The 55,490-nt window shown below is 67.1% G+C and carries 51 protein-coding genes, 2 tRNA genes and 2 rRNA genes (1 of these 55 running past the window's edge); 30 read left to right on the forward strand and 25 right to left on the reverse strand.

The genetic code is table 11. The annotated features are described in order from the left end of the window. From ABVN73_RS05575 to ABVN73_RS05585, 3 genes are all read left to right on the forward strand, one after another. Positions 1–2,015 (forward strand): 23S ribosomal RNA (locus ABVN73_RS05575); it begins 732 nt to the left of the window's first position. Between the two features lie 133 nt (positions 2,016–2,148). Continuing rightward, positions 2,149–2,264: ribosomal RNA gene (gene rrf / locus ABVN73_RS05580) — 5S ribosomal RNA — on the forward strand. A 169-nt stretch (positions 2,265–2,433) separates the two neighbouring features. Next, positions 2,434–2,739, forward strand: coding sequence for a YkgJ family cysteine cluster protein (locus ABVN73_RS05585; protein WP_353859281.1), 306 nt, complete (start codon positions 2,434–2,436; stop codon positions 2,737–2,739). Here the strand turns inward: ABVN73_RS05585 and ABVN73_RS05590 are convergent. Continuing rightward, the gene (locus ABVN73_RS05590) at positions 2,696–3,511 is read right to left on the reverse strand and encodes a hypothetical protein (RefSeq protein ID WP_353859282.1); all 816 of its coding nucleotides are present in this window, start codon (positions 3,509–3,511) and stop codon (positions 2,696–2,698) included. The two genes, ABVN73_RS05585 and ABVN73_RS05590, sit on opposite strands and share 44 nt — an antisense overlap. A 93-nt stretch (positions 3,512–3,604) precedes the next feature. Between ABVN73_RS05590 and ABVN73_RS05595 the strand changes: the two genes are divergently transcribed. The 9 genes from ABVN73_RS05595 (at position 3,605) to ABVN73_RS05635 (ending at position 11,604) form a co-directional block, all read left to right on the forward strand. Then, positions 3,605–4,375 (forward strand): SDR family oxidoreductase, encoded by a 771-nt coding sequence (locus tag ABVN73_RS05595; protein ID WP_353859283.1) that lies wholly within the window; start codon positions 3,605–3,607, stop codon positions 4,373–4,375. 400 nt (positions 4,376–4,775) lie between these two features. Next, positions 4,776–6,752, forward strand: coding sequence for an excinuclease ABC subunit UvrC (gene uvrC, locus ABVN73_RS05600; protein ID WP_353859284.1), 1,977 nt, complete (start codon positions 4,776–4,778; stop codon positions 6,750–6,752). Between the two features lie 48 nt (positions 6,753–6,800). After that, entirely contained in the window at positions 6,801–7,412 is a 612-nt protein-coding gene (pgsA, locus tag ABVN73_RS05605) for a CDP-diacylglycerol--glycerol-3-phosphate 3-phosphatidyltransferase (protein WP_114860597.1), read from the forward strand. A 165-nt stretch (positions 7,413–7,577) separates the two neighbouring features. Next, on the forward strand, positions 7,578–8,105 hold the full coding sequence (gene mobB, locus ABVN73_RS05610) for a molybdopterin-guanine dinucleotide biosynthesis protein B (RefSeq protein WP_353859285.1): 528 nt from the start codon (positions 7,578–7,580) through the stop codon (positions 8,103–8,105). A 59-nt stretch (positions 8,106–8,164) separates the two neighbouring features. After that, positions 8,165–9,430: a gephyrin-like molybdotransferase Glp gene (gene glp, locus ABVN73_RS05615; RefSeq protein WP_353859286.1), complete on the forward strand. Its 1,266-nt coding sequence runs from the start codon at positions 8,165–8,167 to the stop codon at positions 9,428–9,430. After that, entirely contained in the window at positions 9,430–9,681 is a 252-nt protein-coding gene (moaD, locus tag ABVN73_RS05620; RefSeq protein ID WP_353859287.1) for a molybdopterin converting factor subunit 1, read from the forward strand. The genes glp and moaD overlap by 1 nt, the downstream gene beginning before the upstream one ends. Before the next feature lie 16 nt (positions 9,682–9,697). After that, a complete protein-coding gene (moaE, locus tag ABVN73_RS05625) occupies positions 9,698–10,156 on the forward strand; it encodes a molybdopterin synthase catalytic subunit MoaE (RefSeq protein ID WP_353859288.1) in 459 nt (152 codons plus the stop codon). Positions 10,157–10,245: 89 nt separating this feature from the next. Further along, positions 10,246–10,893: a hypothetical protein gene (locus tag ABVN73_RS05630; RefSeq protein ID WP_353859289.1), complete on the forward strand. Its 648-nt coding sequence runs from the start codon at positions 10,246–10,248 to the stop codon at positions 10,891–10,893. Positions 10,894–10,968: 75 nt separating this feature from the next. Next, positions 10,969–11,604: a LysE family transporter gene (locus ABVN73_RS05635; protein WP_353859290.1), complete on the forward strand. Its 636-nt coding sequence runs from the start codon at positions 10,969–10,971 to the stop codon at positions 11,602–11,604. Positions 11,605–11,608: 4 nt separating this feature from the next. On the opposite strand, the gene ABVN73_RS05640 is transcribed toward ABVN73_RS05635, so the two are convergent. Beyond that, positions 11,609–12,763 (reverse strand): alpha/beta hydrolase, encoded by a 1,155-nt coding sequence (locus ABVN73_RS05640; protein ID WP_353859291.1) that lies wholly within the window; start codon positions 12,761–12,763, stop codon positions 11,609–11,611. A gap of 222 nt (positions 12,764–12,985) precedes the next feature. Here ABVN73_RS05640 and ABVN73_RS05645 point away from each other — a divergent pair, with 222 nt between their 5' ends. Then, on the forward strand, positions 12,986–13,456 hold the full coding sequence (locus tag ABVN73_RS05645; protein ID WP_353859292.1) for a hypothetical protein: 471 nt from the start codon (positions 12,986–12,988) through the stop codon (positions 13,454–13,456). Here ABVN73_RS05645 and ABVN73_RS05650 read toward each other — a convergent pair. After that, complete coding sequence (locus ABVN73_RS05650; protein WP_353859293.1) at positions 13,434–14,009, reverse strand: GNAT family N-acetyltransferase; 576 nt, start codon at positions 14,007–14,009, stop codon at positions 13,434–13,436. The genes ABVN73_RS05645 and ABVN73_RS05650 overlap by 23 nt on opposite strands. Positions 14,010–14,326: 317 nt before the next feature. Here ABVN73_RS05650 and ABVN73_RS05655 point away from each other — a divergent pair, with 317 nt between their 5' ends. Then, complete coding sequence (locus ABVN73_RS05655) at positions 14,327–14,497, forward strand: hypothetical protein (RefSeq protein WP_353859294.1); 171 nt, start codon at positions 14,327–14,329, stop codon at positions 14,495–14,497. 124 nt (positions 14,498–14,621) lie between these two features. On the opposite strand, the gene ABVN73_RS05660 is transcribed toward ABVN73_RS05655, so the two are convergent. Both ABVN73_RS05660 and rpoH read right to left on the reverse strand, forming a co-directional pair. Next, the gene (locus tag ABVN73_RS05660) at positions 14,622–15,968 is read right to left on the reverse strand and encodes a globin-coupled sensor protein (protein WP_353859295.1); all 1,347 of its coding nucleotides are present in this window, start codon (positions 15,966–15,968) and stop codon (positions 14,622–14,624) included. A 231-nt stretch (positions 15,969–16,199) separates the two neighbouring features. Beyond that, positions 16,200–17,090, reverse strand: a complete 891-nt coding sequence (rpoH, locus tag ABVN73_RS05665) for an RNA polymerase sigma factor RpoH (RefSeq protein ID WP_137138487.1) — start codon at positions 17,088–17,090, stop codon at positions 16,200–16,202. A 467-nt stretch (positions 17,091–17,557) separates the two neighbouring features. Between rpoH and ABVN73_RS05670 the strand changes: the two genes are divergently transcribed. Then, the gene (locus ABVN73_RS05670) at positions 17,558–18,127 is read left to right on the forward strand and encodes an N-acetyltransferase family protein (protein WP_353859296.1); all 570 of its coding nucleotides are present in this window, start codon (positions 17,558–17,560) and stop codon (positions 18,125–18,127) included. A 96-nt stretch (positions 18,128–18,223) separates the two neighbouring features. On the opposite strand, the gene ABVN73_RS05675 is transcribed toward ABVN73_RS05670, so the two are convergent. Further along, positions 18,224–18,634 carry a MucR family transcriptional regulator gene (locus ABVN73_RS05675; RefSeq protein ID WP_353859297.1) on the reverse strand — a complete coding sequence of 137 codons (411 nt, stop codon included), beginning with the start codon at positions 18,632–18,634 and terminating at the stop codon, positions 18,224–18,226. A gap of 68 nt (positions 18,635–18,702) precedes the next feature. Next, entirely contained in the window at positions 18,703–19,029 is a 327-nt protein-coding gene (locus ABVN73_RS05680; protein WP_353859465.1) for an HU family DNA-binding protein, read from the reverse strand. A 321-nt stretch (positions 19,030–19,350) separates the two neighbouring features. On the opposite strand from ABVN73_RS05680, the gene ABVN73_RS05685 reads away from it, so the two are divergent. Further along, positions 19,351–20,340 (forward strand): TerC family protein, encoded by a 990-nt coding sequence (locus ABVN73_RS05685; RefSeq protein ID WP_353859298.1) that lies wholly within the window; start codon positions 19,351–19,353, stop codon positions 20,338–20,340. 6 nt (positions 20,341–20,346) lie between these two features. Here the strand turns inward: ABVN73_RS05685 and ABVN73_RS05690 are convergent, their stop codons facing one another. After that, positions 20,347–20,814, reverse strand: a complete 468-nt coding sequence (locus tag ABVN73_RS05690) for a hypothetical protein (RefSeq protein WP_353859299.1) — start codon at positions 20,812–20,814, stop codon at positions 20,347–20,349. A gap of 145 nt (positions 20,815–20,959) precedes the next feature. Here ABVN73_RS05690 and ABVN73_RS05695 point away from each other — a divergent pair, with 145 nt between their 5' ends. Both ABVN73_RS05695 and ABVN73_RS05700 read left to right on the forward strand, forming a co-directional pair. Beyond that, positions 20,960–22,090, forward strand: coding sequence for a polysaccharide pyruvyl transferase family protein (locus tag ABVN73_RS05695; RefSeq protein WP_353859300.1), 1,131 nt, complete (start codon positions 20,960–20,962; stop codon positions 22,088–22,090). A 30-nt stretch (positions 22,091–22,120) separates the two neighbouring features. After that, positions 22,121–23,545 (forward strand): FAD-dependent oxidoreductase, encoded by a 1,425-nt coding sequence (locus ABVN73_RS05700; protein ID WP_353859301.1) that lies wholly within the window; start codon positions 22,121–22,123, stop codon positions 23,543–23,545. Between the two features lie 15 nt (positions 23,546–23,560). Here the strand turns inward: ABVN73_RS05700 and ABVN73_RS05705 are convergent, their stop codons facing one another. The 3 genes from ABVN73_RS05705 to ABVN73_RS05715 form a co-directional block, all read right to left on the reverse strand. After that, positions 23,561–24,901, reverse strand: coding sequence for a ferric reductase-like transmembrane domain-containing protein (locus ABVN73_RS05705; RefSeq protein ID WP_353859302.1), 1,341 nt, complete (start codon positions 24,899–24,901; stop codon positions 23,561–23,563). A 144-nt stretch (positions 24,902–25,045) separates the two neighbouring features. After that, positions 25,046–26,086: a hypothetical protein gene (locus tag ABVN73_RS05710; RefSeq protein WP_353859303.1), complete on the reverse strand. Its 1,041-nt coding sequence runs from the start codon at positions 26,084–26,086 to the stop codon at positions 25,046–25,048. A gap of 36 nt (positions 26,087–26,122) precedes the next feature. Further along, positions 26,123–27,403 carry an FAD-binding oxidoreductase gene (locus ABVN73_RS05715; RefSeq protein ID WP_353859304.1) on the reverse strand — a complete coding sequence of 427 codons (1,281 nt, stop codon included), beginning with the start codon at positions 27,401–27,403 and terminating at the stop codon, positions 26,123–26,125. 165 nt (positions 27,404–27,568) lie between these two features. On the opposite strand from ABVN73_RS05715, the gene ABVN73_RS05720 reads away from it, so the two are divergent. From ABVN73_RS05720 to ABVN73_RS05755, 8 genes are all read left to right on the forward strand, one after another. Then, positions 27,569–28,912 (forward strand): glutamine synthetase family protein, encoded by a 1,344-nt coding sequence (locus ABVN73_RS05720; RefSeq protein WP_353859305.1) that lies wholly within the window; start codon positions 27,569–27,571, stop codon positions 28,910–28,912. Between the two features lie 221 nt (positions 28,913–29,133). Beyond that, the gene (locus ABVN73_RS05725) at positions 29,134–30,234 is read left to right on the forward strand and encodes an extracellular solute-binding protein (RefSeq protein WP_353859306.1); all 1,101 of its coding nucleotides are present in this window, start codon (positions 29,134–29,136) and stop codon (positions 30,232–30,234) included. Positions 30,235–30,366: 132 nt separating this feature from the next. Further along, positions 30,367–31,530 carry a polyamine ABC transporter ATP-binding protein gene (gene potA, locus ABVN73_RS05730; protein WP_353859307.1) on the forward strand — a complete coding sequence of 388 codons (1,164 nt, stop codon included), beginning with the start codon at positions 30,367–30,369 and terminating at the stop codon, positions 31,528–31,530. After that, positions 31,527–32,450: an ABC transporter permease subunit gene (locus ABVN73_RS05735; protein WP_035673867.1), complete on the forward strand. Its 924-nt coding sequence runs from the start codon at positions 31,527–31,529 to the stop codon at positions 32,448–32,450. The genes potA and ABVN73_RS05735 overlap by 4 nt, the downstream gene beginning before the upstream one ends. Then, on the forward strand, positions 32,447–33,280 hold the full coding sequence (locus ABVN73_RS05740) for an ABC transporter permease subunit (RefSeq protein WP_353859308.1): 834 nt from the start codon (positions 32,447–32,449) through the stop codon (positions 33,278–33,280). The genes ABVN73_RS05735 and ABVN73_RS05740 overlap by 4 nt, the downstream gene beginning before the upstream one ends. A 400-nt stretch (positions 33,281–33,680) precedes the next feature. Further along, complete coding sequence (locus ABVN73_RS05745) at positions 33,681–34,697, forward strand: agmatine deiminase family protein (RefSeq protein WP_353859309.1); 1,017 nt, start codon at positions 33,681–33,683, stop codon at positions 34,695–34,697. A 147-nt stretch (positions 34,698–34,844) separates the two neighbouring features. After that, complete coding sequence (locus ABVN73_RS05750) at positions 34,845–35,114, forward strand: hypothetical protein (protein ID WP_353859310.1); 270 nt, start codon at positions 34,845–34,847, stop codon at positions 35,112–35,114. 143 nt (positions 35,115–35,257) lie between these two features. Beyond that, entirely contained in the window at positions 35,258–36,079 is an 822-nt protein-coding gene (locus tag ABVN73_RS05755; protein ID WP_353859466.1) for a protein phosphatase 2C domain-containing protein, read from the forward strand. A 7-nt stretch (positions 36,080–36,086) separates the two neighbouring features. On the opposite strand, the gene ABVN73_RS05760 is transcribed toward ABVN73_RS05755, so the two are convergent. Then, positions 36,087–36,974, reverse strand: coding sequence for a DUF4384 domain-containing protein (locus ABVN73_RS05760; RefSeq protein ID WP_353859311.1), 888 nt, complete (start codon positions 36,972–36,974; stop codon positions 36,087–36,089). A 246-nt stretch (positions 36,975–37,220) separates the two neighbouring features. Between ABVN73_RS05760 and ABVN73_RS05765 the strand changes: the two genes are divergently transcribed. Beyond that, on the forward strand, positions 37,221–38,399 hold the full coding sequence (locus ABVN73_RS05765; protein ID WP_353859312.1) for a lysozyme inhibitor LprI family protein: 1,179 nt from the start codon (positions 37,221–37,223) through the stop codon (positions 38,397–38,399). A gap of 35 nt (positions 38,400–38,434) precedes the next feature. On the opposite strand, the gene ABVN73_RS05770 is transcribed toward ABVN73_RS05765, so the two are convergent. From ABVN73_RS05770 to ABVN73_RS05805, 8 genes are all read right to left on the reverse strand, one after another. After that, positions 38,435–39,235, reverse strand: coding sequence for an MBL fold metallo-hydrolase (locus ABVN73_RS05770; protein ID WP_353859313.1), 801 nt, complete (start codon positions 39,233–39,235; stop codon positions 38,435–38,437). Further along, positions 39,232–40,029: a TatD family hydrolase gene (locus ABVN73_RS05775; protein WP_353859314.1), complete on the reverse strand. Its 798-nt coding sequence runs from the start codon at positions 40,027–40,029 to the stop codon at positions 39,232–39,234. Before ABVN73_RS05775 ends, ABVN73_RS05770 begins: the two co-directional genes overlap by 4 nt. Positions 40,030–40,035: 6 nt before the next feature. Further along, on the reverse strand, positions 40,036–41,586 hold the full coding sequence (gene metG / locus ABVN73_RS05780) for a methionine--tRNA ligase (RefSeq protein ID WP_353859315.1): 1,551 nt from the start codon (positions 41,584–41,586) through the stop codon (positions 40,036–40,038). Between the two features lie 73 nt (positions 41,587–41,659). Next, the gene (locus ABVN73_RS05785; protein WP_353859316.1) at positions 41,660–42,778 is read right to left on the reverse strand and encodes a DNA polymerase III subunit delta'; all 1,119 of its coding nucleotides are present in this window, start codon (positions 42,776–42,778) and stop codon (positions 41,660–41,662) included. 1 nt (position 42,779) lies between these two features. Next, positions 42,780–43,412 carry a dTMP kinase gene (gene tmk, locus ABVN73_RS05790; protein WP_353859317.1) on the reverse strand — a complete coding sequence of 211 codons (633 nt, stop codon included), beginning with the start codon at positions 43,410–43,412 and terminating at the stop codon, positions 42,780–42,782. A 70-nt stretch (positions 43,413–43,482) separates the two neighbouring features. Then, positions 43,483–44,649: a D-alanyl-D-alanine carboxypeptidase family protein gene (locus tag ABVN73_RS05795; RefSeq protein ID WP_353859318.1), complete on the reverse strand. Its 1,167-nt coding sequence runs from the start codon at positions 44,647–44,649 to the stop codon at positions 43,483–43,485. A gap of 89 nt (positions 44,650–44,738) precedes the next feature. Beyond that, positions 44,739–45,683 carry a septal ring lytic transglycosylase RlpA family protein gene (locus ABVN73_RS05800; RefSeq protein ID WP_353859319.1) on the reverse strand — a complete coding sequence of 315 codons (945 nt, stop codon included), beginning with the start codon at positions 45,681–45,683 and terminating at the stop codon, positions 44,739–44,741. 72 nt (positions 45,684–45,755) lie between these two features. Beyond that, the gene (locus ABVN73_RS05805) at positions 45,756–46,580 is read right to left on the reverse strand and encodes a YdcF family protein (protein ID WP_353859467.1); all 825 of its coding nucleotides are present in this window, start codon (positions 46,578–46,580) and stop codon (positions 45,756–45,758) included. 168 nt (positions 46,581–46,748) lie between these two features. On the opposite strand from ABVN73_RS05805, the gene ABVN73_RS05810 reads away from it, so the two are divergent. Next, positions 46,749–48,707, forward strand: a complete 1,959-nt coding sequence (locus ABVN73_RS05810; protein WP_353859320.1) for a HAMP domain-containing methyl-accepting chemotaxis protein — start codon at positions 46,749–46,751, stop codon at positions 48,705–48,707. A gap of 110 nt (positions 48,708–48,817) precedes the next feature. Here the strand turns inward: ABVN73_RS05810 and ABVN73_RS05815 are convergent, their stop codons facing one another. The 5 genes from ABVN73_RS05815 to ABVN73_RS05835 form a co-directional block, all read right to left on the reverse strand. Next, on the reverse strand, positions 48,818–51,469 hold the full coding sequence (locus ABVN73_RS05815) for a valine--tRNA ligase (RefSeq protein WP_353859321.1): 2,652 nt from the start codon (positions 51,467–51,469) through the stop codon (positions 48,818–48,820). Between the two features lie 56 nt (positions 51,470–51,525). Next, the gene (locus tag ABVN73_RS05820) at positions 51,526–52,209 is read right to left on the reverse strand and encodes a DUF2497 domain-containing protein (RefSeq protein ID WP_353859322.1); all 684 of its coding nucleotides are present in this window, start codon (positions 52,207–52,209) and stop codon (positions 51,526–51,528) included. A gap of 141 nt (positions 52,210–52,350) precedes the next feature. Further along, entirely contained in the window at positions 52,351–53,742 is a 1,392-nt protein-coding gene (locus tag ABVN73_RS05825; protein WP_353859323.1) for a TolC family outer membrane protein, read from the reverse strand. Between the two features lie 2 nt (positions 53,743–53,744). Next, the gene (locus ABVN73_RS05830) at positions 53,745–54,071 is read right to left on the reverse strand and encodes a rhodanese-like domain-containing protein (protein ID WP_353859324.1); all 327 of its coding nucleotides are present in this window, start codon (positions 54,069–54,071) and stop codon (positions 53,745–53,747) included. A gap of 109 nt (positions 54,072–54,180) precedes the next feature. After that, positions 54,181–54,837: a protein-L-isoaspartate O-methyltransferase gene (locus tag ABVN73_RS05835; RefSeq protein ID WP_353859325.1), complete on the reverse strand. Its 657-nt coding sequence runs from the start codon at positions 54,835–54,837 to the stop codon at positions 54,181–54,183. A gap of 217 nt (positions 54,838–55,054) precedes the next feature. Here ABVN73_RS05835 and ABVN73_RS05840 point away from each other — a divergent pair. Then, positions 55,055–55,128, forward strand: a tRNA-Cys gene (locus tag ABVN73_RS05840). Between the two features lie 222 nt (positions 55,129–55,350). Next, positions 55,351–55,426 (forward strand) — tRNA-Asn (locus tag ABVN73_RS05845). The last annotated feature ends 64 nt before the right edge of the window (positions 55,427–55,490 follow it).

A 55,490-nucleotide genomic window follows, 5' to 3' on the forward strand; every position in this document is an offset into this window, starting at 1 on the left:
GAAAAAGTCGGAGATGACCTGTGGCTAGGGGTGAAAGGCCAATCAAACCGGGAAATAGCTGGTTCTCCGCGAAAGCTATTTAGGTAGCGCGTCGGGCGATTGCCCACGGGGGTAGAGCACTGGATGGGCTAGGGGGCCTCGCGGCTTACCAAACCTAACCAAACTCCGAATACCGTGGAGCACAGCCCGGCAGACAGACGGTGGGTGCTAAGGTCCATCGTCGAGAGGGAAACAGCCCAGACCGCCAGCTAAGGTCCCCAAATCACGGCTAAGTGGGAAAGGATGTGGGAAGGCCATGACAACCAGGAGGTTGGCTTAGAAGCAGCCATCCTTTAAAGAAAGCGTAATAGCTCACTGGTCTAGTTAAGCCGGCCTGCGCCGAAAATGTATCGGGGCTCAAGCCGTGTACCGAAGCTGCGGATGTGATCTCTGATCACGTGGTAGCGGAGCGTTCCGTAAGCCTGCGAAGGGTGTCCGTGAGGCCGCCTGGAGGTATCGGAAGTGAGAATGCTGACATGAGTAGCGACAAACAGTGTGAGAAACACTGTCGCCGAAAGTCCAAGGGTTCCTGCGCAAGGTTAATCCACGCAGGGTGAGCCGGCCCCTAAGGCGAGGCCGAAAGGCGTAGTCGATGGGAACCACGTTAATAGTCGTGGGCCAGCGGGTGTGTGACGAATGGGAAAGCGTGTCGGGCCTTATCGGATTGGCCCGGCTGGGGACCCGTTCCAGGAAACAGCCCCCGCATCAGACCGTACCCCAAACCGACACAGGTGGACTGGTAGAGCATACCCAGGCGCTTGAGAGAATGGTGTTGAAGGAACTCGGCAAATTGCCCTCGTAACTTCGGAAGAAGAGGGCCCCGTTGTGGCGCAAGCCATGGCGGGGGGCACAGACCAGGGGGTGGCGACTGTTTACTAAAAACACAGGGCTCTGCGAAGCCGTACAAGGCGACGTATAGGGTCTGACGCCTGCCCGGTGCCGGAAGGTTAAGAGGAGGGGTTCACGCTCCGAATTGAAGCCCCGGTAAACGGCGGCCGTAACTATAACGGTCCTAAGGTAGCGAAATTCCTTGTCGGGTAAGTTCCGACCTGCACGAATGGCGTAACGACTTCCCCGCTGTCTCCAACACCAACTCAGCGAAATTGAACTCTCCGTGAAGATGCGGAGTACCCGCGGTCAGACGGAAAGACCCCGTGCACCTTTACTACAGCTTTGCAGTGGTGCTAGGGATCTCATGTGTAGGATAGGTGGGAGGCTAGGAAGCCCGGGCGCCAGCTCGGGTGGAGCCATCCTTGAAATACCACCCTTGAGGTCTCTGGCATCTAACCGCGCTCCGTTCATCCGGAGCCGGGACCCTGCATGGCGGGTAGTTTGACTGGGGCGGTCGCCTCCCAAAGCGTAACGGAGGCGCGCGATGGTGGGCTCAGAGCGGTCGGAAATCGCTCGTCGAGTGCAATGGCATAAGCCCGCCTGACTGCAAGACAGACAAGTCGAGCAGAGACGAAAGTCGGCCATAGTGATCCGGTGGTTCCATGTGGACGGGCCATCGCTCAACGGATAAAAGGTACGCCGGGGATAACAGGCTGATGACTCCCAAGAGTCCATATCGACGGAGTCGTTTGGCACCTCGATGTCGGCTCATCACATCCTGGGGCTGGAGCAGGTCCCAAGGGTTCGGCTGTTCGCCGATTAAAGTGGTACGTGAGCTGGGTTTAGAACGTCGTGAGACAGTTCGGTCCCTATCTGCCGTGGGTGTCGGAGTTTTGCGAGGATCTGTCCCTAGTACGAGAGGACCGGGATGGACATACCTCTGGTGCACCGGTTGTCACGCCAGTGGCATGGCCGGGTAGCTAAGTATGGACGGGATAACCGCTGAAAGCATCTAAGCGGGAAACCCACCTCTAAACCAGAACTCCCTTGAGAGCCGTGACAGACCATCACGTCGATAGGAGGCATGTGGACGGGCGGCAACGCCTGAAGCTGAGCCTTACTAATCGCTCGATCGGCTTGATCCTTCCCAGTGGCGGCCCGCGCGCAGCGGCAAGCCCTGGACGCAACGAGCCAACACCGCAAGAACGCACAGCAACGTCCTCGATCAACGATACCCCTCTGCCGTCCCGTCCGGATGGTTCGCGTGTGCCTTGGTGACCTGGTGGTCATGGCGAGGTTCCCAACACCCGATCCCATTCCGAACTCGGCCGTGAAACGCCTCAGCGCCGATGGTACTGCGTCTTAAGACGTGGGAGAGTAGGTCGCCGCCAGGTCACCACGGCACACGCCACGCCATCCATGGGCGCGGACGCAGCAAGGCTCAAACACGCTTGACAATCGGCTTCATGAACGACAGGACCGGCGCTTTCCCAACGGGAAGCGCCGGTTTTGCGTTGGGGCCGGGGCACGCGGACGAGGCAAAGCAGGAGGGCTGGGAGAGCGATGCTGACGGAGGATGACGCACCGGATTGCGAAAGCTGCGGGGCCTGCTGCGCCTTTTCCTGGGAATGGCCGACCTTCATCGGTGATTGGGACGGCGACGGGATCATGGAGCATTTGAAGGAGGACGGTCGCATGCGCTGCAACGGCAACCGCTGCGCCGCGCTGAACGGGACTCTTGGCGAGTCGGTTTTCTGCAGCGTCTACGAACACCGCCCCTTGGTGTGTCGTGAGTTCACCGCGGGGAGCGACGCCTGCCACGCCGTCAGGGCCCAGCTGGGGCTGGACCGGTCGGAACCGGAAGACTGAACCACGCGCCGACCCGATGACGCAGGCTGCGCCGACGGTCCTCCTCCGGCGCCGGAGCGATGTCCCAGTCCCAGGCTTGGTCGGGAGGAGGAAGGTCGAGCCCCCACAGGGAATCCTCGCGCTCACGGACCGCGCCGTCCTCCAACCAGAGACTTTCCGTATCGGTGAAGAGACTCGCCTGTTCTGCCATGCGGGCAAGCCAGGTGCGATGCGTCTGCGCCAGGCTTTTGGCAAACCGTTCCCGCTCCGGCCAAGGGGTGGTCGGCGCCTTGCGGTCGATGGCGTCCAAGGGCAGCAGGGGAAGCTGCGACAGGAGATTGCAGGACAGGGCGAAGGCGAAGCGTTCTCCCGGCAGGTCGGGTGGCGAGGGTGAAGGAAGCGGCAACGCGCTGGAGAGGGCGGCGTCCAGCGGGGCCAGCGTTCCGGTGACGTCGAGGGTCATCAGGCGGACATTGGGATGGCGCCGCGCCCGCCGGCGAACGGACCGGCTGTGCAGCATGTCGATCAACACCACCTCGCCGAATCGTTCAGCGAGGGCCGACAGAGGAACCTCGATCAGCAAGCCGGACCCGGCCACCAGCGCCCGCCCGCCCCGTGGCGCCCGGTCCATGGCCTCTTGTGCGAAGCGGCGGCACGCCTCGACATGGGGCGCCCAGGCTCGCCTCTGGCGCCGATGGCGCGCCCCAAGGGCCACCATCTCCGCCAGATAGCCGTAGCGGCGGGCCAGCGGCGGGCAGGGCGTCGTCAGATATTCGAAGGCTTCCCTCAGCATGATCCGTCCCGCTCCGCGCGTCTTGTGCCGGTCCGGAGCTTGACCCGAGGGAACCCCCTTGACCGGAACGGGTGGCAGGGTACCTATGGCGGCATGGTGGAGATCAAGAGGAAAGCGGCCCTGGTCACCGGGGCGGGAAAGCGGATCGGACGCGCCATCGCGCTCGATCTCGCGGCGCGTGGCTGGCGCGTGGGCGTCCATTTCGGGCATTCCCGCAGCGAGGCCGACGCGGTGGTCACGCATATCGTCGGACAGGGCGGCGTTGCGGTGGCGCTTCAAGCCGACCTGGAGCGCGAACTGGACGCGCAGGCGCTGGTGCCCGAAGCGGTCGAACGTTTGGGCACGCTGTCGCTGCTGGTCAACAACGCCTCCCGATTCGAGCGGGACGAGGTGGAGGACGTGACGCGGGAGTCCTGGGACCGCCATATGGAGGCGAACCTCCGGGCCCCCTTCGTTCTGAGCCAAGCCTTCGCGGCGCAGGTGCCCCGTGACATGGAAGGGCTGATCGTCAACATGATCGATCAGCGGGTGTGGAACCTCACCCCCCACTTCATTTCCTACACCCTGTCGAAGGCCGGCCTGTGGACCTTGACCCAGACGCTCGCCATGGCGCTTGCCCCGCGCATACGGGTCAACGCGATCGGGCCGGGGCCGACGTTGAAGAACGTCCGGCAGACCGACGAAGAGTTCGCCGCGCAGCGGGACGCCACTCCGCTGAAGCGTGGCCCGTCGCCGGAGGAGATTTGCGCGGCCCTGCGCTTCCTGATCGACGCGCCGTCGGTCACCGGCCAGATGGTCGCGCTCGACGGTGGCGAGCATTTGGGATGGGCGCAGCCGTCGTTGGGCTTCGTTCCGACGGAATAGGCGTTTCGGCCCAGCGGCGCCATGCCGTTTGGAGCCCCGCGCCCGGATCGGTCGCCCGCCCAAGCAAAAGGACCGCGCGTTGTACACATCCGGCCCCATCGACGCAAGGGGCTGTTTGCACGAACCGGAAAAATAGCGGCACAGCGCCAAACTGCCGTATTGACTCGAGGCGAAATTAGGAAAAACAAAGACTTAGCAGAAATGCTCACTTTTTGTGCATAGCTTTGGAATCCCTTGGGCCGCCTTGGTTCCGTTGGGGTAACCCTTGAGTTATCGACACACTTATCCACAGGAGTCGTGGATATCCCGATGAATGACCGCCGATGGGTGTGTCGTTCGACGTAACCATTCAGGGCAGGGGGTGGTTGATCCATCCCTGGGACCCGACGACATTCGAGACATGGCCGACACCGCAGACACCCCCACGGACCTCGTCCTTCCGGAGACGGATGGCATCGATGCCCCGGGCGCCGACGCTCCAGACGCCGATGCCCCCGGAGCCACGCCGCGCGCACGCCGGCGCCCCGCCGACCTCGCCCGGGGGGCGGAGGTGATCCGCGAGCATCTGAAGACCCTGCCGCAGACGCCCGGCGTCTACCGCATGCTCGCGGGCGACGGGGCCGTGCTCTATGTCGGCAAGGCCAAGAACCTGAAGCGGCGGGTGTTCAACTACACCCAGGTCAACCGTCTGCCCGTGCGGCTGCAGCGCATGGTGTCGGAGACGGAGACCATGGAGTTCGTCACGACCCACACCGAGGTCGAGGCGCTCCTCCTCGAATCCAACCTGATCAAGCGGCTGATGCCGCGCTACAACGTGCTGCTGCGGGACGACAAGACCTTCCCGCACATCATGATCACCAAGGATCATGATTATCCGCAGTTGACCAAGCATCGGGGCGCGCGATCGCGCGACGCCGACTATTTCGGCCCGTTCGCCTCGGCGGGGGCGGTCAACCGGACGATCACGGCGCTCCAGCGCGCCTTCCTGCTGCGCAACTGCGCCGACACGGTCTTCGCCGCGCGCACCCGGCCCTGCCTGCAGTACCAGATCAAGCGCTGCACCGCGCCCTGCGTGGAGCGGGTCAGCCCGGCGGAGTATCAGGCGCAGGTGGATCAGGCCCGCGCCTTCCTGTCCGGCAAGAGCCGGGACATCCAGACCGAGTTCGTCGCGGAGATGACCAAGGCCGCGGAGAACCTCGACTACGAGACCGCCGCCCGCTACCGCGACCGCATCCGGGCCCTGACGGCGGTGCAGGCGCACCAGGACATCAACGTCGAAGGCGTGGTCGAGGATGCCGATGTGATCGCCGCCTACGCGGAAGGCGGGATGACCTGCGTGCAGGTGTTCTTCTTCCGCGGCGGGCGCAACTACGGCAACCGGGCCTATTTCCCCAGCCATGACAAGAGCGCCGAGACCCCGGAGGTGCTGGCCGCCTTCATCGCCCAGTTCTACGAGAACAAGGCCGCCCCCGGCCTCGTCCTGGTCAGCCACGACCTGCCGGAGCAGGAGCTGCTGACCGAGGCCCTGGCGCTGCGCGCCGGCCACCGGGTCGAGTTGGCCGCGCCCAAGCGCGGCGACAAGCGGCGCATCGTCGAACACGCCCTGACCAACGCGCGGGAGGCCCATGGGCGGCGGCTGGCCGAAAGCTCGTCGCAGGCGCGGCTTCTCGACGGGGTGGCGGCGGTCTTCGGGCTGGACGGCCCGCCGCAGCGGATCGAGGTCTACGACAACTCCCACGTCCAGGGCGCCCACGCCATCGGCGCCATGATCGTCGCCGGACCGGAGGGCTTCATCAAGAACGCCTACCGCAAGTTCAACATCAAGACCGAGGGCGCCGCCGGCGACGAATTCGCGATGATGCGCGAGGTCATGGCCCGCCGCTTCGGCCGGGCGATCAAGGAGGACCCGGAGCGGACGCAGGGCACTTGGCCGGATCTGGTGCTGATCGACGGCGGCATCGGGCAGCTCAACATGGCGCTGGGCGTGCTGGCCGATCTGGGGATCGACGACGTGACGCTGGTCGGCATCGCCAAGGGGCCGGACCGCGACGCCGGGCGGGAGCGCTTCTTCATGCCGGACCGGGCGCCGTTCCAGCTGGAAATGCGCGACCCGGTGCTCTATTTCCTGCAACGGCTGCGGGACGAGGCGCACCGCTTCGCCATTGGCACCCATCGGGCGAAGCGCACCAAGGCGTTGGGCAAATCGATGATCGACGAGATTCCTGGAATCGGACCCAGCCGGAAGAAGGCCCTGCTTCACCATTTCGGCAGCGCCGTCGCCGTCTCCCGCGCCGGACTGGCGGATTTGGAGTCGGTCGAAGGGATCAGCAAGACGGTGGCGAAAAAGATATACGATCATTTCCATTCAGACGGTTAGAATGACGCCGCCCGCCGCGCGTTTCCCCCGATTCCAGAGTTGCGACCGATGCTGACCAGCCTGCCGAACCTGCTCACCCTGTCGCGCATCGCGGTGATTCCCGTCGTGGTCGGGCTGTTCTACGTGCCCGAGGCGTGGGCCGCCTACACGGCCTGCGCCCTGTTCGCCGCGGCCTGCATCACCGACTGGTTCGACGGCTATCTGGCCCGCGCCTGGGAGCAGGAAAGCGTCATCGGCAAGTTCCTCGACCCCATCGCGGACAAGCTGCTGGTCGCCGCGACCCTGATCATGCTGGTGGCCTTCGCCCGCCTGTCCGGGCTGTCGGTGCTGGCGGCCGTGGTCATCCTGCTGCGCGAGGTGCTGGTCTCCGGTCTGCGCGAGTATCTGGCCGGGCTGAACGTCGGGGTGCCGGTCACCTGGATGGCCAAGTGGAAGACGACGATCCAGATGGTGGCGATCGGCTTCCTGATTGTCGGCGACTACGGACCGGTCCACATCCCGGTCACGCTGATCGGCACGCTGGGCCTGTGGGTGGCGGCGATCCTCACCTTCGTCACCGGCTGGGACTACATGCGCGCCGGGTTGAAGCACATGATGGCCCACCAGCCCGCCAAGCCGCAAAAGGGCGCTCCGGGCAACCCGGCCCGCACGCCGGGCTGACTCGCGTCTCCTGCGGTCCGATCCGCCGCGGTCTGTATTTTTTCCGGCACATGGCAGAGCGGGCCGCCATTCCGGTTTGTCCGTTCGCATGCCCGTGTGTTTCTGCTATGTGACCGGGGAACGCCCGCGCGGCGACGGGCGGCAAGGCGGAGGATAGAGGCTTCCATGAAGATGTTCGGCCTGACGGGGTGGAGCGGCAGCGGCAAGACGACGCTGATCGTTCGCCTGATCCCGGCGCTGATCCGGCACGGCCTGACCGTTTCGACCATGAAGCACGCGCACAAGGGCTTCGACATCGATCATCGCGGCAAGGACAGCCACAACCACCGCGAGGCCGGCGCCACGGAGGTTCTGGTCAGTTCGCCCCGCCGCTGGGCGCTGATGCACGAGATCCGGAACGACGAGCCGGAGCTGTCCCTGGCGGAACTGCTGCCCAAGATGTCGCCGGTCGATCTGCTGCTGATCGAGGGATTCAAGCGCGAGCCGCACGAGAAGATCGAGGTGTGGCGCGCCTCGGTGGGCAAGCCGCTGATCGCGCGGGACGATCCGAGCATCGTCGCGATCGCCAGCGACGGGCCGGTCCCGGACGCCAAGGTGCCCGTCTTCGACCTGAGCGACGAGGAGGGCATCGCCGCCTTCATCATCGCGCGTTGCGCGCTGGAACGCTGCGGGGCGACGGGGCAGGCTGTCTGAGACGGCGGGCCGTCCGAGCAAGGCGGCCCGATGGCGGTGTGCGGAGGTGGAGTGGAGCGATGGCTCAGCTTAGCGACGATTGCTTCGCCTTCGGCGGGGAGATGATGGCGGTGGACCGGGCGCTGGAGCTTCTCTCCGGCCGCCTCCACCCCGTCACGGAGACCCGCCGGATCGGTCTTGCCGACGCGCTGGGGCATGCGCTGGCTGAGGATGTCGTCGCCCCGTTCAACGTGCCGCCGCACGACAATTCGGCGGTGGACGGCTACGCGGTCTTCTTCGACGACCTGACCCCGGACACGGCGACGCGGCTGCCGGTCACGGCGCGTGTCGCCGCCGGCCATGCGCTGGACCGACCGGGACGGCGCGGCGAGGCGGTGCGCATCTTCACCGGTGCCCCGATGCCCGAAGGCTTCGACACCGTGCTGATGCAGGAGGACTGCAAGGCGGGGGAGGGCACGGTCGTCATTCCCCCCGGCATCCGGCGCGGCGCCAACCGCCGCCGCGCCGGCGAGGACATGGCGCGGGGCAGCACCGTCCTGACCGCCGGCCGCCGGCTGCGGGCGGAGGACATCGGCCTGCTCGCCTCGCTGGGGCGCCGGGAGGTGACGGTGCGCACGGCGCTGCGCGTCGCCGTCTTCTCCACCGGGGACGAGGTGCGGGAGCCGGGCGTGCCGCTGGAGCCCGGCTGCATCTACGACGCCAACCGCTTCGCCCTGATCGCCGCGCTGCGCCAGCTCGGCTGCCGGGTGACCGACCTCGGCATCCTGCCCGACCGCCTCGACGCCGTTCGCGGCGCCTTGGCCGAAGCGGCGGAGACCCATGACGTCCTCATCACCTCCGGCGGCATGTCCACCGGCGAGGAGGACCATGTCAAGGCGGCGGTGGAGGCTCTGGGGGGGCTGCATTTCTGGCGTCTGGCGATCAAGCCGGGGCGCCCGGTGGCCTTGGGCACGGTCAACGCGGGGGCCGGGAGCGCGGTCTTCGTCGGCCTGCCGGGCAACCCGGTGGCGGTGATGGTCACGTTCCTGCGCATCGCCCGGCCGATCCTGCTGCGGCTGATGGGGGCGGCGGACGAGGCGCCCGCCTTGTTCCCGCTGCGCGCCGGCTTTACCTACAAGAAGAAGGTGGGACGGCGCGAGTATGTGCGGGCCACGCTCGCCCGAGCCGCCGACGGGGTTTTGACCGCGGTCAAGCACCCGCGCGACGGGGCGGGCATCCTGTCGTCGATGGTCGAGTCCGACGGGCTCGTCGAACTGCCGGAAGAGATCACCCGCGTCGAACCGGGTATGATCGTGGACTTCCTGCCTTTCAGTGAGGTTCGGTGATGAAGATCCTCTATTTCGCCTGGCTGCGCACCAAGATCGGCGTGGCGACCGAGACGGTGGACCCGCCGGCGGAGGTCCGCGACGTCGGCGCCCTGGTGGACTGGCTGAAGACCCGCAGCGCGAAGCACGCCGACGCGCTCGCCAACAGCACGGTGGTCAAGGTCGCGGTGAACCAGGAGCATGTGCCCTACGATCACCCGGTCGGCTCCGGCGACGAGGTGGCCCTGTTCCCGCCGGTGACCGGCGGCTGAGGAAGGACGTGTTGCCGTGACGGTGAGGGTGCAGAGCGAGGATTTCGACGTCGGGGCCGAACTGGCCGCGCTGACCGGCGGGAAGACGGGAATCGGCGGGGTGACCCTGTTCGTGGGGCTGGTCCGCGACATGGCCGGCGGCGAAGCCGTCAGCGCCATGACGCTGGAGCATTATCCCGGCATGACTGAGCGGCAATTGGAGGCCATCGAGGCCGAGGCGCGGGAGCGCTGGCCGCTGGACGACGCGCTGATCATCCACCGCTACGGGCGGCTGGAGCCGGGCGATCAAATCGTGCTGGTCGCCACCGCCAGCGCCCACCGCGAGGCGGCCTTCGAAAGCTGCCATTTCCTGATCGACTGGCTGAAGACCAAGGCGCCCTTCTGGAAGATGGAAGCCACCCCGGAGGGGGAGCGCTGGGTGGAGGCCAAGGAGTCCGACGACAAGGCGGCGGAGCGCTGGACGAATCCGGCGTGAGGTGAGAGGCAGGGCACAGACGGCGCCCTCCTCGCGATGGTTGGATCCGCTCCCGCGCCAAGCTGTGCGCGCTTGCGGAGTGTCCGATCATGCGAATCCGGTTCCCGCCCGCCGGACTGGTCCTGTTGCTGGGCGCGCTCCTGTCGTGCCCGGTTCATGGGAAGGAGCGGCAAGCAGCGGAGCGGATTCGGGCCGATCCGGTCAGCGGCTGCCGCGTCCGCGACCATGATGTGAGCCGGGGGCGGTCCGTCCGCTGGACCGGCCCCTGCCGCGACGGCTTCGCCCATGGCGCCGGTGTTCTCGAAACGTTCAAGGGCGAGGACCCCGCGGACTGGGTCGAGGCGGACTTCGTCGATGGCCGGGCCGAGGGGCCGGGACGCCGCGGGAGCGAGGATGGGACGATCTTCCAGGGGCGATTCCGGCACGGCCTCGCCACCGGCGTGGGGGTTCTGACCCTGCCGGACGGTCACCGCTACGAGGGAACCTTCGCGTTCGGGCTCCCGACCGGACAGGGGGTGTTCATCGCGTCCATGGGGTTGCGCTACCGCGCCCAGGTCGACCGGGACGGCCGGGTGTGGGCCGGCGCGCTTCTCGGGACGAAGCCTCCCGATCCCATCCAGTCGGCCGAGCGGCCGGAACCGAAGGGCCGGGCGGCGCCGGGAAGCCTGGAGGAGTGGCTGCGCACGCCGCCGTGGGATTACCGCGATCCGGCGCCGGGCGGTGCGAACCGGCGTTGACCAGCCCTGCGCAGGCGGCGTTTGCCAGACGCGCCGCGCCGTGGTGACATCGCGAGCCCCCTTCGGATGACGGCGATGAACTGGCAGACTCTCGGATTCTTCTTCGCGACGGCCTTCGTGCTGTCGATGACCCCCGGCCCCAACATGCTGCTCGCGATGAGCCTTGGCCTGCGCTACGGCGTCCGCCGGGCGGCCTGGGGCGGGCTCGGCATGTGCGTGGCGCTGACGACGATGGCCACCCTGTCGGTGCTGGGCCTCGGCGCCCTGCTGGCGGCGTCGGAGCCGGCCTTCCAGGCGGTGAAATGGGCGGGCGTCGCCTATCTGACCTGGCTCGGCATCGCCGCGTGGCGGGCGCCGGTGCCGGACGGCTCGCCGCGAGTCAGCGGCGCCGCGGCGGCGGAGGAGGCCCCGGCCCATCGCCTGTTCCTGCGCGGGCTGCTGGTCGCCTTCAGCAACCCGAAGGCGCTGGTCTTCATGGCCGCGCTGTTCCCCCAGTTCATCGACCCGGCGGCCCCGCTGGTGCCGCAGCTCGTCGCGCTGGTGGCGATCATGGTGGTGATCGAGTTCGGCTGGATCATGGCTTATGCCACCGGCGGCAACAGCATCGGCGCCCGCCTGACCAGCGGGTCCGCCGCCCGCACCCTCAACCGCCTGACCGGGGGCCTGATGATCGGCGCCGGCGGGCTGCTGGCGCTCGCCCGCCGCCTGTGATCCCTCAGTCCATCCGGCGGAGGGTCGTCTCCAGGCGGCCCTTGCCGGAACGGTCCAGCCAGGTGGCGGACAGGCGCCCGTCCGTCCGGATGCTGTAGCGCAGCACGTTGCGCCCCTTTTCGTCGAAGACCAGCTCGTCGTTCTCGATGCGGCCCTTGCGCTGGGCGCGCTCCATCGGCTGGTCGGCCTCCATGCCCGGCCCCAGCACATAGTCGGCATAGACGGCGTCGCCGTCGACCCGGTCCACCGCCAGCGCGATTTCCCGCCCGTTGATGTAGGCGCCGTACCAGACTCCGAGGAAGGAGCGGGCGCCCGTGCCCGCCGGGGAGGAGGTGCCGCTGCCGGTGCGCGGCTCCGGGGCCGCGGCCCGCATCAGCTCGGCGCTCGGCGTGCGGCCCCAGGATTCGTCGCAGGACGGGTCGCCCCGGCGCGGCGGGGCCTCGGCGAAGCGCAGGATGCAGGCGCCGAAGCGCCGGACGAACATGCCGGTCGTTGCGGCGCCGTGGCCGGTCAACAGGGCCGGCTGATCCACCACGATGTGGTCCAGACCGCGCGAGGACAGGATGCTGCGCGCCGATTCCCCGCGCCCGCCGGGATCGAAATCATCGCCGTGGAAGAAGAACAGCATCACACGCGCGTTGTGGATGCCGCGCAGGATCGGCCAGAGCTGAGCGGCGTTGTCGCGGAAGCTGTCGTAGGAGTCGGAAAAGTTGCCGAAGGCGGCGGGGGCGGTGCCGACGACGGCGTCCACCCGGTCGCTCTGCCCGGCGGCCATCAGCGAGAGGAAGGCGCCGAAGGACTGGCCGGTCAGCACGACCTTGCGGTAGCCGCGGTCCTTCAACTGATCGGCGTAGCCCGCCAGCGCGCGGGAGCTGTTCGGCAGGGTGTCGCTGACGCGCATGCGGTCGAGCCGGAACACGTCCCAGCCCGCATCCTTCATGGTCTTCATGTAGAGCGGGGTGGGGGCGTTCGAATCCTCCACATCCACCGACCGGCCATGGCTCCACACCACCGCGCCGCGGGCCATGGTCGGGCCGAGCAGGGCGCCGTCGCCATAGGCCGGGTTCAGGTGAATCTGGGCCGCCGCCGGCTGCGCCGATCCGAGCATCGCCAACGCCACCACCAATCCAAGCAGCGCCTGTCCGACTGTCCGCCTCATCCTTCCACGCTCCTGTCTGCGGGCGTGGAGAGGGTCCCGGAATATGGTTAACCCAACCTTTCCATCGGGACGCGCGGGGCGTCGTCATGGAACGTTGTCACAGCCTGCCAGCGGTGCGGGGACCCTGCGTCAGAAGGTCTCCCATTGCAAATGCGAATGACTCGCAATTCAGGCGAGAATCGTCTAAGGTCGGTTCCGTCACTTCAGTCGGGAGGGGTCACCATGTGCGATTCGGTGGGCGAGGGGAGGCTGTCCCCCTGGACGGTGTCCGATCTGACGACGGCGGAGCGCGCTCTGCTGACCGGCTTCCGGCAGTGGTTCCGTCACGGAACCGCCGGCGCCATGGCCGCGATGCGGGCCAGCTTCGGCGTCGCCGGCGTGCCTTCGTCGGCACTCCTGCCGCTGTTCGCTCTGCTTGGCACCTTTGCCGTGACCAACGCCGGCCGTCCGTCCTTCCGTTGCCCGTCCTGCTCGCGGGTCGGGATGGATGAGATGGCGGTGCTTGACGCGCTCGCCGCCATGCAGGCCGGGGAAGGCGACGTGACGACCCAGGTCTTCGACCGCTGGCTTCCCCTGGTCGCCCTGACCATGGCCGCGGATTCCGCACGGGAGTTGGCGGACATCCTGGACGGCGCGCGCATCCGCCTGCCGCGGCGCCGCCCGGCCCGGCTCATAGCGCTGGCGGCGGAATGACCGGCGCGAAGCCGGCCCCGGTCTGCCACGCCGCCCGCCGGAGCAGCGGCTTGCGCATGATCCACTGATCGATGGGCACCTGCACCAGTTCGCCGGCCGGGGTGCGGTAGGAATAACGCCCCCGTTCGGTGCCGCGCAGCTCGTAGCCCAGCCGCTCGTAGAAAGGCAGGACCCCGGCGTTGTCCCGGTCCACGCCCAATTCCGCTTCCGAATAGCCATGGTCGAGCGCGGTGCCCTCCGCGGCAGCCATCAGCCGTGTCGCGATGCCGCGGTTGCGGAAGGGCTGGAACACCCGCAAGGCCCACAGCGTCGCGCGACGCAGGTGCCGTTTTCGCTGGAAGTCGATGCAAATCTGGCCGGCGGGGAAGCCGTTGACCTCCGCCACCAGGAGGGCGCCGCTTCCGCGTTCCTGGGCGCGGAACGCCGTGGCGAGGATTTCCCGATGCGGCGTGTGCAGCCCGAACCATTCGAGATCCGGCAGATCGGTCCGGCAGGCCGGGCGAATTGCGACGGGCAGGCTGATGACATCCTGCGACGCGGTGGCGGCGTCCATTCCTCCTCCGGACTTCAAACCATTTGAGGGAGTGAACGGGTCGGCGCAGACGGCGTTCCCCGCGCCCGATGAAAGTCTTGGCAAGCAAAGCCTTCGTGCGAATCGCACAAAGGCGAAAAATTTAGACAAATTGCCTTTTTAAACGGTTCTATTGTCCTGCTTTGACAACCCAAAGAATATGACGATCGTCCTTGTTGACGGATTGGGATGCCTCTTGGTAAGTCTCTAAACGAAATGGGGCGCGGGTGCGCCCGTTCGGTGACGGCGCATGACCCTCAGGCCGAGGGACGGCGCCCGGAGACAGGGGAGGGCGTGCGATGATCAAGATTGTCAACCTGGGACGCACCGGCCTTTTCGTGGCGATGCAGAATGGTGCTCTGACCACCATCGGCGGCCGCACGCACTGGCGTTCGCTCGACGACATCCGTTCGGCCGCCAGCGCGGCGAAGCTCAAGATCAGCGACACGGTTCTTCGCACCGTTCTCTGACGGCAGCGCCCGCGTTCCGAAACAGCGGATCGGTCAATCTGGGGGGCCGGCGGCACGGTTTCAGGCCGCCGGCCCCACGTTGTTTCCGATACCAGCGTTTCGGATACCAGTTGGGCTCCCGCGATCAGCCGGCCCGGACCCGTGCCAGGAAGCGATCGACCTCGGTCCGCAGATTGTTCGATTGGATGGACAGCTCGTTCGTCGCCGACAGGACGCTGCGCGCCTCCGACCCTGTTTCCGACGCCGAGGAATTGACGCGCACGATGGTCTCGCTGACCTCGCGCGTGCCGATCGACGCCTGCTGGACGTTGCGGGCGATTTCGGTGGTGGCGGCACCCTGCTCCTCCATGGCCGAGGCGATGGAGGTCGAAATGTCGTTGATCCGCGCGATGGTTTCCGAAATCGAGCGGATGGCGAGCACCGCGTCCTGCGTTGCCCCCTGCACCGCGCCGATCTGGGAGTTGATCTCCTCCGTCGCCTTGGCGGTTTGGTTGGCGAGGCTCTTCACCTCCGACGCCACGACGGCGAAGCCCTTTCCGGCCTCCCCGGCGCGCGCGGCCTCGATGGTGGCGTTCAAGGCGAGGAGGTTGGTCTGGCTGGCGATGTCGTGGATCAGCTTCACCACCTGACCGATGCGGCTGGCGGCGTCGGCCAACCCCTGCACGGTGGTGTTGGTGCGCTCCGCCTGCGACATGGCCTCGCCGGCGATCGCGGCCGACTGGGTCACCTGATGGCTGATCTCGCCGATGGAGGCGGTCAGCTCCTCCGCGGCCGCAGCGACCGTCTGGATGTTGACGGAAGCCTCCTCCGCGGCGGCCGCGACCTGGGTGGACTGCGCGCTGGTTTCCTCGGCGGTGCGGCTCATGTTCTGGGCGGTGCCCTGAAGCTGGTGCGCGGCGGACGCCACGGCCTGCACGACGCTCTTCACCTCGCGTTCGAACGAGTCGGCGGTGGTGCCCAACTCGCGCGAGATGATCGCGGCGGTGTTCAGGTCGACATAGACCGAGGTCGCCAGATCCATGTCGAGGAAGACCGCCTTGTTGATCGCCTGCATGAGCTGGGCGAGCTTCTCCGGCTTCTTGCGGTAGACCTGATAAGCCAGGTCGATCAGCTTGTTCAGGGTGAAGCAATAGGCGCCTGTGTACCAGCGCGGCTCCAGACCGATGCGCTGGTGGGCCTGCCCGATCTTCAGCACCTGCGCCATGTAGGCGTCGTCGAAGGTGCCGGTGAAGACGTTCTTCAGCCAATGCTGCTTCTGCATGTCGCGCGCCCGGCTGACCACCGTCGGATTGACGAGCAGCGTCGCGACCTGGGGGACCGAGCGCAGGTAGCCGTAGAATTCTTCAAGAATATGATCGATGCGCTGGGCGAGATGGGGTTGGAAGTCCCGAAGGATGGCCTTCGTGGGTTCGTCGATTCGCAAAAAGGAGATTCGGTCGAGAATGGATTGCGTCTGGGCAGAATGCGACATGGATCGACTTCCCCGCGAAAAAAGGTCCGCATCAGATTAGCGTAATTTGTTTTTAATGCAAAGTAACTAACCTGCGGGCGGCACTATGGAGGGTTATGATCGGTGTGAAAACCGGCAGAGTTGTCGCAGGCCGCCAAATCATTAAACGCCGATGAAAATAGAAAACCGGCGGAGCCGTATGGCATCCGCCGGTATGTTGCAAACCGTCGTGAAAAGGACTGTTCGTCTACATCAGGCAGCCATGTGGGCCGGGGCACGGCGCAGGGCCTGGGCGGCGCTCAGGACGGCCTTCTGCAACTTCTCGAAGGCGCGCACCTCGATCTGGCGCACCCGTTCGCGCGACACGCAGAACTGCTGGCTCAACGACTCCAGGGTCGACGGGTCGTCCTTCAGGCGGCGCTCGAAGAGGATGCGGCGCTCGCGGTCGTCCAGACGCTCCAGGGCCTGTCCGACCAGCCGGCGGCGCAGAGCCAACTCGTCGGCATCGGCGATCACGCTTTCCTGGGTCGGACGGTCGTCGGCCAGGAGTTCCAGCCAGTTGGTTTCACCGTCGCTGGACAGGGCGGCGTCGAGCGAGCTGTCGTTGGACGACAGGCGGCGGTTCATCTCCACCACCTCCTGCTCCGGCACGTCCAGCTCGGTGGCGATGGCGGTGACGGTCGAGGGGGACAGGTCGCCCTGCTCCAGCTCCTGCATCTGGCTCTTCAGGCGGCGCAGGTTGAAGAAAAGCTTCTTCTGCGCTGCGGTCGTGCCCATCTTCACCAGCGACCAGCTGTGCAGGATGTATTCCTGGATGGAGGCGCGGATCCACCACGTGGCGTAGGTCGCGAAACGGAAACCGCGTTCCGGATCGAATTTCTGCGCGGCCTGCATCAGGCCCACGTTGCCTTCGGCGACGAGGTCGGGCAGCGGCAGGCCGTAGCCGCCGAAGCCGCGGGCGATCTTGATGACCAGCCGCAGGTGGCTGCCCACGAGACGTTCCAGCGCATGGCCGTTCCCGCGGTCACGCCAGGCGACGGCAAGCTCGCGCTCTTCGTCGGGGGCCAGGATGGGGAACCGCTTCGACTCCTCGACATAGCGGGTCAGGCTGGCGTTTTCACCAGTCAGGAGTTTCTTGAGCACACCGGCCTCCTCTCTCCAACGCTCCACCGTCTCTTGCCGTGGAACCCTTTCGATGGCCGTTCGAGGACGCCCACCGTTTCGGCATTTTTTTTGTGGGGGATTTGCCGAAATTAACCGGGAACACGTCAATCAGACATTGATACTGTGCCGCCACCTCCAAGTTGGATCAAGCCTTGAAACGGCGGTGCAGCAATATTTTTTGGCCTATGTCCGGACTATTCGGGCCTTATGAATGCCGAAAAGATCGGAAGAACTTTTGGAAGATTGGCGAAAAGATGACGATTTTCGTTTGGAGTTAAGGCAGATGCGGTTCTCTCCGCTTGGTCATCACTCGGCCATATGGCTTTATCTTCTGCATAAGCTCTGGCCATACAGGCTAAGGGGATGATCTGCTCGGCCTATGACGTTCTTCAGGGGTTCGGCGGCGACGCGGTCTCCCCCCGCGGCGAAGCCGGTGTTCTCTCCGGTTGCGGACATGCTATTCCAGGTCCGAACAAGGCGAGAGGCCATCCATGCACATCCGCGACAGCCGGCCGGACGATCTGCCCCGCATCCACGCGATTTACACCCACCATGTCCTGACCGGCACGGCCAGCTTCGAGGAGGTGCCGCCAAGCCTGGAGGAACTCGCCCGCCGACGGGACGACGTGCTGTCCCGGGGCATGCCCTATGTCGTTGCGGAGATGGATGGGCGGGTCATAGGATACGCCTATGCCGGTCCTTACCGGCTGCGCACCGCCTATCGCTACTGCGTTGAGGACTCGATCTATCTCGACCCCGACCGTACGGGGCGCGGCGCCGGCCGGGCCTTGCTCGCGGCGGTGATCGACCGCTGCACGGCGGCGGGGTGCCGCCAGATGCTCGCGGTGATCGGCGACAGCGGCAACGCGGCGTCCATCGGCCTGCACCGGAGCCTGGGGTTCGAATCGGCGGGCCTGCTGAAGGCGGTCGGCTTCAAGTTCGGGCGCTGGGTCGACAGCGTCCTGATGCAGCGCCCGCTCGGCCATGGGCAGACGGCTCTGCCCGAGGATCCTTGACGGAATCGTTTCCGGTCGTCGGTCGGCGGGCGCCGAAAGAAAAAGGGCGCATCCTGGGGATGCGCCCGCCGTCGACCGAGGGCAAGGGGCCGGGGATCAGTCCTGCACGACCCGCTTGCGGCCCAGACCGAGCTTCGTGGCCATCTCCGACCGGGCCTTGGCGTAGTTCGGAGCGACCATCGGATATTCCGCCGGCAGATTCCATTTGGCGCGGTAGTCGTCCGGGGACATGTCGTAGACGGTCTTGAGATGCCGCTTCAGCATCTTCAGCTTCTTTCCGTCCTCAAGGCAGATGATGTATTCCGGGGTGACCGACTTCTTGATCGGCACCGCGGGGACCTGCTCGGCCTTGGCCGGCGCGGCCTTTTCCTCGCCCAGGCCGTTGAAGGCCGCCTGGACGTTCAGGATCAGCGCCGGCAGGTCGGCGACCGGCACCGTGTTGTTGCCGACATAGGCCGATACGACCTTGGCGGTCAGGGCCTGCAGTTCCGATGCTTCGATGGTCATGGCCGCGTTCAGCTCCGTTCCCCTGTGAGTCGGCCGTTTTTGAACGGCCTTGGATTGGGCGATGTCGATCAGACGTTCACCACGTCGCGCAATTGCTTGGCCGGCTTGAAGCGCGGCGCTTTGGACGCGGCGATCCGCACCGCCTCGCCGGTGCGCGGGTTGCGCCCCTCGCGGGCGGCGCGCTCGGCCACTTCGAATATGCCGAACCCGGCAAGGCGCACGTCCTCGCCACGGGCGAGCGCCGAAGAGATGCCTTCGAACACCGATTGGACGACCTTCGCCGCGTCGGACTTGCGGATGCCGGCGTTGGTCGCGATGGTCTCGATGAGCTCGGCTTGGTTCATGCGGAACTCCTGGCGCCTTCGCGCGTGTGGATTTTCCCGTGTTCTTGGCAGAACGAATCCATCGGCACAAGAGAGATGGACCGGAAAGCAACCCTAAGTGTATCGAGAGTTATGAATTCTTGCCTTCACTGTGGCTTGGATGCATCAAAAAGACCGTCTTGCACCGTTCAACGGTGCGGCACGACCGGCAAAGGAAGGAAGTTCTCCGGCAAAAGTTGATCGACTCGCGGGAGGCGGTTCTTGAACGGTCGATCGGCAACACCATTTGCGTGGCGTTCGGGTCCGGGCCCCTCTGACGGCTGAGGCGTCAGCCGTGATGTCGGATACCGCTTGAATTCACTGCAGACGCAGCGCAATCAAGTGGGTCTTGTTATGGATTCCCTTATCGCCCCTGTCTTTCTTGATTTCATGGGAAAGCCGGCGTGGGTTTGGCTGACCTTCGTCGGCCTTGTCCTGGCCTTGCTGGCCTTCGATCTCGGCATCCTCAACCGCCGCGACCGTGAGATCGGCGTGAAGGAAAGCCTCCGCCTCTCCGCCTTCTACATCGCCGTCGCCCTGCTGTTCGGCGGCTGGGTCTGGTGGTCGATGGGCGACGCGGCGGCGGCGCAGTACTACACCGGCTTCTTCATCGAGAAGAGCCTGTCGCTCGACAACGTCTTCGTCATATCGCTGATCTTCACCTACTTCGCGGTTCCGCGCGCCTACCAGCACCGCGTGCTGTTCTGGGGCATCCTGGGCGTGATCGTGATGCGCGGCCTGATGATCGCCGCCGGCGCCGCCCTGGTCAGCGAGTTCCACTGGGTGCTCTACGTCTTCGGCGCCTTCCTGCTGCTCACCGGCGTGAAGATGCTGTTCGCCGTGGACAAGGAGCCGAACCTCGCCGAGAATCCGGCGCTGCGCTTCCTGAACCGGCACCTGAGGATCACCGACGGCTTCCGAGGCCAGAGGTTCTTCGTCCGCGAGACCGGGCCGGACGGGCGCACCGCGCTCTACGCCACGCCGCTGTTCCTGGCGCTGATGATGGTCGAGTTCGCCGACCTGATCTTCGCGGTGGACAGCGTCCCGGCGATCTTCGCCATCACCACCGACCCCTACATCATCTACACCAGCAACATCTTCGCCATCCTCGGCCTGCGCGCGCTGTACTTCGCGCTGGCGGCGATGGTCCACCGCTTCCGTTACCTGAAATACGCGCTGGCGCTGGTGCTGGTCTTCATCGGCGGCAAGATCTTCTACACCCAGTTCTTCGGCAAGCCGGACCCGCTGGTCTCGCTTGGGGTGACGCTGACGCTGATCGCCGGCGGCGTGGTCGTTTCGCTTCTCAAGACGCGCAGCGAGGCGAAGCGGCTGCCGGCGGAATGACCCCGGTCAGCCGGTGAAGCCCAGGCGCTTCAGGGCGGCGATGCTCTCCTTCGCGCTGGTGTGGAGGATGAAGTCGCCGCCCGCCTGGGTCCAGGGGGCGCGGGCCTTCTCGCGGTCGTCCACCAGAACGGTGCCCGGCCCGCCGTGCCGGTGCTTGTCGCGGGCCATGCAGGTGATGACCCGCACATGGGGCCCCAGCATGTGGGCGACCCAGCGCCGCTTCTGTTCCGGCGCCCAGGAGCCGAGCGGCAGGCCGGTCAGGATGGTCGGTCCGTAAGGCTCGCAGAAACGCCAGAGGTCCTGCGCGTCGTGCATGAACTCCAGCGTTCCGAAGAAGTCGGGGTGGCGCGACAGTTCCCGCCACATGACCTTCATCGGGATCTCCTCCGGGCGCTTGCCGGTGACCGCCTTCACGCCGCGGTCGAAGTCGGCCAGAACGCCGTCGAGGTCGAGGAACAGCTTGGGTCTCTGCATCGTCCAGCCTGTCTTTCCCTGCCGATCCCGCCCTGTATTCCCGGGAGGGCGCCCGAAGAATACCGGTCGCGCGGAACCTTCGCCAGCCGGTCGGGTTGCACCCGAAGGCATAGGCGCACGGCTTCGGTGCGGCAGGGGGATACGGATGACGGTCATAGGCATTTCAGGATCTTACGGCGGCCTGAATCTGGGCGACGAGGCGATCCTCACCTCGGCCATCGAGCAACTCCGCAGCACGGTGCCGGGGGTCGAGGTGGTGGTCTTCTCGCGCAACGCCGCCCACACGCGCGAGAACCATGCGGTGGACCGCGTCCTGAACCCGCGGGAAGCCATGAAGGACGAGATCACCCCGGAGGTGGAGCGGCTCGACCTGCTGCTCCTGGGCGGCGGCGGCATCCTCTACGACAGCGAGGCGCAGACCTACCTGCGCGAGGTCACCATCGCGCAGAGGCTGGGGGTGCCGACCTACACCTTCGCCATCGGCGTCGGCCCGCTGAGGGACCGGGTGGAGCGCGACGCGGTGCGCGAGGGGCTCGACCGCATGACCGGCATCACCGTCCGCGAACCGAGCGCCAAGCGGCTGATCGAGGAGATCGGCGTGCAGGTTCCCGTGACGGTCACCGCCGATCCGGCGCTTCTGCTCAAGCCGGAACCCTTCACCGAGGAGATGCTGGCCGAGGCCGGCATCCCGCGGGGCCGCCCGCTGGTCGGCCTGTCGGTGCGCGAGCAGGGCGCCGCCGCCCCCGAACTCACCGACGCGGCCTACCACCAGCTTCTGGCCGAGGCGGCGGACTACATCGTGCAGCGTTTCGGCGCCGACGTGGTGTTCGTTCCGATGGAGCGCGCCGACGTGCGGGAGGCGCACCGCGTCATGGGCCGCATGGCCGTGTCGGAGCGCGCCCATCTGCTACAGTACCGCTACACGCCCCGCCAGATCATCGGGCTGATGGATCATTTCGAGATGGCCGTGGGGATGCGGCTGCATTTCCTGATCTTCGCGGCCGTCACCGGTACGCCGCTGATCGCTCTGCCCTACGCCTCCAAGGTGTCGGATTTCCTGTCCTCGGTCGGGTTGGAGCCGCGGGCGACCGTGTCCCACACCACCGCCGGGACCTTCCTCGCCGACCTCGACCGCCTGTGGGACCACCGCGCGGAGCAGAAGGGTCTGCTGCGCGACCGGATTCCCGTACTGATGGAACGCGCCCGCGAAACGGCGCCGCTGGCACTGCGGACGGTGGCCCCGCGCGCCGAACCGGCGGTGGAGCCGGCGGAATGATGGTCGGCGGAATGACGAAAGGAGCCAGTCTTGCCCGTTCTGCCCTGTCCCCCGAACCCTGAATCGGTCACGCTGCCGCCGCGCCGCGCCATGAAGGTGGCGCGCTGCAACGTCCTCGTCGTCGGCGGCGGCCCCGCCGGCATGGGGGCGGCCATCGGCGCCGCCCAGTCGGGGGCCGAGACGATCCTGGTGGAGCGCTACGGCTTCCTCGGCGGCAACGCCACGGCGGCGCTCGTCATGCCCTGGATGAGCTTCTACACCCAGCGCGGTTCGGTGGCCGTGGTGGACAACACACGGCTGATGCCGCAGGACCATGGCCCCGGCGAGCCGGTCGTGGGCGGGGCCCTGGCCGTCTTCCTGGGACGGCTCTACACCAACCAGGGCGCCATCCCGCCCTCGCCGGACACCGGATTCACCGTTCCCTTCGACCCGGAGGTGCTCAAGATCACCGCGCAGCAGATCCTCGACGAGGCCGGGGTGAAGGTGCTGCTGCACGCCTTCGCCTCCACCGTCCTCGGCGAGCCGGGCAAGCCCGACGCGGTGGTTTTCGAGACGAAGTCCGGCCCGGTGGTCATCGAGGCCGACGTGATCGTCGACTGCACCGGCGACGGCGACATCGCGGCGCTGGCCGGCTGCGACTACGAGGTCGGGCGGGAGGAGGACGGGCTGACCCAGCCCATGACGCTGATGTTCCGCATGGTCGGTTTCGACCACGACGCCTTCAACGGCTATGTGCGCGAGCATCCGACGCAATGGCGCGGCGTGCACGGGCTGTGGGACCTTGTCTCCAAGGCCACGGCCAACGGCGACCTCGATCTGGCGCGCGAGGACATCCTGTTCTTCGCCACCACCCACCCCGGCGAGATCGCCCTGAACTGCACGCGGGTCACCGGCGCGCTGGGCACCAACGTCTTCGACCTGACCCGCGCGGAGTGGGAGAGCCACCGGCAGGCCGCGCAGATCGCCAACTTCCTGCGCAAATACGCCCCCGGCTTCGCCGACGCCTACACCTGCCAGACCGGCACCGGAATCGGCATCCGCGAGACGCGGCGCATCGTCGGCGATTACGCCATGACCGCGGACGACGTGCTGGGCGCGGCGAAGTTCAAGGACGCCATCGCGCGCGGCACCTACCCGGTGGACATCCACAGCCCGACCGGCCGCGGCACGGTGCTGAAGCGCGTGCCCTCGGGCGAATGGTACGAGGTGCCGATGCGCGCCCTGCTGCCCAAGGGGATGGAGAAGCTGCTGGTGGCGGGCCGCTGCATCTCCGGCAGCCATGAGGCCCACTCCTCCTACCGGGTGACGCCCACCTGCATGGCGACGGGGCAGGCCGCCGGGGTCTGCGCCTCGATGGCGGCGCGGCGGGGCGAGCGCACCCGCGACATCCCGGTCGGCGCCATCCAGCGCGAGCTGCTGCGCCAGGGCGCCCTGCTGCGCGAGCCGGAGGCGTAGGCCCGCGACGGGAGGTCAGCGCATCGCGAAGAGTTCCTGGTGGAAGCGTTGCTCCACCGGCAGGCCATGGCTCGCGAAGTCCCGCCGCAGCGCCTCCCCGAAGCCCGCCGGGCCGCAGAACCAGACGCTGGCGTCACGCCACCCCGGCACCAGGGAACGGATGCGCTCGCCGCTCAGGCGGCCGTCGCGCTCGTCCACCAGGACATGGAGGCGGACTCCCGCCGCCGCCGCGTCGGCGGTGAGCTTTGCGATCGCCTCCTCGTCATACTCGCCGGTGGTGTGGAAGAAATCGATGGTTTGCCGCGGCCGTTCCGGAAGGGCCGCCAGGAACTTCATGCGGGCGATGAAGGGCGTGACGCCGATGCCGCCACCCACCCAGATCTGATGCGGGCAGGAATCGTCGAAGGTGAAGCAGCCGTAGGGTCCCTCCACCATCACCGCCTGGCTGACCGCCAGCCGTTCCCGCAGCCGCCGTGTGTGGTCGCCCAGTTCCTTGACCACGAAGGTGATCCGGCGCTCGGCGTCGTTCCAGGCCGAGGCGATGGTGTAGGGGTGGGCGCCCTCCGCCCTGTCCGAGGTGGCGAAGGCGAACTGGCCCGCCTTGTGGCCCGGCCAGCCTTGCGGAACGTCGATGGCGATCTCCAGAGTGCGCACGCCCGGAAAGTAGTGAAGCGCATCGATCGTACCGGGAACCCGCCGGTCGGCGGCGACCCGGCCGAGCAGCACGACGACGGCGGCCCAGGCGCTGGCGGCGAGCAGCAGGGCCATCACCCAGCCGATGGGCGCGCTCCAGTAGGCGAAGTCGGTCAGCACGACGGCGTGAAAGACCAGCACGAGGTACGTCATCGCCAGCAGGCGGTGCGTCTTGAAGAACAGCCGGTAGGGAAGGCGCTTGAACAGGGCCAGCGCGATCAGCAGGACCGCCGCGTAGAAGGCCCATTCGCCGAGCCATTCGGCGGTGCCGCGCAGGCTGCGGAGCGCCTGTTCGAGCGAACTGTCGGGAATCGCCCGCGGTCCCCGCTGCGGTCGGGCCAGCCACCCCCAGCCCGCCGCCCATTTCGGTCCCTGGGCCCACAACCAATGGACGACGGCCGCGACGAGGCCGGCGATGCCGAGCCATTTGTGCAGGCGGTACATCTTGTCGAGGCCGCCGAACCATGCCTCCGGCCAGCGCGGCCGCAGCGCCAGGATCATCGCCACGGCCATGCAGCCCATGGCAATGATTCCGCTGTATTGAACCAATTGGGCGCGAAGACCGAAAAAGCTGTCCGCCAAAAACACGCCGGGCTCGGCGGCAATCCATAAAATCGTGAGAAGGGCTAAAATCCACCATAAAGACAGTTTGATTGTTTTCATGGCGACATCCTCCGTGTCGGCCACCGTCAAGGTGTGGATGGAGGGATGTTTTGCGATCGCCCTTCCGGTGACAAGCCGATTCCGATCATCGCAGCCATTCGAATCCTCGGCCACGGCAACGACGGGGGTAGACGGGAAATTCGGCTACTTGCGAATCCAGACCTTGGTTTCCATGAAGCGGTTGGCGAGGAAGCGGTAGGTCTGCTTCTGCAGCTGTTCGATGGCGGTCGACTTCTCCACCGGGGTGGTGTCCCAGGACTGGAGGATGTCCTCCCACTCCAGCAGCCGGGCGCGCAGGTCGTCGCGGATTTTGCGGATGAAGGTGACGGTGGTGTCGAAGGACTTCAGCGCGCCGAAGATCTCGCCGGTCTGGGCGTCCGCCTGCTCGAAGATGGCGTCGTAGTCCTTCAGCGGCTTGTTCAGCAGGCCCTGCATGCGCGCGACCTCGTTGCACAGGGTCCGGTCGGTCCGGTAGATCTGGGTCAGCCGGGTCAGCTTGCCGCTGATGGCGCGGATGGCGTTGAAGCGGTCGCGCAGCGCCTCGATGTAGGACAGCTCCTGGGTCAGGTCCTCGATGCGGTCGGTCAGATACTGCTCGTAATTGTCCTTCAGGCCGAGCTTCGCCGCGATGTCCTTGAAGGCGGCCTTGACGCGCTGCTTGGTCTGCGGGTCCTCGACGATCTGTTCCAGCTCGTCGGCCTTCACCACGATCATCTCGGTCCCGGAGATGGAGGAGACGAGCTGGACGGTCAGGCGTCCGCGCGCGATGGTCCGGTGCTTCTCCTCCACCGACCAGGAAGCCCGGCCGTCCAGCAGCTCACCCGGAATCTGCTCGCCGGGACGGATCTGCTTCACGAAGGCGAGGCCCTTGGCGACGGTGTCCAGCAGCTTGGCGTCGCGGCTCTCCTCCTTGATGTCGAAGGATTCCATCAGCGTGTTGAAGGGCAGGGCGGCCTTCAGATCGCCCAGCAGGATGTGCAGCACCGGCTGCTTGGAGGAGGGGTCGATGCAGAAGAAGGCCCCGGACAGGCTGAAGACCTTGTGCTCGAAATCGAAATGCGTGTCCCGCATCGGCGCGGCCGGAGAGGAATCGGGCGGCGCGGCATCGGGCGGCGTCGCCGCGGCGGGCACCGCCTCGGCATCGGCTTCCGTGCTTCCGGTTTCGGGATCGGGGACGTCGGACATGGGCGGGGACCGGAAGCGGCGATTGGGACGGGCAGGTTACAGCAGATCGCGCAGCCGGAACCAGAGCATCGCGAGAACAAGCGCCGGAGTGCGGAACCGCCGCCCGCCGGGGAAGGGCAGGTGGGGCACGCGGGCGAACACGTCGAACCGCTCCGCCGTGCCACGGATCGCCTCGGCCATCACCCGTCCGGCCATCCCGGCCAGCGCCACCCCGTGGCCGGAATAGCCGTGGGCGAAACAGACGGTCGGCGTCAGCCGTCCGACCTGCGGCATGCGGTTCATGGTGATGGCGACGTGGCCGCCCCAGAAATGGTCGACCGCGACTCCGCGGAGCTGCGGGAAGACCGCCAGCATCTTGGACCGCATGGCGATCCTCAGACCCGGCGCGTCCAGTCCGGAGTAGCTGACGCCGCCGCCGAACAGGAGACGGTGGTCGGCGGAGCGGCGGAAATAGTTCAGGACGAAGTTCATGTCGCTGACCGCCGCATTGGTCGGCAGCAGGGACGCCGCGGTGGCCTCGCCAAGCGGCTCGGTGGCGATCATGTAGGTGGCGACGGGCATCACCACGGCCGACAGGCGCGGCGCCAGCGCCCCCAGATAGGCGTTCCCGGCCAGCACGAGGAAGCGCGCCGTCACCCGGCCCTTCGCGGTGGTGGCGACCGGGCGGTCCCCGGTGTCGATGGCGGTGACGCGGCTGTCCTCGAAGATTCGCACGTCGGCCTCCGCGGCGGCGGCGGCGAGGCCCAGCGCGTAGTTCAGCGGGTGCAGATGGCCGCTCCCGTCGTCGGCCAGACCGCCGACATAGGCGTCGCTGCCCACCACCGCCCGCATGGCCTCGCGGTCGAGCGCGCGGACCTTGCCGTAGCCGTAGCGGTCGCGCATTTCGCGCTCCATCGCCGCCACGTCGTCCATGTGGCGCGGTTTCACCGCCGCGTGGGCGAAGCCCCAGGTGAGGTCGCAGGGAATGGCGTGCTTCGCCACCCGCTCCGCCAGAAGCGTCTTCGAGTCTTCGCCGAGGTCCCACAGCCGCCGGGCGTCCTCCGCCCCGACCCAGCGCTCGATGGTGCTCATCGACTTGTTGTAGCCGGTGATGATCTGCCCGCCGTTGCGGCCCGACGCCCCCCAGCCGACGCGGTGGGCCTCCAGCAGAACCACATCGTAGCCACGCTCGGCCAGCTCCAGGGCGGTCATCAGCCCGGTGTAGCCGCCGCCGACCACGCAGACGTCGCAGGACAGCGAGTCCTCCAGCGCCGGGTGCTGGGGGTGCGGAGTCGCGGTGTCGGCGTACCACGAGCGGATGTGGGATGATGTCGGCATGACCGCCGAGTTAGGGGAGGGACCCCCGCCCCGTCAATGATTCCAGCGGTCAAATGGGCAGGATCTTTGTTCCCCTCTGGCGCGGGGAGGGGGTGCGGGATCATAGTATGGCGGTCGTTCACAGAAGGGAGGGGCTGCCCACCGTCCGGTGCGGTCCATACGTTCATGGGTTTCATGGAAGACTTCATCAAGAAGAACCGCATCACCGAAGTGGAATGCCTCGTGCCCGACATGTCGGGCATCGCGCGCGGCAAGATCGTGCCCGCCGAGAAGTTCCTGCGCATCCTGCGCGACCGCGGTCTGCGGCTGCCCGAGGCGATCTTCGTCCAGACCGTGACCGGAGAGTATCCGGAGGACGATTCGGTCACCTCGGATGAGAATTCCGACATCTACATGATTCCCGACGAGCGGACGATCCGCTTCGTCCCCTGGTACGAGGAGCCGACCGCCCAGGTCATCACCGACTGCGTCTACGCCGACGGCAGCCCGGTGAACTTCTCGCCCCGCCATGTGCTGAAGCGCGTGCTGTCGCTCTACGAGGAGCGCGGCTGGAAGCCGATGGTGGCGCCGGAGCTGGAGTTCTTCCTCGTCCAGGTCAACAAGGACCCCGACTACCCGCTGGTGCCGCCGATCGGCCGCAACGGGCGCGTGGAGAGCGGACGGCAGGCCTTCGGCATCGACGCGGTGAACGAGTTCGATCCGATCTTCGAGATGGTCTACGACTTCTGCGAGGCGCAGGACATCGACATCGACACCCTGACCCACGAGGCCGGGGCGGCGCAGATCGAGATCAACTTCAACCACGGCGACGCTCTGGAGCTGGCCGACCAGGCCTTCCTGTTCAAGCGCACGGCCCGCGAGGCGGCGCTGCGCCATCAGGTCTACGCGACCTTCATGGCCAAGCCGATGCAGAACGAGCCGGGCAGCGCCATGCACATCCACCAGTCGGTGGTCGATGCGGATTCCGGGCGCAACCTGTTCTCCGACGCCAACGGGGCGGACACCCCGCTGTTCATGTCCCACATCGCCGGGCTCCAGAAGTATCTGCCCTACGCGATGCCGCTGCTGGCGCCGAACGTGAACTCCTACCGGCGGCTGGTGCCGAACTCCGACGCGCCGATCAACGTGCATTGGGGCCGCGACAACCGCACCACCGGCCTGCGCGTTCCCGTCTCGCCCGCCGATTCGCGCCGGGTGGAGAACCGCGTGGCCGGCGCCGACGCGAATCCGTACCTCGCCATCGCCGCGTCGCTGGCCTGCGGCTATCTGGGCATGGCCCAGGGGCTGGAGCCGACCGACCCGGTGAAGGGCTCCGCCTACCGGCTCGCCTTCACCCTGCCGCGCCACCAGGGCGACGCGCTCCAGAAGTTCAACGCCTGCAAGCCGCTGAAGGAGGTGCTGGGCGAGAAGTTCTTCGACGCGGTCACCTGCGTGAAGGAGGCGGAGTACGAGGCCTACCACCGCGTGATCAGCTCCTGGGAGCGCGAGAATCTCCTGCTGAACGTTTGAGCATTTTTTCCGCCCCCTTCCGCCGCTGCCGCGGAAGGGGGCGTTTGCGTTCCGCAAAAGCCCGGAAAACCCCCCGCAAACCGTTGACAACCAACCCCCCCGTGGGTGCAATAGCGCTCGCGCCGGGGACGCCGTGCGACGCACGCCGCCCCTCACGTCGAATGGAAAAAAGTCGACCCGTCACGAACTGACGAACGATCCAGAATTCGGGGGCTTTCTGCATGAAACGTTTCGCTCTCAGCGTCATCGGCGCCGTCGCGGCGATCGCCATCGCCGGCCCGGCGCTGGCCCAGGCCAAGAAGCCGGTCAACATCTACATCTGGAACGACTATCTGGGCGAATCGACGCTGGCGGACTTCACCAAGGCCACCGGCTACGACACCAAGGTGGACCTCTACGACAGCCTTGAGCTGCTGGAGCAGAAGGTTCTGGTCGGCAAGTCGGGCTACGACGTGATCGTCCCCACCGCCGAGCCGACCCTGTCGCGCATGATCCAGGCGAAGGTCGTGGCGCCGCTCGACAAGGCGAAGATCCCGAACCTGAAGAACGTCGATCCGAAGGTCCTCAAGCTCCTCGAGAATTCCGACCCCGGCAACAAGTTCTCCGTGCCCTATCTGGGCGGCACGGTCGGCATCGCCATCATCCCGGAGAAGATCAAGGCCGTCGCCCCCGACGTCCCGCTCGACAGCTGGGACCTGATCTTCAAGCCGGAGGTGGCGAAGAAGGTCGCGGCCTGCGGCATCACCGTGATGGATTCGGCCATCGACGTGATCCCGTCGGTGCTGAACTACCTCGGCCTCGATCCGAACTCCGAGAAGAAGGAGGATCTGGACAAGGTCGAGAAGACGCTGCTGGCGGTCCGCCCCTACATCAAGCAGTTCGTCACCGGCCAGAACATCAACATCCTGGCGGGCGGCGACGCCTGCGTCGTCATGGCCTACAACGGCGACGCCATCCAGGGTGCCGCCCGCGCCGAGGAGGCCAAGAACGGCGTGAAGGTCGAGTACATCACGCCGAAGGAAGGCGTGCAGGTGTGGTGGGACACGCTGGCCATCCCGGCGGACGCGCCGAACAAGGAGGGCGCGCACGCCTACATCAACTTCATCCTGGACCCGGCGAACATCGCCGCGGTGTCCAACACGGTCAGCTACGCCAACGCCGTTCCGGCCTCGCTGGCCTCGGTTGACGAGGGCGTGAAGTCCAACCCCGCCGTCTTCCTGCCGGAGAACAGCAACGTCAAGCTGTTCGCCCTGAAGTCGATCAAGCAGACCACCGACCGCGCCCGTACCCGCGTCTGGACCAAGGTCAAGACCGGCAAGTAAGCGCGCCGCGCACAGGCCTGCAACGACACGCGCCCTGGTCGCTTCCCATGTCGGGAGCGGCCGGGGCGTTCCCATGATACGGCCGGCGATCATGCGTCGGCCGTATGAGAAAAGGACGCCGAGAGGAGCCGCATGGCCGTCCAGCCGATCCGCAAGCCCACGCGCCTGGAACCCTGGCAGGACCCGGGACAGAAGCCCTATGTGCGAATCGAGAAGGTGACCAAGACCTTCGGCGATTTCGTCGCTGTGGACGAGGTCAGCCTGTCGATCTACCGGGGCGAGTTCTTCGCCCTGCTGGGCGGCTCCGGGTCGGGGAAGACGACCCTGCTCCGCATGCTGGCCGGGTTCGAGACGCCGACCGAGGGCAAGATCTTCATCGACGGCGTCGACATGGCCGGCATCCCGCCCTATGAGCGGCCGGTCAACATGATGTTCCAGTCCTACGCCCTGTTCCCGCACATGTCGGTGGAGCAGAACGTCGCCTTCGGCCTGAAGCAGGACGGCGTCGCCAAGGCGGAGATCAAGGAGCGGGTGGGGGCGATGCTCGACCTCGTCCAGCTCGGCCGCTTCGCCAAGCGCAAGCCGCACCAGCTCTCCGGCGGCCAGCGGCAGCGCGTGGCGCTGGCCCGCTCGCTGGTCAAGCGGCCCAAGCTGCTGCTGCTCGACGAGCCGCTGGGCGCGCTCGACAAGCGGCTGCGCGAGCAGACGCAGTTCGAGCTGGTCAACATCCAGGAGAAGCTGGGCGTCACCTTCATCGTGGTCACCCACGACCAGGAGGAGGCGATGACCATGTCCTCGCGGATCGCCGTGATGAACCACGGCGTCATCGCCCAGACCGGCACGCCGACCGAGATCTACGAATACCCGCAGTCCCGTTTCGTCGCCGAGTTCATCGGCTCGGTGAACATGTTCGAGGGCAGGGTGGTGGAGGATCAGGCCGACCATGTTCTGATCCGCTCCGAGGACGCCGGTTGCGATCTGTACATCAACCACGCGGTGGCGGTCCCCGCCGGCGCCACGGTGGGCGTGGCCGTCCGTCCGGAGAAGATCGCGCTGAGCAAGGAGCCGCCGGCCAGCGCCGCGACCAACGCCGATGGGCGCAACGTCACCAGCGGGATCGTTCGCGAGATCGCCTATCTCGGCGACGTGTCGATCTATCTGGTCGAGCTGAAGACGGGCAAGACGGTGCGCGTGACGGCGCCCAACGTGGTGCGGCGCACCGAGATGCCCATCACCTGGGACGACGAGGTGTATCTAAGCTGGCGTCCCTTCGCCGGGGTGGTGCTGACGCAATGATCGACCTTCTGCGCCGGATCGGCCTGTGGGGGCGGGGGGTGGTGGTCGCCATTCCCTACCTGTGGCTTCTTCTGTTCTTCCTGGTGCCCTTCCTGATCGTGTTCGGCATCAGCCTGTCGGAGGCGATGCTGGCGCAGCCGCCCTACGCGCCGCTGATCGACTGGCTGGTGGACGAGGACGCGGGCACGACCAAGCTCCAGATCCTGCTGAATCTGTCCAATTATCTGCGGCTGGGCGGGGACGACCTCTACATCCTGGCCTATCTGAACTCGGTGAAGATCGCGCTGGTCACCACCGTCTGCTGCCTGCTGCTGGGCTACCCCATGGCCTACGCCATCGCCCGGGCGGAGCCGTCCAAGCGCGGGCCGCTGATGATGCTGGTCATCCTGCCCTTCTGGACCAGCTTCCTGATCCGCATCTACGCCTGGATCGGCATCCTGAAGGCCAACGGGGTGGTGGACAACCTGCTGCAATGGACCGGCCTGACGACGGAGCCGTTCGAGCTGCTCTACTCGGATTGGGCCGTCTACATCGGCATGACCTATTGCTACCTGCCCTTCATGGTGCTGCCGCTCTACGCGACGCTGGAGAAGCTGGACCCGACGCTGCTGGAGGCGGCGGCCGACCTTGGCTGCCGGCCCTGGAAAGCGTTCCTGACGGTGACGCTGCCGCTGTCGCTGCCGGGCATCATCGCCGGGTCGCTGCTGGTCTTCATCCCCTCGGTCGGCGAGTTCGTGACACCGGAGCTGCTGGGCGGTCCCGACACGCTGATGATCGGTCGCGTGCTGTGGAACGAGTTTTTCGCCAACCGCGACTGGCCGGTCGCCTCGGCGGTGGCCATCGCGCTCCTGCTGTTCCTGGTGGTGCCGATCATGGTCTTCCAGCATGTCCAGGGGCGCCAGACGGAGGCCGGGCGATGAAGCAGATGGGAAAACTGGCCTGGGCGCTGTGGTTCGGCTATGCCTTCCTCTACGTGCCGATCGCGCTGCTGATCTTCTATTCCTTCAACGAGTCGCGACTGGTCACGGTGTGGGGCGGCTTCTCCACCAAATGGTACGCGGAGCTGCTGCAGAACGACCAGCTTCTCGGGGCGGCCTGGCTGTCGCTCAAGGTGGCGGCGATGTCGGCCACCGCGTCCGTGGTGCTCGGCACGGTCGCCGGTCTGGCGCTGGCCCGTTTCGGGCGGTTCCGCGGGCGGACGCTGTTCGGCGGCATGATCACCGCGCCGCTGGTCATGCCGGAGGTCATCACCGGTCTGTCGCTGCTGCTGCTGTTCGTGGCGCTGGAGCAGGCCATCGGTTGGCCGGACGGGCGGGGCATGACGACGATCACCATCGCCCACACCACCTTCACCATGGCCTATGTGGCGGTGATCATCCAGTCGCGCCTCGTCAGTCTGGACGAGAGCCTGGAGGAGGCGGCAATGGACCTGGGCGCCCGCCCGGCCAAGGTCTTCTTCGTCATCACGCTGCCGATCATCGCGCCGGCCATCGTGTCGGGCTGGCTGCTCGCCTTCACCCTGTCGCTCGACGACGTGGTGGTCGCCAGCTTCGTGTCGGGGCCGGGCTCCACCACGCTGCCGATGGTCATCTTCTCCAGCGTGAAGTTCGGCATCAGCCCGCAGATCAACGCCTTGGCGACGCTGATGATGATGGTGGTCGCCACCGGCATCTTCATCGCCAGCCTCGTGATGGCGCGGCAGGAGCGTCAGCGGAAGCGGGACGAGCAGATGGCGGTGCAGGGGGGCTGAAGAGCCCCCTTTTACCCCAAAGCACCGTCTCATAGGGGCTATGCCGTTAGGCCGCAGACGGCGGGGTGGCCGTTTGCCGTTGCATTTGCTAGTGTATTGGCATCTGCAACAGCGAATGAGGTCGTATCGTGCGCGCGCTCTTATGGTTCCCGATGCTTCGTCTTGGTTTTTCGATGCCTTTTTCGGCGCCCAAGCGCCGTTATTCGGACCGTCCGCCCTCCCGCCGCTGAGCGGTCGAGCGCGCTGCCCTTCCGGGCATTCCAGAGGCCTCCTTGGTGGCCGTTGCCAAATCCTCCGCTCCGTGGTTAGGGTGACCGTGGGTCGCCGGTGACGCCGTGACGACCCGCTCCGGCCACGCACAAGAGCCGGGCCATTCAGGGATTTGGCAGGAGATTCAAAGATGACGACACCGGCGGCGGAAGGCTTCACCATGCCGGGCGAATGGGAACGGCACACCCGCTGCTGGATGGCGTGGCCGTGCCGGCCCGAGACGTGGCCCGAGGGGGCTTTCGACGCCGCCGCCGCCGCCTACACCGACGTCGCCCGCGCCATCAGCCGGTTCGAACCGGTGACCATGGTCTGCGATCCCGCCGACGTTGCCGACGCTTCCCTGGCCTGCGGGCCGGGGGTTGAGATCCTGCCTCTGCCGATCAGCGATTCGTGGATTCGCGACACCGGACCCAGCTTCGTCACCGATGGGAAAGGGCAGTTGGCCGGCGTCCATTGGCGCTTCAACGCCTGGGGCGGCAACTATCCGGACAGCGCCAAGGATCAGCAGGTCGGCCGTCTGATGCTGGAGCATCTCGGCCTGCGCCGCTTCGAAGCCCCTCTCGTCATGGAAGGTGGCTCGTTCCATGTGGACGGGGAGGGGACGCTGCTGACGACGGAACAGTGCCTGCTGAACCCCAACCGCAACCCGAATCTCGGCAAGGCGGAGATCGAGGAGCTTCTCAAGGAGCATCTCGGCATCTCCACGGTAATCTGGCTGGGCGAGGGCTACCAGGACGATGAGACGGACGGCCACATCGACGAGATCGCCCTGTTCGTGAAGCCCGGCGTCGTCATGGCGATCACCACCGACGATCCCGGCGACGCCAATTTCAAAGCGTTCCAGGACAACCTCGACCGTCTGAAGCGCGCCCGCGACGCCCAGGGGCGAGAACTGGAGGTCATCCCGGTCCGCCAGCCGGCGCGGCGGGACGAGAACGGTGTGCGGCTGACCCTGTCCTATACGAATCTCTACATCGCCAACGGCGGAATCGTCATGCCGGCCTTTGAGGACCCGGCGGACGACGAGGCCTTCCGCATCGTCCGCCGGGCCTTCCCGGACCGCGAGGTCGTGCAGGTTCCGGCGTTGGACATCGTGCGCGGCGGCGGCGGCATCCACTGCATCACCCAGCAGCAGCCGACGGTCTGACGCAGCCCTTTCTTCTGATCGCGAAGAGGCGAAGATCGGGGCGGTCTTCGCCTTTGAGTCAGGAACTGCGTCGATTCGGACCTTGAATCGGCTAAGGTTCGGGCTCATCTTTTTGTCATGCAGGTAAACCCGCTCAATATGCCCCCGATGGCAAAGCCGCAGGCGCCGATCACACCGGCGATGCAGATGGCCATGTCTCCGGCGGTGCAGGCGGCGCAGCAGACCACGCCAACCGTTCGGACCCAGACGGTCCAGGCGACCCAGGCGGTCGGCAAATTGGACCAGACGCGGGATACGCGCAACGCGACCCAGTCGGGGCAGGCCATCGACCCGCAGACGGCGGCTGTCCAGGCGCGGACGAACGGCACCGGCTACGGTGGCAAGCATCGCGGCACGCTCCTCGACGTCAGCGTCTGAGGCGTTTTCGCGCGTCCTTTCCCGCTGTTCAATTCTCACGCTCTCCGCCATTATCGTATGCAAAGCCGAGGCGGTTTTTCGCGTTGCCGAAGGCTGTTTCCAGGAATCTGGTTCGGCTGTAACGCGCTGGAGCCGTTCGCGTGATGCACTCCGCCCTGATCGAGATGATCGCCTCCGGACAAACGGATGTCGGCCGTGTCCGCTCGCGCAACGAGGATTTCTTCCACCTCGACACGGCCCGCGGCTTGGCGGTGATCTGCGATGGCATGGGGGGGCATGCCGGCGGCGACATTGCCAGCCGCACCGCGGTGGAGGTGGTGGCGGCGGTCATCGCGTCCCGGGATGATGCCGATGGGGCTGCCAGCGGCGGCCACGCCGACGGCGATCGGGCGCCATCCCCGGCGGAGGAGAACCGGGCGGCGGCCGAAGCCGCAATGACGGTCCGCTCCGCGGTGGTGGCCGCCAACCGCCGCATCAACGCCCTGAACCGCCAGCGCGGCTTCGCCGAAGGGCGCGGCATGGGCACCACGCTGGTGGGGCTCTGGCGGGTGCCGGGAACCGGCCGCATCGTCGTCTTCCATGCCGGAGACAGCCGGCTCTACCGTCTGCGCGACGGCGCACTTCGTCCGCTGACGCGCGATCACAGTCTCTATCAGCTCTGGCTCGACAACGGCCGGCGCGGGCAGGCTCCTCAACGCAACATCATCGTCCGCGCCCTGGGCACCGGGGAGCAGGTCGAGCCCGACATCGCCATCCATGATCTGCAGCCCGACGACCTCTACCTACTGTGCTCTGACGGCCTGACCGGCATCGTGCCGGAGGGCTTGATCCAGCGGTTCCTCACCCAGCAGCCGCCTCCCATCGCCGAGGACGCCTGCGCCCGTCTGATCGACCTCGCCAACGGTGCGGGCGGGCCGGACAACATCACCCTTATCCTCGCCCGCTTCGTCCTTGTTCCGGCCTGACCGAATCTCAGGGCGCTCTGGTCTTCAGGAAACGCGCGGTGGCCACGGTGGCCGGCGGGGCGGCGTCCAAGGCCTGCTTCAAGGCCGGGAGATAGGACGAGGCCGGTTCGGCTTCGGGCCGCGGCGCCGCAAACAGCGGCGTGGGGCTGGCGATCACGACGATCAACTCGTGACCGTAGGGCGGCCCGATGCTCCAGAATCGCCCACCGGCGCCGCGCTCCCCCAGACGGCGGACCGAGCCGGCGTCCACCCGCCCACTGACTTCCAGCGGGTTGGGCAACAAATGAATGACATCGCCGTCGGCGGTGAAGTAATCCACCTGCAAATGCGCCGGAAAGTCGGGCGCGGCCACGTCGAACACCAAATCCTGGCCGCCGTTGAACACCGTGCCGGCTCCACCCTCAAGGCGGATCGACACGGGCGCCGCCAAGCCGGCGTTGCTGGTCCGCAGCGCGCCGATCAGGGTCAGGGGTTCGCACAGGGCAGGGGATGCCCGCTCGATCTCCACGGCGGCCCGCTGGCCAGTGACGTAATCCTGGGCGAGCAGGGCGAGGCTGTCCGGGTCGGTGTCGCCGGCGGTCAGGCCGGAAATCGCAACCCTCTGGTCCTTGCCGACGGCGACCTCCAGTTCGGCGCACTGGAATTCCGCCAAGGCGGTCCGCAGCGCCGACAGGTCGGGAACGGCGGGACTCGGCGGCTCGACCGGTGTGGGGAGCGCCGCCGCCGGTGCGGTTTCGCCGTCCGCCGGAGCGTCGGACTTGGCCACATCGGAGGCGGTGGTGGCATGGACCGGCCACACGGCGATCGCGGCGATCCCGATGGCGGCGAGCACCGTCGCGGCGAATCGATGCCGCCATGTCGTCGGCGCAAAGGTCGGCGCGGAGGCGTCGTTCACCGGAACCTGACCGTTGGGTATAAACTGCGGTTTATGTAGCGCGCCATCCGGGCATCGCCAAGGGCAGAGGGTCCCTGCCGCCCAGCCCAAGGTCGATCATATAATCTGTATTATGGAAAATAAGATCGGGAGGAAGAGAGCAGGGCACCAATCCGTCCCTTCCGGCGTTCCGGTCGATGCACTATCGTCTCGCCTCGTTTCCGTGCCCGCTCCCCGTTCCATCCCCGTCGATGAAGGCTGCGCCTTATGCCTCGTTCCTCGTGGCTTTTCGGCCCTATGCTGTCGCTCTGCCTGATCCCCGTTGCCGCCGCAGCCCAGACGCCACCCGATTGCGCCAAGCCGTCCGGTCGAGCCGAGCGCACCATTTGCGCCAGCGCCGATCTGAAGGTCGCCGCCGAGGATATGGCGACGCTCCTGCGCGATACCCTGGGAAACACGCCGGCCGAAGGCCGGGATGCCATCGAGCGTGCGCAGAAGGCGTTTCTGGCGGAGCGTGACGGCCGCTGCGCCGACACGTCCGCCATCCCGGCCTGCCGCGCCTTGTACGAGACGCGCGCCGCCGACCTCGCCACCCGGAATTCGGCGGGCCAGAAGACGCTGGCCACGATTGTCGCGGGCATCCCGAAGGACGCCAAGGCCGCCGCGGCCGCGCTTCAACGCTACAGCGGTGCGCCGGCCAAGGCATGGCTGGTCTATCTTTATCAAAGCGGCGCGGTGCCCGTGCCCGACAAGGACGCCACGGTGCGCCGCCTTGTCGATGAAATCCTGAAGCAGGATCTCCCGAAAGACCCTTACCTCTTTGAAGAGATGGCGAATCTCGGCGACGTCCCGAGCGCGCCGCTGGGCACGGCATTGCTGTTCCTGCGCCACGTCCTGTCGACCACGGAAATGGACGCGCCCTGCTTCCTGTTCACCAAGCATGGGCAACCGGCCTTCGAGGCCTTCGGTGCCTTCTGGGGCAACGCGCGCGACGAGACACCCGGCCTGTGCGCTCCGCCGTCGTCGGTGTTCGATCTGCCGGAATGGAAGGCTGTCTCCGCCCATATCGACCCGGCCATCGAACCGGCCCTGGTGGAGCGTGGCAGCATCCGTCACGGCTATGAGCGCCAGTTCGAGGTCGACGACCTTCAGGCGTCTCTGGTGCCCAGCACGCTTCTGGAAGCGCCGATGTCGGCCGAGGCCAGGAAGATGGCCGAACAGCGCGGAAAGGCCGTGACCGCCTTTCGGTCCTGGGACGACTTCGAGATTTGGCCGGAAAAGGACTATAGCGCGGCCCTGCACGCCCTGCCCGCTGCGATCACTGCAACAGCAAAGCTTTACAGGGAAAAGTTCAAGCTGAATCCACAAACGGCCGATCAGGCGGCCAAGGCCGCCGCGGACCGATTCATCGCCGGGCGGCTGGGCCTCATCATGCCGGATGACTGACCGTCGCCCTGCCCCATCCCGTCACCGAATGGACCTCAAAGCTCGATGACGAGCCCGTCATAGGCGGGCTCGACACCGGCGGGAAGCAACCGGCGGAGCGTGTCGTAATCCATGGTCTGGTCCATGTGCGTCAGGTAGGCCCGCTTGGGACGCACCCGCGCGATCCATTCCAGCGTCAGGGCGAGATGGGCATGGACCGGGTGCGGCGGCTCGATCCGGGCGCAATCGACCACCCACACCTCGACGCCCTCCAACGCCGCGAAGGCGTCTTCATCCAATCTCACAACATCGGTTGAATAGGCAAAGTTATCAAAGCGATAGCCGAGGGTCTTCAAGTAGCCGTGATCTTGCTCGAAGGGCAGGATCCGGTGACCGCGCACCTCAAACGGGCCTTCCACGACACGAGGCGTCAACACCGGGCGGTAAAAGGGATCGCCGGGGCGCAGAGGCTCGAAGCAATAGCCGAAACGCCGTTCCAGTCCAGCCAAGTCATCGGCGCTGCCAAAGGCGTCGATGGGAGCGTGCATGGCGCGGCACAGTTCCCTGAGTTCGTCGATTCCATGGGAATGGTCGGCGTGCTGGTGCGTCCACAGCACGGCGTCGAGCCGTCGCACATCGGCGTTGAGAAGCTGCTGGCGAAGGTCCGGCGAGGTGTCGACCAGGACGCTGACGTCACCGCCCTGCCCGTCCCTCTCCTGCTCCCATTCCACCAGGATGGACGGGCGCAGCCGATGGTTTCTGGGGTTCGACGGGTCACAGGAGCCCCAGCCGAGGCCGATCACGGGGACGCCCCGCGATCCGCCGCAGCCGAGGACCGTGACCCGCTGGCCGGTCATGCGGCCGCCTGTCGGGGCGTCCCGGCGCGGGGGAACAGGCGGAAGAAGTTCTCGGTGGAGATCCGGGCCATCTCCACCGCGTCCACGCCCTTGACCTCGGCGACGCAGGCCGCGGTGTGGGCGACGTAGGCCGGCTCGTTGCGCTTGCCGCGGAACGGCACCGGCGCCAGATAGGGCGCGTCCGTCTCCACCAGAATCCGGTCGAGAGGAACGTCCTTCACGATGGCGCGGAGGTCTTCCGACTTCTTGAAGGTGACGATCCCTGACAGGGAAATGTAAAAGCCGAAATCCAAAGCCTCTTCAGCGAGTTGCCGACCGGAGCTGAAGCAGTGCAGCAGGCCGTTGACCGGCTGGCCGGCGGCCTCCTCGCGGACGATCCGCATGGTGTCGTCGTCGGCGTCGCGGGTGTGCACGATCAGCGGGAGGCCGGTGTCCAGGCTGGCCCGGATGTGCCGGCGGAAGCACTCCTGCTGAACGTCCCGCGGGCTCTTGTCGTAGAAGTAGTCGAGCCCGGTCTCGCCCAGCCCGATCACCTTCGGATGCTTCGACAGTTCGACGAGGCGCTCGACGGTCACCCCGGCGATCTCCTCCGCCGCCTGATGCGGATGCACACCGAGCGAGCATAGGACATCGTCATAGCGCTCGGCGACCGCCAGGATGCGGTCGAAGCGCGACAGGTAGGTGCAGATGGTCACCATCCGCCCCACCCCCGCCTGCCGGGCGCGGTCGACGACCGCGTCCAGCTCCTCGGCGAAATCGGGAAAGTCGAGATGGCAGTGGCTATCGACCAGCATCGTTCGTCAGCTCTTCGCTTCGTCCACGTAGCGCGGGAACACGCCCTGCGGCGTCGGCAGCGGCGTGCCGGGGACCAGCGCCCCGTCCGCCCCCAGCCGGTCGAAGCCGCGGGCCTCCGGCCCCTGCGCCAGCTGGTCCAGGATCTTCGCCGAGGCTTCCGGCATGATCGGCTGGGTCAGGATGGCGAGATGGCGGATGGTCTCGGCCAGCACATACAGCACGGTGGCCATGCGCGCCGGATCGGTCTTCTTCAGCGCCCAGGGCGCCTGCTCGTCGACATAGCGGTTGCCGTCGCCGATCACCGCCCAGATGGCGTCCAGCGCCTTGTGGAAGGCCTGCGCCTGGATCTCCGCCCGGACGAGCGGCAGCAGGTTGCGGGCGGCGCCGAGCAGGGCGTTGTCGGCCTCGGTGAAGGCGCCCGGCTGCGGCACGGCGGCCCCGCAGTTCTTGCCGATCATCGACAGGGAGCGCTGCACGAGGTTCCCGTAATCGTTGGCGAGGTTGCCGTTGATCCGCTGCACCATCTGCTTGTGGGAGAAGTCGCCGTCGTTGCCGAAGGGCACCTCGCGCAGCAGGAAATAGCGGGTCTGGTCCAGGCCGTAGGTGTTGACCAGCGTTTCCGGCGCGATGACGTTGCCCAGCGACTTCGACATCTTCTGGCCTTCGATGGTCCACCAGCCATGAGCGAAGACGCGCTTGGGCGGGGCCAGCTTGGCGGCCATCAGGAAGGCCGGCCAGTAGACCGCGTGGAAGCGCAGGATGTCCTTGCCGACCATGTGCAGGTTGGCCGGCCAGTATTTGGCGTATTCGCCGCCCTCGTCGGGGAAGCCGACCGCGGTGATGTAGTTGGCCAGGGCGTCCAGCCAGACATACATGATGTGGTCGGGGTTGCCCGGCACCGGGATGCCCCATTTGAAGGTGGTGCGGCTGACCGACAGGTCCTTCAGCCCCGACTTGACGAAGGCGACGACCTCGTTGCGCTTGCCGGCGGGGGCGATGAAGTCCGGGTTCTGCTCGTAGAACTCAAGCAGGCGGTCCTGCCAAGCCGACAGGCGGAAGAAATAGGACGGCTCCTCCACCCACTCGCACTCGGCGCCGGTCGGGGCGATCTTCTTGCCCGACGGCGACGTGGTCAGCTCGTCCTCGCCGTAGAAGGCCTCGTCGCGCACCGAGTACCAGCCGGCGTAGCTGCCGAGATAGATCTCGCCGGCCGATTCCAGACGGCGCCACAGCTCCTGCACCGACGCGATGTGCCGCGGCTCGGTGGTGCGGATGAAGTCGTCGTTGGAGAAGTTCATCAGCGACACGAGGTCGCGGAAATTCTTCGACACGCGATCGGTGAACTCCTGCGGCGCGATGCCGGCGTTCATGGCGGATTTCTCCACCTTCTGGCCGTGCTCGTCGGTGCCGGTGAGGAACTTCACGTCATAGCCGTCCAGCCGCATGAAGCGGGCCAGCACGTCGCAGGCGAGCGTGGTGTACGCGTGCCCGATGTGCGGCACGTCGTTCACGTAATAGATCGGAGTCGTGAGGTAGAAGGTCTTCGACCCGGTCATGTCAGAGGCTCTCCCGAGAATGCGCCGGCCCGGCGCGTCGCCGGCCCGGGGTGGGCGTGGTGTGTCGTCCGTGTTAAGTAGCAGCCGCTTCCAGCGTCGCCAAGGCGTTCAGGACCACCTGTTTGCGGTCGAGATTGGCGGATTCCGCACGGGCGAAGTGGCGTTGGACCTTTTCCCACACCTCCACCCAACGTTCAAGGCCGCGGGCGTTGGCCAGACGGGTCATCAGGGCGGCCTCCCCGGCCACCACCTCCGCCGGCCAGGCGCCGCGGGCCAGCGATCGGACGAAGCGGGCCAGCCACCAGACGAGCAGGTCCGTGGCCGTCTCGTACAGCCCGTCGTCCTGCTTGCGGGTCAGCTTGTCGCCGAAGGCGTGGGCGGCGGTGATGTCCAGCCGCGGCAGGGTGCCGAGCAGCCCGATCAGTTCCCGGTACAGGTCGAGCCCGCCGGCCTCGGCCAGACCGATGGCGCGCCCGATGCTGCCCTCCGCCAGCCGAGCGAGCGCTGCCCGGTCCTCGCCGCCGAGGTCAGGACGATGCTGGGCCAACAGGTTGAGGACCGTTTCCTCAGGAAGCGGTTGAAGCGTCAGCTTGCGGCATCGGGAGCGGATGGTCGGCAGCATGCCACCGGGGTTGTCGCTGACCAGAAGCAGCAGAGCACCCGGCGGCGGCTCTTCCAGAATCTTAAGAATAGCGTTCAAGCCGCTGAGATTCATACGATCCGCGCCGTCGATCACGGCCACGCGCCAGCCGCCCTCGGCGGCGGTCTTGCGCAGGAAGGGGCCGATCTTGCGCACGTCGTCCACGGCGATGTCGCGCTTCAGCCGGTCGCGCTTCTCATCGCGCTGGCGCTCCACGGTCAGCAGGTCGGCGTGCCCGCCGGACGCCACCCGGCGGAAGACCGGGGCATCCGGCGGCAGCGCCAGCGAGGCGGGCGGCGGCGGCGCGCCGAACAGGCCGGCGTCCGGCGGCTCAAGCCCCTGGGACAGGACGAAGCGGGCGAAGCGGAAGGCCAGCGTCGCCTTGCCGATCCCCGGCGGGCCGCCGATCAGCCAGGCGTGCGGCAGGCGCCCGGAGTTCCAGGCGTCGAGCAACAGGCGCTCGGCGTCGTCGTGGCCGGTCAGCTCCGGGTTGCGGCGCGGGGCGAGGGCATCCTCCTCCGCGACCGGTTCGGGCGCGCGGGCGCGGCTCACCTCAGGAGGCTCCCAGGCGACGGGTCACATGGTCCAGGATGGCCGCCTGCACCGCTTCGACGGGGTGGCCGGCATCGACGACCACGCAGCGCTCCGGTTCCCGCGCGGCGATGTCGAGGAATCCGTCCCGCAGGCGGTGGTGAAAGGCGACGTCCATGCGCTCGTAGCGATCCTCGCCGCCGCGGCGGGCGGCGGCGCGGGCCAGCCCCTCCTCCACCGGCAGGTCGAGGATCAGGGTCAGGTCGGGGCGGAAGTCGCCCAAGGCGGTGGCCTGGAGCGCGGCGACCAGATCGCGCCCCAGCCCCAATCCATAGCCCTGATAGGCCATGGTGCTGTCGAAGAATCGGTCGCAGATGACCCAGTGCCCGGCCTCCAGCGCCGGCCAGACGGTGCGTTCCAGATGGTCGCGGCGTGCGGCGGTGTGCAGCAGCGCCTCGGTCACCGGACCCCAGCGCCCGGTCTCCCCGGACACCAGAAGGCCGCGGATTTCTTCCGCACCCGGTGAGCCGCCCGGCTCGCGGGTCAGCACGACGCGCTTCCCCCAACCGATCAGCGCGTCGGCGAGCAGGCGGATCTGGGTGGTCTTGCCCGCCCCTTCGCCGCCCTCCAGCGTGATGAACCGCCCGCGCGTCATGGTCTGCTCCCGATGGTGATGAGGCCCGCCGCCTTCCGGATTCCGGCGGTGACGGGCCGGCTTACACCAATCAGCTCGCCCCGAAAATGAGGAACTTCGCCGCCGCCAGGGCGCGGCCCACGAAGCCCAGCTTCTCAACGTCCTGGGCGGCGACCACCGGGAACTCCTTGCCCGGGAAGCCCGGCGCCGACACCACGACCTTGCCGACCACGTCGCCCTTCTTGACCGGGGCGGCGACCGGGGCGTTGCTGACCAGCGACACCTTCATGCCGCTGCGGTCGGCGCGGGCCATGGTGACCTTCATGTCCTCCGGCACGGTGACCGGAACGGTGTCCTGCGCGCCCAGCCACAGCGGCACCTGGTCGACCGTCTCGCCCGCCTTGAACAGGGCGTAGGTGGCGAATTCGCGGAAGCCCCACTCGATCAGCCGGGCCGATTCGTCGGCGCGGGCCTGCATGTTCGGCAGCCCGTTGACCACCAGGATGAGACGGCGCCCTTCCCGCTCCGCCGAGGCGGTCAGGCCGTAGCCGCCGGCCTCGGTGTGGCCGGTCTTCATGCCGTCCACGTCCATGCCGCGGTAGAGCAGCGGGTTGCGGTTGCCCTGGTTGATGCCGTGGTACTTGAACTCCCGGATCGAGTAATAGTGGTAGTATTCCGGGAAATCCTTGATCAGATGCTCGGCCAGGATCGAAAGATCGCGGGCGGTCATGTAATGGTTCTGGTCCGGCCAGCCCGTCGCGTTGGTCAGGTTGGTGTCCTTCAGCCCCAAGTCGCGGGCGCGCTTGGTCATGCGCTCGGCGAAGGCCGATTCGGAGCCGGCCAGACCTTCGGCGAGAACGATGCAGGCGTCGTTGCCCGACTGCACGATCACGCCCTTGATGAGGTCATCCACCTTGATGTTGTTGTGCAGCTCCACGAACATCTTGGAGCCCTGCATCCGCCACGCGCGCTCCGACACCGGCAGCGTGCTCTCCAGCGTCAGCCGGCCCTCCTTGATCGCGTCGAAGACCATGTACATCGTCATGATCTTGCTCATCGAGGACGGCGCCATGCGCTGATCCGGGTTCTTCTCGAACAGCACGGTGTTCGAGGTGATATCGACCAGAATCGCCTGCTTGGCGATGGTTTCGATGCTGGCGGCGTGAGCCACCGGCCCCACCCCCGCCGCGAACAGCGCGACCGCAAGGCCCATGGCGAAACGGGTGCGGGCAACGCGGGTGCGGACGACAGCGACCATGACAACTCCCTTCGAAACGCGGACTGGACAAGACGTGAAACGGAACGAGGCCCGGCATCGGGCCAAGCTTGGACTGAGCTCGGGGGTGATCAATCAACCACGATTTTGGCGTCGGTAAGGCCGGCTTGGAGGATTTGGTTCAAAACGGTGTCGGCGGACTCCACGCTGGCCAACGGCCCCACCCTCACCCGCTGCAGGCGCTGCCGACCGGCGACCGTCTGGGTGACCTGCGCCGGCTGGCCGAGCGAGGCCAGACGGGCGCGCACGCGGGTGACGTTCTCCGGACTGCCGAAGGCGCCGACCTGGACATAGATCTGCTCGTAGGGCTTCACCGGCAGCTCGGCGACCACCGGGGCCGGAACGAAGCGCCCGTCCACCATGTCGCCGGCCACCGTCGCGGGCGGCGGCACCGGGGCGCGGGTGACCGCGGCAGGGGTCGGACGGACGGTGCCGTTGACCTCCACCGAACCGCGCGGCGCGGCCTTCGGCGGCGGGCCGTCCAGCTCCGCCAGCATCGGCGCCGGCGTGCCCTGGCGGGCCGCGGCGGCGACCGCGCGGCTTTCCTCCGCCAGAATCTGCACGCGCACCTTGGCCGTGCCCGTGCCTTCGAACCCAAGCAATTGCGCGCCGCGCCGCGACATGTCGATGATTCGCCCGTTGGCGTAGGGGCCGCGGTCGTTGATGCGAACAACCAGCGACCGGCCGTTGTCGAGATTGGTGACGCGCACGAGGCTTGGCATGGGCAAGGTCTTGTGCGCGGCCGTCAGCTCATTTTGGTCGTAAACCTCGCCATTGGCGGTGACCTTTTGGTGGAATCCCGGACCATACCAGGAGGCGATTCCGGTCTCGCTGTAGGAGTAATCCTCGGCGGGATAATACCAGACGCCGTTCACCTGATAAGGCTTGCCGACCTTGTAGACGCCGCTGCGCGGCAGTCCGGACGGGGATGGCGAGGACGGCGCGGACGCGCAGGCGGCAAGAGTCAGCGCCCCTGCGAGCACGACCGCCCCCCTCAGCATGTGCGCGCGTCGCATGGCCCCACCCCCCTAAATCTGGTGGCGCCACTCTAGCCGAGTTACCTCGCCGCGCCAACCGCGCTGCGCCGCTCAGGAGCCCGCCGACGCTGCGCTGCGCTCATGGGCGGGCGCCGGAAACAGCGTGTCGGTCCGCCCCATCAGGCGGTAGGCGACGAGGCCGATCCACTCGCGGATCGGGTCCTGGAGCGCGTCGATCTGCTTGTCGAACTCGAAGCGGACGAAGGGCCGACCGCCGAAGCGCGTGCGGTAATCGACCGGGTAGGGAATCACCTCCCAGCCGACCTGCCGGAAGATGCCGACCGACCGCGGCATGTGCATGGCCGAAGTCACGAGGACCCAGGTCTCCCCCGGTTTCGGCCGGACGAGCCGCTGGCTGAACAGGGCGTTTTCCCAAGTGTTGCGGGACTCGTTCTCGTAAGTCACGTGGTCCGGATCGATGCCGACCTGCCGCAGCGCGCCGCGGACGGCGATGTCCTCGCGCAGGTCCAGGGCGTCCTGCCCGGCCAGCCGCCCCGAGCCGCCGGTGAAGACCGCGTGGGCCTGGGGGTAGCGGCGGATCAGCTCGGCGAAGCCCAGGACACGCTCCGCCGCGTCGTTGACGGACGGCTCGCCGCGGTCGCGGGTGATCGGCGGGTTCACCGCCCCGCCCAGCATGATGATGCCGTCCACCCGGTCCGGCAGGTCGGGGCGGGGAAAGCGCTCCTCCAGCGGCAGCGCGACCCACGAGGCGATCGGCGTGACCATGACGATGACGAAGCCGACGGTGACCGCCACGACCAGCCGCCGCCCCCAATGAGCGAGACGGCGGGTGAACAGCAGCGCCGTCCCGGCGGTGAGGATGAGCACGAGCAGATTGCCCGGCGACACCAGGAGCCACAGCAGCTTCGACAGCACGAAGGACAACAGCCGACCTCCCCTTTTGATTTTCCGCGGTTTCTAGATACGGACGTTCACCATGATTGCCCAGAGGCGACGGCGCGGTAACGAATCCGCCATCAATCCGTAACAGCGGCGTCTTCGGCGGCGGGTAAGGTCCGCGGCGCAACCAAGGATTTACCGCATATGCTGTCGAACATTTCCATCGGCACGCGAATCGCGCTGCTGGTCGCCGCGTCCGTGGTCACCTTGGGCCTTCTGGGCGGGACCGTCACGGTCGGCGCCCAGCGCATGTTCGAGGCGACCGCCGAACTGGACCAGTTCCGCGACGCCTACGAGCACACCGCCGCCGTGGAGCGCCGGGCCAGCCGTCTGCGCTTCCAGGCGCTGCGCTTCGTGGCCGACCGCGACGAGACGGCGGCCGAGTCTTTTGCGAGGAACGCGGAGGAAGCCTCCCGCCTGCTGGACAACCTCAAGGAACGCGGCGCGGAACGCCTGCCGCCGGAGGAACTGGACAACCTGTCGCAGGGCATCGGCACGCTGAAGGAGCGCTTCTCGTCGGTCGTCGCGCGGGCGAAGGAGCTGGGTTTGTCCGACGACAGCGGCCTGCGCGGCGTCCTGCGCGCCTCGGCCCGCGCCATCGAGGACGAGTTGAAGCAGTGGCCGAACGCCGACAAGCTGACCGGACGCATGGAGTCCATGCGGAAAATGGAGAAGGACTTCATCATCTACAGCGATGAATCGCTGCTGTCCGGCCACCGCAAGGCCTTCAACGAATTCACCTTCTTCCTGGCCGATTCGGGCTTGGACACGGCGACCCAGACCAGGCTGGAGAAGCAGGCCCGCACCTACCGCACCGACCTCGGCCGCTTCGTGGACGCCACCAAGGCCTTCCGGGCCGAGGTGCAGACCTTCAACGACGCGTTCCAGGCGATGGTGCCGCGTTTCGAAGCCCTTCTGGAGTCGGCCAACGCCGGCATGGCCGGCGCGGTGGAAACCCAGAACCGGGTGCGCGGCGAGGTGATCGCCAACGTGCTCCAGGTCGGCTCCGTCCTGCTGGCCGGTTTCGCGGTGATCAGCCTGCTCGTCGCCCGCAGCATCACACGACCGTTGCGCCTGATCGAGGGCGTGATGGAGCGGCTGGCCGGCGGCGACCGGACGGCCACCGTCCCGGAAACCGGGCGGCGCGACGAGATCGGCGCGATGGCCCGCGCCGTCAGCGTGTTCAAGGAGAATCTTCAGCGCACGCATGAGCTGGAGCAGGAGTCGCGCCGGGCCGAGCGGCGGGCCGAGGAGGAGCGGGAGAACGCGCTGCGCGCCATCGCCCATGACTTCGATTCGGCGTTCGGGCGCGTGCTCCACACCGTCAGCCACGCCGCCGACCAGATCCGCAACGGCGCCCATATCCTGCGCGATACCGCGGAGAAGATGAAGGAGCAGGCGCTCGACACGTCGGAGAAGGCGGAGCAGACCTCCGAGGTGGTCGGCATCGTCAACAGCGTGTCGCGCACCCTCTCCGCCTCCATCGGGGAGATCGGCGGGCGGGTGACCACCTCCAGCACCGCGATCCGCCGCGCCGTGGAACACGCCCGGCAGAGCGACGCGGCGGTGGCCGCTCTGGCCGACAGCTCGCAGCGGATCGGGGAGATCGTCCGGTTGATCAACGACATCGCCGGGCAGACCAACCTGCTGGCCCTGAACGCCACCATCGAGGCCGCCCGTGCCGGAGAGGCCGGCAAGGGCTTCGCCGTCGTCGCGTCGGAGGTGAAGGTGCTGGCCAACCAGACCGCCAAGGCGACCGAGGACATCGCCGGTCAGGTCGGCGCCATCCAGGAGGCCACCGGCTCCGTCGTCGAGGCGATCCGGGCCATCCGGACCACCGTGGAGGAGGTCGCCCACCTGTCGGAGGACGTGTCCGCCGCGGTGCGCGACCAGCTCGAACAGACCGAGGAGATCGTCGGCGCGGTGGGCCGGGCCAACGACAACACCCACGAGGTGACCGAGAGCGTCAGCACCATGGCGATCACCGCCGCGGAGACCGGCAAGTCGGCCATCGAGATGATCTACTCCGCCGCCCAGCTCGCCGACGAACTCCGGCAGCTCGAAGCCGACGCCGACCGCTTCGTGTCCTCGATCAAGATCTGAGGCGACGGCCGGTCCGACGGTCTTCGGACAAGCCAGCGGTCTTCGGACAAAAAGAGAGGGCAGGCGCCGAAGCCCCTGCCCTCTCTTGTTTTCCAGCCCGGATCCCGGCCTTACGCGGCCAGCATCTCCAGCGCCTTCTGCAGCTTGTCGCGGGCCTGCTCCGCGGTGTCGCGGCGGTCGCGCTGCTCCTCGATCACCTCTTCCGGCGCCTTGGCGACGAACTGCTCGTTCGACAGTTTGGCGTCGATCTTCTTGATCTCGCCGGACAGCTTCTCGATCTCCTTGGTCAGGCGCGCCCGCTCCTTGTCGAGGTCGACGATGCCTTCCAGCGGCAGGATCAGCGTGGCCTCGTCCAGCACGGCCTGAACGGCGCTCTTCGGCACCGGGCCGGACAGCGGCTCGGCGCTGGCCAGACGGCCCATGCGCAGGATCAGGTCGCGGTGCGTGTCCAGCCGCTTCAGGCTCTCCGGACCGGCGTCCTTCAGCTTCAGCTCGATCTGCGCCGCGGGCGGCACGTTCATCTCCGACCGCATGGACCGGACCGAGGAGATGGCGCGCACCACCCAATCCATCTCGTCACGGGCGGCGGGGTCGATCAGCTCCGCGCCATGCTCCGGCCAGCGGGCGGAGATCAGGCGGTTCGCCCGGTCGGCGGACAGCTGTTCCCACAGCTCCTCGGTGATGAAGGGCATCAGCGGGTGGAGCATGTGCAGGATCTCGTCCAGCACCCAGGCAGTGGTCGCCCGCGTCTCGGCGATGGCGGCCTCATCCGAACCGTTCAGGATCGGCTTGGTGAACTCCAGGTACCAGTCGCAGAAGGTGCCCCAGGTGAAGGCGTAGGCGGTGTTGGCGGCCTCGTTGAACTTGTAGGCGTCGATGGACTCGCCGACCTTCTTCGCCGCCTCCGCCAGGGCGCCGACGATCCAGCGGTTGACCGTCTGGGTCAGCCCGACCGGCTTGAAGCCGGGGACCGGCGCCACCCCGTTCATCTGGGTGTAGCGCGCGGCGTTCCACAGCTTCGTCGCGAAGTTGCGGTATCCCTCGACGCGGCTGACCGCCAGCTTGATGTCGCGGCCCTGGGCGGCCATGGCCGTCAGGGTGAAGCGCAGCGCGTCGGTGCCGTACTGGTCGATCAGGTCCAGCGGGTCGATGACGTTGCCCTTGGACTTCGACATCTTCTGGCCCTTCTCGTCGCGGACCAGGGCGTGGATGTAGACCGTCCGGAAGGGCACGTCCTTCATGAAGTGCAGGCCCATCATCATCATCCGGGCGACCCAGAAGAAGATGATGTCGAAGCCCGTCACCAGCACGTCGGTCGGGTAATAGCGCGCCAACTCCGGAGTCTGGTCCGGCCAGCCCAGCGTGGAGAAGGGCCACAGGGCCGACGAGAACCAGGTGTCCAGCACGTCCTGGTCGCGGGTCAGCGCCACATCCTCGCCGTAGTGGGCCTTGGCCGCGGCGATGGCCGCCTCCTCGGTCTCCTCGACGAAGAAATGGCCGTCCGGGCCGTACCAGGCGGGAATCTGATGGCCCCACCAGATCTGGCGGCTGATGCACCAGGGCTGGATGTTGCGCATCCATTCGAAATAGGTGTTCTCCCACTGCTTGGGAACGAACACGGTCTTGCCGGTTTCCACGGCCTCGATGGCCGGCTTGGCGAGCGTGGCGGCGTCGACGTACCACTGGTCGGTCAGCCAGGGCTCGATGGCGACGCCGGAGCGGTCGCCGTGCGGCACCATGTGGGTGTGCGGCTCGATCTTCTCCAGAAGGCCCAACGCCTCCAGCTCGGCCACGACCTTCTTGCGCGCCTCGTAGCGGTCGAGCCCGCGGTAGGCCTCGGGGACCTCGTCGCCGGTGATGCGGGCGTCGCGGTCCATGATGTTGATGGCCGCGAGGTTGTTGCGCCGTCCGACCTCGAAGTCGTTGAAGTCGTGGGCCGGGGTGATCTTCACGGCACCCGAGCCGGTCTCCGGATCGGCGTACTCGTCGCCGACGATCGGAATCCGCCGGCCGACCAGCGGCAGGACGACGTTCTTGCCGATCAGGTCCTTGTAGCGCTCATCGTCCGGATGCACGGCGACGCCGGTGTCGCCCAGCATCGTCTCGGGGCGCGTGGTGGCGACCACGATGAAGCGGTCCGCCTCGCCCTCGATCGGGTAGCGGAAGTGCCAGAGGTTGCCCTTGATCTCCTTCTGCTCGACTTCGAGGTCGGAGATGGCGGTGTGCAGCTTGGGGTCCCAGTTGACCAGCCGCTTGTCCTTGTAGATCAGGCCCTGCTTGTGCAGTTCCACGAACACCTTGCGGACGGCGCGGCTCAGCCCCTCGTCCATGGTGAAGCGCTCGCGCGGCCAGTCGGGCGAGGCGCCCAGCCGGCGCAGCTGCCGGGTGATGGTGCCGCCCGATTCGGCCTTCCACTCCCACACCTTGTCGATGAAGGCCTCGCGGCCGAAGTCGTGGCGCGTCTTGCCTTCCTTGGCGAGGTTCCGCTCCACGACCATCTGGGTCGCGATGCCGGCGTGGTCGGTGCCCGGCTGCCACAGGGCGTCGCGCCCGCGCATCCGGTTGTAGCGGGTCAGAACGTCCTGGAGCGTGAAGGTCAGCGCGTGGCCCATGTGCAGGCTGCCGGTCACGTTCGGCGGCGGCATCATGATGGTGTAGGGCTTGCCGTTCGACTCGGTCTTCGCCGCGAACGCGCCCGACTCTTCCCACAGCCGGTAGTGCTTTTCCTCGACCTCGGCGGGCCGGTACGTCTTTTCCAACATCACCAGGAACTTTCGCTTACGAATTCAAACGGAATGCGTGGCGGGCGTGGCGCCGCTCAGAATTTCTGGGACCGCCGGATCATCCGGTCGATTTCCTGCTGGACCAGCCGTTCGACGATGGTCGGCAGGTTCTCGTCCAACCATTCCTTCAGCAACGGCTTCAACAGCTCGCGGACGACCTCCTCCACGGTGCGCACACCGACGGGCATCGGGCCGATGGACAGGTCGTCGCCGAGCTGGCGCGCCAGATGCGTGAAGTGGTGGGACGATTCCTCGGCCACCCGGCGGGAGATCAGCCCGTTGTCCAGATCCGACGGGCGGATGCGCGGCCGCGGCGGGGGCGGCTCGTCATCGTCGAAATCGTCAAAAGCCGGCGCCGGACGCTTCGCCGCCTGACGCGGCGGCGGGGGCGGCGGTTCGGGGTCCGGGTCGTGGAACGGCGGCTCCGGGTCGGCCATGCCGCCGAAGGCCGGCTCGTCGCGCCACGGATCGGGCTCCGGCTCGTCGGGTTCGTTCCGCCCGTCGTCCTGGAGCATCTGGGTGAGTTCCAGAACATCGTCGTCGTCCTCCTCCATGGGCGGCGGCGGCGGTGGGGGCGGCGGTGGCGGAGGAGGTGGTGGCGGGGGCGGCGGAGGGGGCGCCGCTTCCGCCTTCGCGGGTTCGCCATCCTCCGAGATGATGCGGCGGATGGAGGCGAGGATCTCCTCCATCGACGGTTCTTGCTGGCCTTTATCGCTCATCGTGGCAAACCCGGAGACGTCATCCTGACGCGGACACTAGGGCAGGACTGGGTAAAAAGCCACCAGACAAAAACGGCCCGCCGAGGCGGGCCGTTTCGATCATCTGGGGGCGATCACCCAGGAAGCGGCGTTCAAGTGCGGTCACTCCGGCACGCCGGTTCCGATCCACTTGTTGCGCACCTGCTTGTAGTGCGTATCGGCGTCGTAATACTGGACCGGCAGGTTGAGCTGCCGCGCCGTCAACTGGCCGATGGCGCCGAGGACCGTGAAGGCCTGGACCATCTCGGTCCGCTGGGCGCGGACAAGGTTGACGCGGGCGTTCAGCAGTTCCTGCTCCTGGTTCAGCACGTCGAGCACGGTGCGCGAGCCGACCTGGGCCTCCTGCCGCACGCCTTCCAGCGCGATTTCGGCGGCCCGGATCTGGGAGTTGTAGGACTCGATGCTCGCCCGCGCGGCCTGCAGCCCCTGCCACGCGCTGATCGCCGCCTCCACCGCCTGGCGGCGGGTGTCGTCGATCTGCAGGCGGGCCTGATTCGCCGTGTGCTTCGCCTCGCGGGTCAGCGCTTCCGGCAGGCCGGCCTGATAGAGCGGGATGGTGATCTGCGCGGTCAGCTGGGCGCCGTCCTGCCGCTTGATGTCGATGCCCGACGAACGGCCGGCGTCGATGGTGCGGTTGGCCTGCGCCGACAGGTTGGCCGACGGGAGCAGGCGGCCGAACTGCTGGTCCACCGCCTCGCGCTGCGCCGCTTCCGTGTAGGTGGCCGACAACACCGACGGGTTGTTGGAGCGGGCCATCTCGACGACCTCGTCCAACGTCCCCGGCAGCTTGAACTTCGGCTTCGGAGCCTTCAGCTTGCCGGGCATCGAGCCGACAACCCGTTCATAGGTCGCGCGCGACGCCTGGAGCGTGCCCTCGGCGGAGATGCGCGCGGCGATGGATGCGGCCAGGCGGGATTCGGACTGGCTGACGTCGGTGCGGGTGTATTCGCCGACGCGGAAGCGGTCGCGGGCTGCGTCGAGCTGGCGGCGCAGGACCTGCTCGTTGTTGGCCTGAAGCTCCAGCACCGCCTGGTTCTGCACGACGTCCAGGTAGGCCGCCGCGGCGTTCAGCAGGATCTGCTGCTCGTTGGCGAGCACGGTGGCGCGCTGGGCTTCGACGGTGCGCTCGGCGCGGCGGACGGCCGGGCCTACGGTCGCGTCGTAGAGCGGCTGGGTGGCGGTGACGCCGACGCTCTTGGCGTTGTTTTCGGAACCGGTTTCACCGCCCTGAAAGGTGCTGTTCGTGGCGTTGCGGGTGATGCCCGCCGTCGCCCGCACCGTCGGCCGGTATCCGGACAGGGCCTGCGGGACGGTCTCGTCCACGGCGCGTTGGCGGGCGCGCTGGGCGGCGAGCGCCGGATTGTTGGAATAGGCCTGCGCTAGCGCGTCTTCGAGGGATTGGGCCGACGCGGTGTCGATGCCCCCGACGAAGGCAACCCCCAGCGTGAGGGCGGTCGCCATCAAATGGCGCGCGAAACGGCTTCGCACAGTCATGTTCAATAGACCTTCATGTTCGGGTCGATTCGGCGCGCCCAGGCATCCACCCCGCCATTCAGATTGGTGGCGCGGGAAAACCCCTGGGAACGCAACCACATGGTCACCTGCGCGCTGCGCCCGCCGTGGTGGCAGACGACCACGATGTCGCGGTCCCGCGGCAACTCCCCGACGCGGGCGGGCAGCGCCCCCATCGGAATGTGGAGACTGTCGGGAAGGGCGCAGATGGCCACCTCCCCCGCTTCCCGTACGTCAAGCACCAGCGGATCGCCGCCCGATGTCCGGATGCGATCGAGGTCTTCGACTTCCATATCAAACGGCGCCGGCATGCCTTGATTCTCCGCTGCGGGCCGCGGAACGGCGGCCGGTGAAAGGCAAGGTGACAGGCTGGGGGGCGGTCGACAGGGGCCGGAGCCCCTGGGATCACTCACTCTTGGATCAGAATACGAATTTCGGCTTGGCTTCGAAACCGGGCAGCGGGTGCGTGTGCGCCTCGAACAGCGTGCGGGCCGAGGTGACGCCGCCGCTGCGCTGGAAGAGCTTCACCTCGCCGACCCCGCGGTCGCCCATGACGGTGGTGACCAGGCGTCCGCCTTCGGTCAGCTGGCCCAGAATGCCCTCCGGCACCTCCGCCACCAGGCCTTCGATCACGATCACGTCGTAAGGGGCCTGCTGCGGATAGCCCTCGGCCAGGGGCGCCGATATGATGACGACGTTGTCGGCGCCGACGGCGGTCAACGATTCCGTGGCCTGACGGGCCAGATCGGCATCGGACTCGATGCCGACGACGGTCGCGGCGAGGCGGGCCAGGACGGCGGTCGAGTAGCCGGAGCCGCTGCCGATGTCGAGCACGACGTCGGTCTCGTCGACCCCCACCTCCTGGAGCATGCGGGCGAAGACCATCGGCTCCATCAGATAGCGGCCTTTGCCGATGGCGAGATCCTCGTCCACATAGGCAATGCCGCGCGCCGCCTTCGGCACGAACTGTTCACGGGGAATGTCGAGCATGGCGTCGACCAGACGCTGGTCGGTCACCTTGTTCGGTCGGATCTGCCCTTCGACCATGTTGAGGCGGGCGGCGGCGTATTCGGACATGGCGGTCGCTTACAATCTGGTGGACGGAGCGCGGCACCAAGCCGTGTTGCGCGGCCTCGCTGCCTTGTCGCGTATATATCTTCAAAGTCTCACGAACACAACGCCGCACCGGTTTGTCGGAAAACGCGATAAAGACGCTTGACCGCCTGTGGGAACGGCAGTATACGTCCGCTCCCACGCCGCGGCGCTCCCGCTAGGGGGTGCCGGACGCAAGGATGGCGCGGTGGCAGAGTGGTGATGCAGCGGACTGCAAATCCGTGTACGTGGGTTCGATTCCCGCCCGTGCCTCCATCCTTGATGCGGCTGAGAGATCAGCAAAATCAAAGCGTTCCAAAAGCATCGCGCCTGAACGGCCCGGTGCTTTTTGCGTTTTCCGCATCGCGGGAAGCGCCGATCCCCTGCCCTGCCCGGACGGTCGATTTTTTGCCATCAAAAGACTTGGCAAGCGCCTGAGGGTCCGCTATATAGCCGCCCACGCCGGACGTTGCGCCTCGCAAGGGCCGGTCAGACTGATCCCGGTTAGCTCAGTCGGTAGAGCAGCGGACTGTTAATCCGCGTGTCGCTGGTTCGAGTCCAGCACCGGGAGCCACTTCGATGAAAAGGCCGAGTCCTCGCGGGCTCGGCCTTTTCTCATAGCGGAATTCCGCGCCATC

The organism is Azospirillum formosense (genome assembly GCF_040500525.1).
Classification (GTDB): Bacteria; Pseudomonadota; Alphaproteobacteria; order Azospirillales; family Azospirillaceae; genus Azospirillum; species Azospirillum formosense_A.

Excerpts from the sequence above, each read along its gene's own strand:
- ABVN73_RS05725 (WP_353859306.1), top strand. The coding sequence starts at position 29,134 with ATGAAACGTTTCGCTCTCAGCGTCATCGGCGCCGTCGCGGCGATCGCC.
- ABVN73_RS05770 (WP_353859313.1), bottom strand. The coding sequence starts at position 39,235 with ATGACCGGCCAGCGGGTCACGGTCCTCGGCTGCGGCGGATCGCGGGGC.
- ABVN73_RS05710 (WP_353859303.1), bottom strand. The coding sequence starts at position 26,086 with ATGTCCGACGTCCCCGATCCCGAAACCGGAAGCACGGAAGCCGATGCC.
- ABVN73_RS05820 (WP_353859322.1), bottom strand. The coding sequence starts at position 52,209 with ATGAGCGATAAAGGCCAGCAAGAACCGTCGATGGAGGAGATCCTCGCC.
- ABVN73_RS05750 (WP_353859310.1), top strand. The coding sequence starts at position 34,845 with ATGGCAAAGCCGCAGGCGCCGATCACACCGGCGATGCAGATGGCCATG.
- ABVN73_RS05810 (WP_353859320.1), top strand. The coding sequence starts at position 46,749 with ATGCTGTCGAACATTTCCATCGGCACGCGAATCGCGCTGCTGGTCGCC.
- ABVN73_RS05735 (WP_035673867.1), top strand. The coding sequence starts at position 31,527 with ATGATCGACCTTCTGCGCCGGATCGGCCTGTGGGGGCGGGGGGTGGTG.
- ABVN73_RS05835 (WP_353859325.1), bottom strand. The coding sequence starts at position 54,837 with ATGTCCGAATACGCCGCCGCCCGCCTCAACATGGTCGAAGGGCAGATC.
- ABVN73_RS05660 (WP_353859295.1), bottom strand. The coding sequence starts at position 15,968 with ATGTCGCATTCTGCCCAGACGCAATCCATTCTCGACCGAATCTCCTTT.
- ABVN73_RS05825 (WP_353859323.1), bottom strand. The coding sequence starts at position 53,742 with ATGACTGTGCGAAGCCGTTTCGCGCGCCATTTGATGGCGACCGCCCTC.
- ABVN73_RS05585 (WP_353859281.1), top strand. The coding sequence starts at position 2,434 with ATGCTGACGGAGGATGACGCACCGGATTGCGAAAGCTGCGGGGCCTGC.
- ABVN73_RS05830 (WP_353859324.1), bottom strand. The coding sequence starts at position 54,071 with ATGCCGGCGCCGTTTGATATGGAAGTCGAAGACCTCGATCGCATCCGG.
- metG (WP_353859315.1), bottom strand. The coding sequence starts at position 41,586 with ATGACCGGGTCGAAGACCTTCTACCTCACGACTCCGATCTATTACGTG.
- pgsA (WP_114860597.1), top strand. The coding sequence starts at position 6,801 with ATGCTGACCAGCCTGCCGAACCTGCTCACCCTGTCGCGCATCGCGGTG.
- potA (WP_353859307.1), top strand. The coding sequence starts at position 30,367 with ATGGCCGTCCAGCCGATCCGCAAGCCCACGCGCCTGGAACCCTGGCAG.
- uvrC (WP_353859284.1), top strand. The coding sequence starts at position 4,776 with ATGGCCGACACCGCAGACACCCCCACGGACCTCGTCCTTCCGGAGACG.
- ABVN73_RS05645 (WP_353859292.1), top strand. The coding sequence starts at position 12,986 with ATGTGCGATTCGGTGGGCGAGGGGAGGCTGTCCCCCTGGACGGTGTCC.
- ABVN73_RS05650 (WP_353859293.1), bottom strand. The coding sequence starts at position 14,009 with ATGGACGCCGCCACCGCGTCGCAGGATGTCATCAGCCTGCCCGTCGCA.
- ABVN73_RS05685 (WP_353859298.1), top strand. The coding sequence starts at position 19,351 with ATGGATTCCCTTATCGCCCCTGTCTTTCTTGATTTCATGGGAAAGCCG.
- ABVN73_RS05715 (WP_353859304.1), bottom strand. The coding sequence starts at position 27,403 with ATGCCGACATCATCCCACATCCGCTCGTGGTACGCCGACACCGCGACT.
- ABVN73_RS05775 (WP_353859314.1), bottom strand. The coding sequence starts at position 40,029 with ATGCTGGTCGATAGCCACTGCCATCTCGACTTTCCCGATTTCGCCGAG.
- ABVN73_RS05695 (WP_353859300.1), top strand. The coding sequence starts at position 20,960 with ATGACGGTCATAGGCATTTCAGGATCTTACGGCGGCCTGAATCTGGGC.
- glp (WP_353859286.1), top strand. The coding sequence starts at position 8,165 with ATGGCTCAGCTTAGCGACGATTGCTTCGCCTTCGGCGGGGAGATGATG.
- ABVN73_RS05800 (WP_353859319.1), bottom strand. The coding sequence starts at position 45,683 with ATGCGACGCGCGCACATGCTGAGGGGGGCGGTCGTGCTCGCAGGGGCG.
- ABVN73_RS05755 (WP_353859466.1), top strand. The coding sequence starts at position 35,258 with ATGCACTCCGCCCTGATCGAGATGATCGCCTCCGGACAAACGGATGTC.
- ABVN73_RS05745 (WP_353859309.1), top strand. The coding sequence starts at position 33,681 with ATGACGACACCGGCGGCGGAAGGCTTCACCATGCCGGGCGAATGGGAA.
- ABVN73_RS05720 (WP_353859305.1), top strand. The coding sequence starts at position 27,569 with ATGGGTTTCATGGAAGACTTCATCAAGAAGAACCGCATCACCGAAGTG.
- ABVN73_RS05640 (WP_353859291.1), bottom strand. The coding sequence starts at position 12,763 with ATGAGGCGGACAGTCGGACAGGCGCTGCTTGGATTGGTGGTGGCGTTG.
- ABVN73_RS05815 (WP_353859321.1), bottom strand. The coding sequence starts at position 51,469 with ATGTTGGAAAAGACGTACCGGCCCGCCGAGGTCGAGGAAAAGCACTAC.
- ABVN73_RS05795 (WP_353859318.1), bottom strand. The coding sequence starts at position 44,649 with ATGGTCGCTGTCGTCCGCACCCGCGTTGCCCGCACCCGTTTCGCCATG.
- ABVN73_RS05595 (WP_353859283.1), top strand. The coding sequence starts at position 3,605 with ATGGTGGAGATCAAGAGGAAAGCGGCCCTGGTCACCGGGGCGGGAAAG.
- ABVN73_RS05740 (WP_353859308.1), top strand. The coding sequence starts at position 32,447 with ATGAAGCAGATGGGAAAACTGGCCTGGGCGCTGTGGTTCGGCTATGCC.
- ABVN73_RS05675 (WP_353859297.1), bottom strand. The coding sequence starts at position 18,634 with ATGACCATCGAAGCATCGGAACTGCAGGCCCTGACCGCCAAGGTCGTA.
- ABVN73_RS05655 (WP_353859294.1), top strand. The coding sequence starts at position 14,327 with ATGATCAAGATTGTCAACCTGGGACGCACCGGCCTTTTCGTGGCGATG.
- moaD (WP_353859287.1), top strand. The coding sequence starts at position 9,430 with ATGAAGATCCTCTATTTCGCCTGGCTGCGCACCAAGATCGGCGTGGCG.
- mobB (WP_353859285.1), top strand. The coding sequence starts at position 7,578 with ATGAAGATGTTCGGCCTGACGGGGTGGAGCGGCAGCGGCAAGACGACG.
- ABVN73_RS05705 (WP_353859302.1), bottom strand. The coding sequence starts at position 24,901 with ATGAAAACAATCAAACTGTCTTTATGGTGGATTTTAGCCCTTCTCACG.
- tmk (WP_353859317.1), bottom strand. The coding sequence starts at position 43,412 with ATGACGCGCGGGCGGTTCATCACGCTGGAGGGCGGCGAAGGGGCGGGC.
- ABVN73_RS05765 (WP_353859312.1), top strand. The coding sequence starts at position 37,221 with ATGCCTCGTTCCTCGTGGCTTTTCGGCCCTATGCTGTCGCTCTGCCTG.
- ABVN73_RS05635 (WP_353859290.1), top strand. The coding sequence starts at position 10,969 with ATGAACTGGCAGACTCTCGGATTCTTCTTCGCGACGGCCTTCGTGCTG.
- ABVN73_RS05590 (WP_353859282.1), bottom strand. The coding sequence starts at position 3,511 with ATGCTGAGGGAAGCCTTCGAATATCTGACGACGCCCTGCCCGCCGCTG.
- ABVN73_RS05690 (WP_353859299.1), bottom strand. The coding sequence starts at position 20,814 with ATGCAGAGACCCAAGCTGTTCCTCGACCTCGACGGCGTTCTGGCCGAC.
- ABVN73_RS05630 (WP_353859289.1), top strand. The coding sequence starts at position 10,246 with ATGCGAATCCGGTTCCCGCCCGCCGGACTGGTCCTGTTGCTGGGCGCG.